At 69.8% G+C, this 56,885-nt stretch carries 48 protein-coding genes, 7 pseudogenes and 1 riboswitch (1 of these 56 cut by a window edge); of the genes and pseudogenes, 26 read left to right on the top strand and 29 right to left on the bottom strand.

All coding sequences use genetic code 11. From position 1 onward, the window contains the following. Positions 1–179 precede the first annotated feature (179 nt). Positions 180–938: an IclR family transcriptional regulator gene (locus AAFF41_RS43325; protein WP_319751141.1), complete on the bottom strand. Its 759-nt coding sequence runs from the start codon at positions 936–938 to the stop codon at positions 180–182. Positions 939–1,145: 207 nt separating this feature from the next. On the opposite strand from AAFF41_RS43325, the gene AAFF41_RS43320 reads away from it, so the two are divergent. Further along, on the top strand, positions 1,146–3,575 hold the full coding sequence (locus AAFF41_RS43320; RefSeq protein ID WP_343325795.1) for a SpoIIE family protein phosphatase: 2,430 nt from the start codon (positions 1,146–1,148) through the stop codon (positions 3,573–3,575). 63 nt (positions 3,576–3,638) lie between these two features. On the opposite strand, the gene AAFF41_RS43315 is transcribed toward AAFF41_RS43320, so the two are convergent. Further along, positions 3,639–4,652, bottom strand: a complete 1,014-nt coding sequence (locus AAFF41_RS43315; RefSeq protein WP_343325794.1) for a helix-turn-helix transcriptional regulator — start codon at positions 4,650–4,652, stop codon at positions 3,639–3,641. Positions 4,653–4,748: 96 nt separating this feature from the next. On the opposite strand from AAFF41_RS43315, the gene AAFF41_RS43310 reads away from it, so the two are divergent. Further along, entirely contained in the window at positions 4,749–5,147 is a 399-nt protein-coding gene (locus AAFF41_RS43310; RefSeq protein WP_319751144.1) for a VOC family protein, read from the top strand. Between the two features lie 61 nt (positions 5,148–5,208). On the opposite strand, the gene AAFF41_RS43305 is transcribed toward AAFF41_RS43310, so the two are convergent. From AAFF41_RS43305 to AAFF41_RS43290, 4 genes are all read right to left on the bottom strand, one after another. Beyond that, positions 5,209–6,111 carry a hypothetical protein gene (locus AAFF41_RS43305; RefSeq protein ID WP_343325793.1) on the bottom strand — a complete coding sequence of 301 codons (903 nt, stop codon included), beginning with the start codon at positions 6,109–6,111 and terminating at the stop codon, positions 5,209–5,211. Positions 6,112–6,446: 335 nt separating this feature from the next. Beyond that, positions 6,447–7,199: a CbtA family protein gene (locus AAFF41_RS43300; RefSeq protein WP_343325792.1), complete on the bottom strand. Its 753-nt coding sequence runs from the start codon at positions 7,197–7,199 to the stop codon at positions 6,447–6,449. Between the two features lie 23 nt (positions 7,200–7,222). Continuing rightward, positions 7,223–7,444 carry a CbtB domain-containing protein gene (locus AAFF41_RS43295; protein WP_054232543.1) on the bottom strand — a complete coding sequence of 74 codons (222 nt, stop codon included), beginning with the start codon at positions 7,442–7,444 and terminating at the stop codon, positions 7,223–7,225. A gap of 35 nt (positions 7,445–7,479) precedes the next feature. Further along, positions 7,480–7,628, bottom strand: a riboswitch (cobalamin riboswitch). A gap of 119 nt (positions 7,629–7,747) precedes the next feature. After that, a complete protein-coding gene (locus tag AAFF41_RS43290) occupies positions 7,748–9,058 on the bottom strand; it encodes an MFS transporter (RefSeq protein ID WP_319751147.1) in 1,311 nt (436 codons plus the stop codon). Positions 9,059–9,181: 123 nt separating this feature from the next. Here AAFF41_RS43290 and AAFF41_RS43285 point away from each other — a divergent pair, with 123 nt between their 5' ends. After that, a complete protein-coding gene (locus AAFF41_RS43285) occupies positions 9,182–10,114 on the top strand; it encodes a phytanoyl-CoA dioxygenase family protein (protein ID WP_343325791.1) in 933 nt (310 codons plus the stop codon). Here the strand turns inward: AAFF41_RS43285 and AAFF41_RS43280 are convergent. The 7 genes from AAFF41_RS43280 to AAFF41_RS43250 all read right to left on the bottom strand — a co-directional run bounded on the left by AAFF41_RS43280 (position 10,101) and on the right by AAFF41_RS43250 (position 17,394). Continuing rightward, positions 10,101–11,219, bottom strand: a complete 1,119-nt coding sequence (locus AAFF41_RS43280) for a GNAT family N-acetyltransferase (protein ID WP_143604067.1) — start codon at positions 11,217–11,219, stop codon at positions 10,101–10,103. The two genes, AAFF41_RS43285 and AAFF41_RS43280, sit on opposite strands and share 14 nt — an antisense overlap. Positions 11,220–11,237: 18 nt before the next feature. Then, complete coding sequence (locus AAFF41_RS43275; protein WP_343325790.1) at positions 11,238–12,413, bottom strand: GNAT family N-acetyltransferase; 1,176 nt, start codon at positions 12,411–12,413, stop codon at positions 11,238–11,240. A 57-nt stretch (positions 12,414–12,470) separates the two neighbouring features. Then, positions 12,471–12,998 carry a P-loop NTPase family protein gene (locus tag AAFF41_RS43270; RefSeq protein WP_079174028.1) on the bottom strand — a complete coding sequence of 176 codons (528 nt, stop codon included), beginning with the start codon at positions 12,996–12,998 and terminating at the stop codon, positions 12,471–12,473. Further along, positions 12,995–13,750: an HAD family hydrolase gene (locus AAFF41_RS43265; RefSeq protein WP_343325789.1), complete on the bottom strand. Its 756-nt coding sequence runs from the start codon at positions 13,748–13,750 to the stop codon at positions 12,995–12,997. Before AAFF41_RS43265 ends, AAFF41_RS43270 begins: the two co-directional genes overlap by 4 nt. Before the next feature lie 64 nt (positions 13,751–13,814). Then, positions 13,815–14,498: an SAM-dependent methyltransferase gene (locus AAFF41_RS43260; RefSeq protein ID WP_054232549.1), complete on the bottom strand. Its 684-nt coding sequence runs from the start codon at positions 14,496–14,498 to the stop codon at positions 13,815–13,817. 33 nt (positions 14,499–14,531) lie between these two features. Beyond that, on the bottom strand, positions 14,532–16,370 hold the full coding sequence (locus AAFF41_RS43255; RefSeq protein WP_319751152.1) for a B12-binding domain-containing radical SAM protein: 1,839 nt from the start codon (positions 16,368–16,370) through the stop codon (positions 14,532–14,534). A gap of 31 nt (positions 16,371–16,401) precedes the next feature. Beyond that, complete coding sequence (locus AAFF41_RS43250) at positions 16,402–17,394, bottom strand: thymidylate synthase (RefSeq protein WP_319751153.1); 993 nt, start codon at positions 17,392–17,394, stop codon at positions 16,402–16,404. Between the two features lie 249 nt (positions 17,395–17,643). On the opposite strand from AAFF41_RS43250, the gene AAFF41_RS43245 reads away from it, so the two are divergent. Genes AAFF41_RS43245 through AAFF41_RS43230 form a run of 4 tightly spaced genes read left to right on the top strand, consistent with a single transcriptional unit; the run spans position 17,644 to position 20,928 of the window. Continuing rightward, positions 17,644–18,468: a hypothetical protein gene (locus AAFF41_RS43245; protein WP_319751154.1), complete on the top strand. Its 825-nt coding sequence runs from the start codon at positions 17,644–17,646 to the stop codon at positions 18,466–18,468. 5 nt (positions 18,469–18,473) lie between these two features. Continuing rightward, positions 18,474–19,250 (top strand): energy-coupling factor transporter transmembrane component T family protein, encoded by a 777-nt coding sequence (locus tag AAFF41_RS43240; RefSeq protein WP_319751155.1) that lies wholly within the window; start codon positions 18,474–18,476, stop codon positions 19,248–19,250. Then, a complete protein-coding gene (locus AAFF41_RS43235; protein ID WP_319751156.1) occupies positions 19,247–20,116 on the top strand; it encodes an energy-coupling factor ABC transporter ATP-binding protein in 870 nt (289 codons plus the stop codon). The genes AAFF41_RS43240 and AAFF41_RS43235 overlap by 4 nt, the downstream gene beginning before the upstream one ends. Next, positions 20,116–20,928, top strand: a complete 813-nt coding sequence (locus AAFF41_RS43230; RefSeq protein ID WP_343325788.1) for an energy-coupling factor ABC transporter ATP-binding protein — start codon at positions 20,116–20,118, stop codon at positions 20,926–20,928. Before AAFF41_RS43235 ends, AAFF41_RS43230 begins: the two co-directional genes overlap by 1 nt. 263 nt (positions 20,929–21,191) lie before the next feature. Here AAFF41_RS43230 and AAFF41_RS51915 read toward each other — a convergent pair. Beyond that, positions 21,192–21,440: pseudogene (locus AAFF41_RS51915) on the bottom strand (hypothetical protein); the annotation flags it as partial. Between the two features lie 74 nt (positions 21,441–21,514). On the opposite strand from AAFF41_RS51915, the gene AAFF41_RS43225 reads away from it, so the two are divergent. From AAFF41_RS43225 to AAFF41_RS43205, 5 genes are all read left to right on the top strand, one after another. Then, positions 21,515–22,495, top strand: coding sequence for an NADPH:quinone reductase (locus AAFF41_RS43225; protein WP_319751158.1), 981 nt, complete (start codon positions 21,515–21,517; stop codon positions 22,493–22,495). 69 nt (positions 22,496–22,564) lie between these two features. Beyond that, positions 22,565–22,945 (top strand): hypothetical protein, encoded by a 381-nt coding sequence (locus AAFF41_RS43220; RefSeq protein WP_319751159.1) that lies wholly within the window; start codon positions 22,565–22,567, stop codon positions 22,943–22,945. Then, a complete protein-coding gene (locus tag AAFF41_RS43215) occupies positions 22,938–23,102 on the top strand; it encodes a hypothetical protein (protein WP_319751160.1) in 165 nt (54 codons plus the stop codon). The genes AAFF41_RS43220 and AAFF41_RS43215 overlap by 8 nt, the downstream gene beginning before the upstream one ends. Then, a complete protein-coding gene (locus AAFF41_RS43210) occupies positions 23,069–23,263 on the top strand; it encodes a hypothetical protein (RefSeq protein ID WP_319751161.1) in 195 nt (64 codons plus the stop codon). The genes AAFF41_RS43215 and AAFF41_RS43210 overlap by 34 nt, the downstream gene beginning before the upstream one ends. 58 nt (positions 23,264–23,321) lie before the next feature. Next, positions 23,322–24,128, top strand: a complete 807-nt coding sequence (locus AAFF41_RS43205; protein ID WP_319751162.1) for a thioesterase family protein — start codon at positions 23,322–23,324, stop codon at positions 24,126–24,128. Between the two features lie 85 nt (positions 24,129–24,213). Here the strand turns inward: AAFF41_RS43205 and AAFF41_RS43200 are convergent, their stop codons facing one another. The 3 genes from AAFF41_RS43200 to AAFF41_RS43190 all read right to left on the bottom strand — a co-directional run bounded on the left by AAFF41_RS43200 (position 24,214) and on the right by AAFF41_RS43190 (position 27,591). After that, on the bottom strand, positions 24,214–25,107 hold the full coding sequence (locus AAFF41_RS43200) for a multicopper oxidase family protein (protein WP_343325787.1): 894 nt from the start codon (positions 25,105–25,107) through the stop codon (positions 24,214–24,216). 512 nt (positions 25,108–25,619) lie between these two features. Further along, positions 25,620–26,378, bottom strand: coding sequence for a PIG-L family deacetylase (locus AAFF41_RS43195; protein WP_343325786.1), 759 nt, complete (start codon positions 26,376–26,378; stop codon positions 25,620–25,622). 166 nt (positions 26,379–26,544) lie between these two features. After that, the gene (locus tag AAFF41_RS43190; protein WP_319751195.1) at positions 26,545–27,591 is read right to left on the bottom strand and encodes a LacI family DNA-binding transcriptional regulator; all 1,047 of its coding nucleotides are present in this window, start codon (positions 27,589–27,591) and stop codon (positions 26,545–26,547) included. Between the two features lie 108 nt (positions 27,592–27,699). Here AAFF41_RS43190 and AAFF41_RS43185 point away from each other — a divergent pair, with 108 nt between their 5' ends. From AAFF41_RS43185 to AAFF41_RS43175, 3 genes and pseudogenes are all read left to right on the top strand, one after another. Beyond that, complete coding sequence (locus tag AAFF41_RS43185) at positions 27,700–28,878, top strand: phytanoyl-CoA dioxygenase family protein (RefSeq protein ID WP_319751165.1); 1,179 nt, start codon at positions 27,700–27,702, stop codon at positions 28,876–28,878. 287 nt (positions 28,879–29,165) lie between these two features. Continuing rightward, positions 29,166–30,169: pseudogene (locus tag AAFF41_RS43180) on the top strand (Gfo/Idh/MocA family protein). Further along, positions 30,169–31,186: pseudogene (locus AAFF41_RS43175) on the top strand (Gfo/Idh/MocA family protein). Before AAFF41_RS43180 ends, AAFF41_RS43175 begins: the two co-directional pseudogenes overlap by 1 nt. A 183-nt stretch (positions 31,187–31,369) precedes the next feature. Here the strand turns inward: AAFF41_RS43175 and AAFF41_RS43170 are convergent. Then, positions 31,370–33,199, bottom strand: coding sequence for a collagenase (locus tag AAFF41_RS43170; RefSeq protein WP_343325785.1), 1,830 nt, complete (start codon positions 33,197–33,199; stop codon positions 31,370–31,372). Positions 33,200–33,649: 450 nt separating this feature from the next. Between AAFF41_RS43170 and AAFF41_RS43165 the strand changes: the two genes are divergently transcribed. Then, a complete protein-coding gene (locus AAFF41_RS43165; protein WP_343325784.1) occupies positions 33,650–35,083 on the top strand; it encodes an aminopeptidase P family protein in 1,434 nt (477 codons plus the stop codon). Positions 35,084–35,121: 38 nt separating this feature from the next. Here AAFF41_RS43165 and AAFF41_RS43160 read toward each other — a convergent pair whose 3' ends face one another. After that, positions 35,122–36,081 (bottom strand): LysR family transcriptional regulator, encoded by a 960-nt coding sequence (locus AAFF41_RS43160; protein ID WP_319751168.1) that lies wholly within the window; start codon positions 36,079–36,081, stop codon positions 35,122–35,124. A gap of 95 nt (positions 36,082–36,176) precedes the next feature. Here AAFF41_RS43160 and AAFF41_RS43155 point away from each other — a divergent pair. Continuing rightward, positions 36,177–36,891: pseudogene (locus tag AAFF41_RS43155) on the top strand (transposase); the annotation flags it as partial. On the opposite strand, the pseudogene AAFF41_RS43150 reads toward AAFF41_RS43155, so the two are convergent. Further along, positions 36,810–37,118 (bottom strand): annotated as a pseudogene (locus tag AAFF41_RS43150) (DUF2848 family protein); the annotation flags it as partial. The pseudogenes AAFF41_RS43155 and AAFF41_RS43150 sit on opposite strands and share 82 nt — an antisense overlap. Before the next feature lie 326 nt (positions 37,119–37,444). On the opposite strand from AAFF41_RS43150, the gene AAFF41_RS43145 reads away from it, so the two are divergent. The 4 genes and pseudogenes from AAFF41_RS43145 to AAFF41_RS43130 all read left to right on the top strand — a co-directional run bounded on the left by AAFF41_RS43145 (position 37,445) and on the right by AAFF41_RS43130 (position 42,684). Then, positions 37,445–37,693 carry a hypothetical protein gene (locus AAFF41_RS43145; protein ID WP_319751169.1) on the top strand — a complete coding sequence of 83 codons (249 nt, stop codon included), beginning with the start codon at positions 37,445–37,447 and terminating at the stop codon, positions 37,691–37,693. Positions 37,694–37,944: 251 nt separating this feature from the next. Further along, entirely contained in the window at positions 37,945–38,967 is a 1,023-nt protein-coding gene (locus AAFF41_RS43140; RefSeq protein ID WP_319751170.1) for an LLM class flavin-dependent oxidoreductase, read from the top strand. Positions 38,968–39,969: 1,002 nt separating this feature from the next. After that, on the top strand, positions 39,970–40,221 hold the full coding sequence (locus AAFF41_RS43135) for a hypothetical protein (RefSeq protein ID WP_319751172.1): 252 nt from the start codon (positions 39,970–39,972) through the stop codon (positions 40,219–40,221). Between the two features lie 115 nt (positions 40,222–40,336). After that, a pseudogene (locus AAFF41_RS43130) lies at positions 40,337–42,684 on the top strand (GH92 family glycosyl hydrolase). Between the two features lie 173 nt (positions 42,685–42,857). Here the strand turns inward: AAFF41_RS43130 and AAFF41_RS51910 are convergent. Together AAFF41_RS51910 and AAFF41_RS43125 are read right to left on the bottom strand one after the other, a co-directional pair. Beyond that, the gene (locus tag AAFF41_RS51910; RefSeq protein WP_388414351.1) at positions 42,858–43,313 is read right to left on the bottom strand and encodes a DoxX family protein; all 456 of its coding nucleotides are present in this window, start codon (positions 43,311–43,313) and stop codon (positions 42,858–42,860) included. 100 nt (positions 43,314–43,413) lie between these two features. Further along, positions 43,414–47,595 (bottom strand): hypothetical protein, encoded by a 4,182-nt coding sequence (locus tag AAFF41_RS43125; RefSeq protein WP_343325782.1) that lies wholly within the window; start codon positions 47,593–47,595, stop codon positions 43,414–43,416. A gap of 1,017 nt (positions 47,596–48,612) precedes the next feature. On the opposite strand from AAFF41_RS43125, the gene AAFF41_RS43120 reads away from it, so the two are divergent. Further along, entirely contained in the window at positions 48,613–49,608 is a 996-nt protein-coding gene (locus AAFF41_RS43120; protein WP_343325781.1) for a TrmB family transcriptional regulator, read from the top strand. A 271-nt stretch (positions 49,609–49,879) separates the two neighbouring features. Continuing rightward, complete coding sequence (locus AAFF41_RS43115; protein ID WP_319751176.1) at positions 49,880–50,245, top strand: hypothetical protein; 366 nt, start codon at positions 49,880–49,882, stop codon at positions 50,243–50,245. A gap of 170 nt (positions 50,246–50,415) precedes the next feature. Here AAFF41_RS43115 and AAFF41_RS43110 read toward each other — a convergent pair whose 3' ends face one another. Next, positions 50,416–50,970, bottom strand: coding sequence for a hypothetical protein (locus tag AAFF41_RS43110; RefSeq protein WP_343325780.1), 555 nt, complete (start codon positions 50,968–50,970; stop codon positions 50,416–50,418). Between the two features lie 97 nt (positions 50,971–51,067). Here AAFF41_RS43110 and AAFF41_RS43105 point away from each other — a divergent pair. Together AAFF41_RS43105 and AAFF41_RS43100 are read left to right on the top strand one after the other, a co-directional pair. Continuing rightward, positions 51,068–51,614: pseudogene (locus AAFF41_RS43105) on the top strand (helix-turn-helix domain-containing protein). A gap of 445 nt (positions 51,615–52,059) precedes the next feature. Beyond that, positions 52,060–52,470 carry a hypothetical protein gene (locus AAFF41_RS43100; RefSeq protein ID WP_343326447.1) on the top strand — a complete coding sequence of 137 codons (411 nt, stop codon included), beginning with the start codon at positions 52,060–52,062 and terminating at the stop codon, positions 52,468–52,470. Here AAFF41_RS43100 and AAFF41_RS43095 read toward each other — a convergent pair. Then, positions 52,406–53,101, bottom strand: coding sequence for a DUF4232 domain-containing protein (locus tag AAFF41_RS43095; RefSeq protein WP_343325779.1), 696 nt, complete (start codon positions 53,099–53,101; stop codon positions 52,406–52,408). The two genes, AAFF41_RS43100 and AAFF41_RS43095, sit on opposite strands and share 65 nt — an antisense overlap. A gap of 363 nt (positions 53,102–53,464) precedes the next feature. Here AAFF41_RS43095 and AAFF41_RS43090 point away from each other — a divergent pair, with 363 nt between their 5' ends. Further along, positions 53,465–53,683: a hypothetical protein gene (locus AAFF41_RS43090; protein WP_343325778.1), complete on the top strand. Its 219-nt coding sequence runs from the start codon at positions 53,465–53,467 to the stop codon at positions 53,681–53,683. 336 nt (positions 53,684–54,019) lie between these two features. On the opposite strand, the gene AAFF41_RS43085 is transcribed toward AAFF41_RS43090, so the two are convergent. The 5 genes from AAFF41_RS43085 to AAFF41_RS43065 form a co-directional block, all read right to left on the bottom strand. After that, the gene (locus AAFF41_RS43085; RefSeq protein ID WP_319751179.1) at positions 54,020–54,895 is read right to left on the bottom strand and encodes a class I SAM-dependent methyltransferase; all 876 of its coding nucleotides are present in this window, start codon (positions 54,893–54,895) and stop codon (positions 54,020–54,022) included. Positions 54,896–55,403: 508 nt separating this feature from the next. Continuing rightward, entirely contained in the window at positions 55,404–55,994 is a 591-nt protein-coding gene (locus tag AAFF41_RS43080) for a malonic semialdehyde reductase (RefSeq protein ID WP_319751180.1), read from the bottom strand. Between the two features lie 10 nt (positions 55,995–56,004). After that, on the bottom strand, positions 56,005–56,406 hold the full coding sequence (locus tag AAFF41_RS43075) for a hypothetical protein (protein WP_319751181.1): 402 nt from the start codon (positions 56,404–56,406) through the stop codon (positions 56,005–56,007). A gap of 79 nt (positions 56,407–56,485) precedes the next feature. Continuing rightward, on the bottom strand, positions 56,486–56,719 hold the full coding sequence (locus AAFF41_RS43070) for a hypothetical protein (protein ID WP_343325777.1): 234 nt from the start codon (positions 56,717–56,719) through the stop codon (positions 56,486–56,488). Positions 56,720–56,813: 94 nt separating this feature from the next. Next, a protein-coding gene (locus tag AAFF41_RS43065) for a helix-turn-helix transcriptional regulator (RefSeq protein WP_319751183.1) crosses the window boundary here: on the bottom strand, positions 56,814–56,885 show its 3' portion. The gene runs 2,826 nt beyond the window's last position; only the last 72 of its 2,898 coding nucleotides appear in the window; the start codon falls outside the window, past its right edge; the stop codon is at positions 56,814–56,816.

Genomic DNA, 56,885 nt, shown 5'->3' with positions numbered 1-56,885 from the left:
GCCGACGCCCCGGGACCGGCCACACGATTCCTGATCGGCCCTATCGGCCAGTGGTCGCCACCATGGTCTCGGACCTGACTCATGTTTCGTCCGCAGTCCTCACCGTGCGTCACCGCACTCCGAAATGTCTGTTTCATCCAGGAAACGGGTTCGGCACGGTCACGGCAAGAACAGGGATTTCAGATAGTGAGCGACAGGCTCCTGGTCACGCGGTTCGCGGTCGGGGCCAACCGCTCCAGAACCTCCTCGAGCCGGGAGAGCCGGTTCACCGGCAGCGAGACTCCGAGCGAGCCGAGCGTCTCCCCGCTGTACACCGGCACCGCGACACACACCGTCCCCAGCGCGTACTCCTCCAGATCCGTGACGGCCGGAGCCATCGGCGAGGAGTCCAGCCGCCGCAACAGCTCCGACGGGCTCGTGATCGTCCGCGGCGTGAGATCCGCCAGGGGATGCCGCGAGAGGTAGTCCCCGCGCGACTCGTCGTCCAGCTCCCGCAGCACACACTTGCCCAGCGCGGTCGCGTGCCCCGCGTCCTCCATCCCCACCCACAGGTCCACCCGCGGCGCCCGGGTACTGTCGACGATCTCCGCGACCCGTATCTCACCCTCCTCGTAGAAGGTGAGATACGCGGCAGCCGTGAGCTCGTCCCGCAGCGCCGCCAGCGTGGGACGCACCCGCCCCAGCAACGCCTGCCCGCGCCCCGAACTGTGCAGCGACTGCACCTTGTCCCCCAGCACGAACCCGCCGTCGTCCAGCTTCCGCACATAGCCGTCGTGCACCATCGTCCGCAGCAGGTGGTACGCCGTGGCCAGGGGCAGCCCCGTCTCCCGCGCGAGATGCTTCGCCGGCACACCGTTCTCGTGCGCGCCCACCGCCTCCAGCAGACGAAACGCCCGCTGCACGGACGTGATCAGCGTGGGGCCCTCACGAACACCCATACGACCAGCCTGCGCCGGACACGCCGCACGAGCAAGGCGGCACCGCTCACCACCCGACCCCGCGCACGAATCCGGCATACGGCCGGTGCCCTGGCTTGAGGGCAGAACGGCGCCGCGGGAGGCTGGAGACGACGCCCGCGATGCGCGCCTGGTTTCCTCCGGGCGCTCCTCAGGGCTCCGCCGAGGCGAGGACGAGGGTAGGAACCCATGGACAGCGAGCACGTCGCATCCGGAGGAAAGGTGCCGACGCCCGTGCCAGAGGACTCCGCCGTCGTGGTCGACGCCCGGGGGTCGGTCATGGTGTGGAGTGCCGGAGCCACGCGGCTGCTCGGTTACGGACCCGAAGAGATCGTGGGCCACCACGCCACCGACCTGCTCGCCGCCGACCTGCCCGCCTCCGCACGGCGCCACATCGCCGAGGGACGCCAGTGGGCCACCGAGGTGGCCCTTCGGCACCGGGAGGGGGGTCGTGTCGTGGTGCGGCTGCGAGGAGCGCCGCTGGTGGACGCGGCGCGCCGGAGGCTCTGGCTCGTGACCGGCGCGGCGCTGACGAACCCTGCCGGACCGTCCGACCCGAACGCGTCCGCGATGTGGGGCCGCACACTGGCGCAGCTCCCGCTGCCGGTGGCGGTCTACGACCTCGATGCGCGGCTCGTGGCCGCCAACGAGGTCATGACACGGGTGATGGGCAGGACCGAGGAGGAGATGCGGGGCCTGACGCTGTCGGAGATCGAGCCGAACTGGCCCTTCGACGAGTACGACCGCCTCCAGCGGGAGGTGCTGCGCACCGGTCGGATGAGCTTTCATGAGCGGCACGGCCAAGCTCCCGGCGAGACGCGGGAGCATGCCTGGTCGATGTTCTTGTCGCCGTTGAAGGACGAGAACGGCACGGTGCACGGGCTGTCCGCGGCCGTGTTCGACACCACCGAGCAGTACTGGGCCCGACAGCGCCTGGCCGTGCTCAACGACGCGAGCCTCCGCATCGGCAGCACCCTGGATGTGACCCGTACGGCCGAAGAGCTGGCCGAGGTGGCTGTGACGGGGTTCGCGGACTTCGTCACCGTGGACCTGCTGGAATCGGTGGCGCAGGGCGAGGAGCCCCGGTCGGTGCCGCCCGGCGAGTCGGTCACGGTCCGCCGTGCCGCGCAGCGCTCGGTGCTGACGGGATGCCCGGAGTCGGTGGTCGCCGCGGGCGGCACGAGTCTCTACCCGGCGGATTCGCTGCCCGTGCTGGCGCTGGTCAGCGGCCGGGGCACCCGACACCGGTCGGACGATCCGGCGCTGCGGGCGTGGGTCGAATCGTCCCCGGCCCGTGCCGAGACCGTGGGCAAGTACATGATCCACTCGGTGATGATGGTCCCTCTGCGGGCCCGGGGCGTGACCCTGGGCATGGTGCACTTCCTGCGGCACCGGACGCCGGAGTCCTTCGGCGAGGACGACCTGCTGCTCGCGGAGGAGATCGTCGCCAGGGCGGCGGTGAGTGTGGACAACGCCCGCCGCTACACCCATGAACGCCGCACGGCGCTGGCGCTCCAACGCAGTCTGCTGCCCGAGCGGCCACCGGCTCTCACGGCGGTGGAGGTCGCCTACCGTTACCTCCCGGCCGGTTCCGGAGCCGACATCGGAGGGGACTGGCTCGACGTGATCCAGCTGTCCGGCGCGCGGGTCGCCCTGGTCGTGGGCGATGTGGTGGGCCATGGCATTCAGGCCTCGGCCACGATGGGGCGCCTGCGGACCGCCGTACGGACTCTCGCGGACGTCGATCTCGCGCCCGACGAGTTGCTCACCCAGCTCGACGACCTCGTCATCAGGCTCGACCGTGAAGAGGGTCCGGAGGCGCGCGGCCGGGCGGAGGAGACGTCGGGTGAGGTCGGGGCCACCTGCCTGTACGCCGTGTACGACCCGGCGTCCCGCCGCTGCACCCTGGCCCGTGCCGGGCACCCGCCGCCCGCCCTGGTCACCCCGGACGGCACCGTGCGGTTTCTGGACCTGCCCGCCGGGCCGCCGCTCGGCCTCGGCGGCCTGCCGTACGAGTCCACCGAGGTGGAGCTCGGCGAGGGAAGCCTGCTCGCTCTCTACACCGACGGCCTGGTGGAGGCCGCCGATTGGGACATCGGCGTCGGGCTCGAACTGCTGCGCCGGGCGCTCAGCAGTCCGGCGGACACGCTGGAGGAGACCTGTGACCAGGTGCTGAGTACCGTGCTGACCGGCCGTCCCACCGACGACACCGTCCTGCTCCTGGCCCGCACCTCCGGGCTCGACGCCCGGCAGATGGGGACCTGGCACCTGCCGCGGGATCCCGCGGCCGTCGCCGGGGCCCGCAAGGTGGCGGGTGAACAGGTGGCCGCGTGGGGGCTGGACGAAACGGCGTTCGCCACGGAGCTGATCGTCAGCGAACTGGTCACCAACGCCATCCGCTACGGCGAGGCGCCGATCCGGCTACGCCTCATCCGCGACTCCACGCTCATCTGCGAGGTCTCCGACGGCAGCGGCACCGCCCCTCACCTGCGCCGGGCCCGGGTCTTCGACGAGGGCGGGCGCGGGCTGCTGCTGGTTGCCCAGGTCGCCGAGCGCTGGGGCAGTCGCCAGACCCCCACCGGCAAGACCATCTGGGCCGAACAGCCACTGCCCGCCTGACACCGGCACGGCCCCGCGCCGTCACCGGCGCCGACCGTGGAGGTGGTGACGGTGGTGGCGGGCTCACGGCACCGGTCGTACGTCGGGCGGGCGCCGCCGGGCGGAGTTCACGAGCCGGTCGGCGAGCGCGACGACGAGCTCGCGGAGCTCGTCGGGTCGCTCGATCACGAAGGGCAGATCGAGCGACGCGAGCACCGGAGGCAACCAGTCGAGCCGTTCCACACGCAACCGGACGCGCGACCAGAGCTCGGAATCACCGTCCGCCCGGCCCGCTGCCCGTGGCTCCTCGACGATCGCGACGCTTGCCGGAAGCCCGACACGGATCTGCTCGACCGTCCCCCGGATCCCCAGGATCACTTCGTGCCGGTACGGAGCCTCGGCGAACCCCGACACGACGCGCCGCGCCGGATCGAGTCCCGGGGGCGGCTCGAAGGAGCCGGGCAGGGACCGCGCGTCCGCGATGCGGTCGAGCCGGAACGTGCGGTCCTCACCACTCTCGGGCTCCGCACCGGTTACGTACCACCGGCCCGAGTGGACGACGAGCCCGTACGGGTGCACCGTGCGGACGCTGTGCCGGCCGTCTCCGGCGGTGTACCGGATCGAGATCGGCCGGCGATGGCGGATCGCGTCGGCGATCGAGAGCAGGACCGCGCTCTGCGGTGCGGCTGTCTCGTCGGGCGGAGCGGTGAAGGCGAGGGAGTCGAGCACGGCGTCGAGCCGTCGGGTGAGGCGCTCGGGCAGGACCCGCCGGATCTTGGCCGCAGCCGTCTCATGGGCGGTGCCCGTGGTCGTCGGCAGCCCCGCTCGGCGACCGGCGATCAGGCCGAGCAGCACGGCCAGCGCTTCGTCGTCGCCGAGCATGAGCGGAGGCACGCGCCGGCCGGGGGCGAGCCGGTACCCGCCGTAGCGGCCGCGCACCGATTCGACGGGCACGTCGAGGTCGACCAGGTGGTCCACATACCGGCGCACGGTGCGTTCGTCGACGTCGAGCCGCTCGGCGAGTTCGGCGGCTGTCCTGGTGCCGCCCGACTGCAGGAGCTCCAGCAGGGTGAGCACGCGAGCTGTGGGCCTGGGCATGCTCAGAAGTATCCCCGCAATACCGGGCGGAAAGTGTCCGCTATCCCTCCTAGCCTCCGTGAGTACGTATCCCACCCAACTCACCGGGAGATCATCGTGAACCTCGTCTCGATCCGCGTCATCACGGGCGATGTCGCTCGCCTCGTCGACTTCTACGAGCGCGCGACCGGCACCCGGGCGAACTGGTCCCACCAGGACTTCGCCGAACTCAGGACGGCGTCGGCCACTCTCGCGATCGCCGGCGTCCGCACCGTGCCGCTGTTCGCGCCCGACGCCGCCCGTCCGTCCGACAACCGTTCCGTGATCATCGAGTTCCTCGTCGACGACGTCGACGGCGTGTACGAGAACCTGACCGGGTTCGTGGAGGACTTCGTCACCAAGCCCACCACCATGCCTTGGGGCAACCGTTCGCTGCTGTTCCGCGACCCCGACGGCAATCTCGTCAACTTCTTCACCCCGGTCAGCCCTGACGCCGTCAGGAAGTTCGCTTCCTGACGGCGCCGAGCCGGGGCTGTCGGGCTGGGCTATGCCACGAAGGTGACCCCTCGCGCCGATGTCATGAGCGGCGTGCGCGGCGGGACGCGTACACCGCCCCGGCACCGAGGGCGACCACCAGGGCCGCGCCGCCCGCGAGGGTGCCGACCGGCGCGCTCGCACCCGTCTCCGCCAGCGGCGGCCCGCTGTCGCTGGGCGACGGCTCGGGGGTGGCGGGCGGCGTCGATGCCAGCGGGGGCACGTCCGGCGTGGTGGGAGGCGTGGTGGAGGGCTTGGGACTGGTCGGAGGCGGGGTCGTCTCCTCGGCGGGAGGCTGTCCGCCCGCGGGAGTCGTGGGCGTGACCGGGGTGGCGGGAGCGGTCGGGGTCGACTCCGACGGCGTCGGGGTGGACGAGTCCGACGGGTTGGGGGTGCACGGCTGTTCGCCCCCGTTCCACGCCGCTATGAGGTGGTAGGGGGTGACGACGTTGTCCGGCTCATAGGGCACGGGGCCGTGTCCCTCCCCCGTCTTCCCGTCGTAGGTGATGTCATCGCCGTACAGGTCGATCTGGCCGTAGCAGTCCGGCGTCTTCACGGTGAGCTTCTGCCAGGTCCGCTTCGCGTCGTCCGTGCCGGCGACGTCGTCGGCGGTGAGGTAGACCGTGGCCTTGTCGACCAGGCTCTGGTGTCCGGAGACGTACCAGTTCGGCCCCTCGGTGGTGTACTCGGCGAGGGACACGGGGTACTTGCAGCCCTCCCCGACCGTCTGGCCCGGAGCCAGCCGGACCTGGACGCTCCCGGGAACGGTGTCCCAGAGATGGAACCCGCCCTGCGAGGTCCAGTCGGCGCCCACGACGTTTCCGTCGGCGCCGACGATGCGGTACTGGACCGTGGCGGACTCGCACGCCCCGGTGGTCGTGGCACTGGCCACCCCCGCGCCGAGCAGGGGCACGGCGGCGGTGGCGAATGCGGTTGCGGCGAGCACAGCCAGAGTTCTGGAGTGTTGCGAACGCGACAAGATGAGCCTCTGTGAAATCGAGAGTGTGGGAGGTGATGGCGCGCGAGTGACCGACGCGGACGGCAGAACTGGATGATCCGACGCAGGATCCGGCGGCAGGCATGCCGCCCAAGCCACTCGTGTCGCTTCGCTCACTTCAGACGCGGCGAAGCGAGCTGGATTCTTCCAACTTTTAACAACTCCCGTCAATCCTTCACGCGTTGGCCACTTCCTCCACGGAACTCACCCCGGCGTTGGGGGACTTACAACACGAGAGGGCCCCCGGATGGTTCCGGGGGCCCTCACTCGTGTGGCGGGTCGTGTCAGCTGGGGACGGCGACCCGTCCGTTCGCGGCGGCCGTCACCGGCTTGGGATTCAGCAACCGATCGGACAACTCGCCGAAGACCAGGCCGAATCCGCCCCACAGGACGGTCTGGATGGCCAGTGCGGAAAGACGGAACCGCCACAGCAGGGTGGCCGGGAAGTCCTTCGGCACCTCGTTGATGACCGGCAGGAACGCGTACGCCAGACCGATCACGACGGCGAAGGCGGCCACCGCGCCGACGGTGGCGTACCAGGTGCCGATCCTGGGTGCCAGTCGCTTGCCCAGGATGGTGGCGGCGATCGCGAGGAGCACGCTGAGCACCATCATCAGGAAGTACAGGGTGGTCCGCCTGCCGATGGTGTCGGGGTTGCCGACCGACGGGGGGTTGGCCGGGTACTTCAGGAACGGCACGACGTACACGGCCAGCAACGCGCAGCCGGACAGCAGCAGTGCGGTCGCCCGTGGGCTGAAGCGGCCGACGCGGCCGAGCGCGAAGGAGAAGGCGAGCGCGGCGATGCCGCCGAAGGAGACGCCGTAGACCAGGACGCCGGTGGCGAGACCGGCGGTGGACTGCAGGGAGCGGGAGACGATCTCCATCTCGTGCTCGTGGGAGTGGGCCGCCTCGAAGCTGATCGCGCTGTCGACGTTCGGCTCGCCGAGGAAGTAGGCGGCAACCAGGGCGAGCAGGCCGGCGCCGAGGCCGGCCAGCATGCCCCGCACGAGCAGATTTCTTACCGTCGCGGAGTTCATGGCGGTGCTGGGGTTCCCCTCGGTCAGTGGCAGGGGAAGCCGAGAAGGTGGCGGGCGTCGTGGACCCACTCGTGGACGTCCGAGCCGGAGACGACGGAGGTGGCGCCCTGCTCGGCACCGACGAAGTACAGCAGGACGAGCATCAGGATGCCGAAGAAGACCGCCCACGGAGCTATCGCCTTGAGCGGCAGCTTGGCGGGGACGACGGGGGTGGTGGTTGTCGGCTGGGCGACGGTCTGCGCCATGGCAGGACCTCCTCGGGAGTTCGCGTCCCATCTCGGTGGTGCACTGGACGACGGCTACGGGTCTGACTCACGAGAGGTCCCAGCGGGCTGGAGCCTCTCGTTCACAGTGGCGCGACCGTGCCGGTTTCCCACCGGCTTCCGTCTTGCCGTCATCGATATCGCACCGACCGTACCGCGTGTCGGGTGCGGGGCCAAGACCGCGCCACCTGGCGTGATCTTCCTCTCGCACCAGGTGGCCGGTCCCGCGTGCACAGCGGGTCAGCGGTGGCGGAACCCAGCCGAGTTCGGGCCCCGGCCTCGCTCTCAGACCGAGGGGGACCGGTCCGCGTCCTGGGACTCGGGCGTGTCCGTCGTACGACCGAGCTTCTGTGCCTCCTCCAGCGTGCGAGCCCCGCGGAGGGGGGAGAACGTGAGCCAGAACGAGACGACGAGGTAGGAGATCCCGACGGCCCACAGAGCCCTGCCGGGTGACAGGGCGTCGGCCAGGGCACCGCCGACGACGGCTCCCAGAGGCAGCGTTCCCAGGGCGACAAGGCGGTAGCTCGCGGTCACCGCGCCGATCTGGTGCTCCGGCGGAATGGCCTGCCGCAGACTGACGGCGAACACGTTGAACAGCGCGACACCGAAGCCGTTCACCATCATGGCGACCGACGCGAGCACGGCGACGTACCCGCCGACCTGGCTGACGGCGGGTACGAGCAGCAGCCCCACCGCGGCCAGCACCGCGCCCAGTGCCAGCACAGCGCCGACGGCCCACCGTCGGGTGAGCCGGGTGGCACAGAGCGAACCGATCAGGGCCCCCACACTGCCGATGCCGGTGATCACGCCCACGGTGGTGCCGCTCATGTCGAGGTCACGGACGGCGAACACCAGGAAGACGGTCAGGAAGGCCTTCTCGTGCAGGTTCGACAGGCCGGCCTGAACGCACAGGTCCCGGATCGGGCGCAGGGACCACGTGTAGCGGAGCCCGGAGCCGATCGCCTTCAGTGCCGACTCACGTGGCTGTTCGGGGGCCTTGACGCCCCGCAGCAGCAGACCGCTCACGGCGGCACCGGCGGAGCACGCGGCGGCCACGGTCAGGGTCGGCGACACCCCCAACTGGCCGACGAGGAAGCCGGCCGCGGCCGGACCGGCGAGGGTGCTGACCGAATACGTCGCCTGGTGCAGGCCGTTGGCCGCGGCGATGGAGTTCAGCGGCAGGAGCCTGGGCAGCGTGGACTGGTAGGCGACTTCGTAGAAGACGGTGGCGACACCGATCACGGCTGCGACGACGACAAGTTGGCCGAAGTTCAGCCCGTCGGCCGCCTGGAACGCGGCGAGCACCGCAAGCGCCGCGCCCTGGGCGACACTCGCGGTGACGAGGGTGCGGCGCGGCGGATACCGGTCGACCATGACACCGGCGATCAGCGAGAGCACCACGACGGGGACGAACTGCACCGCCGAGACGAGTCCCACGCCCGTGCCGTCGGCATGGAGGTAGGTGACCGCGATCAAGGGTAGGAGAAAACTGGTCAGCTGTCCGCCGAAATGCGCCGAGGTTTCTCCGAGCCAGATGTTGCGGAAGTCTTTGTTGTCCGCGATCAGGATTCGAATATCCTTGTCGAATATGGCCACCGCTACCCCCGGTCAAGTCTTCATGAAAAAAATCACGGCAACGCTAGCATGGCGCACCATGGTCCGCTAGCGTGCGGATGGATGTCGTTGTTGCACCCCATTCACGGTAACAGGAGTCGCGGAATGTACGACCATTCAGGACTTACCGCCGAGGAAGTCGAACTGCTCCCTTCCGAGGAAGATGTCCGACTTTATTCGGAGCGTGGCTGGTATTTGTCCGAGAAGCTGCTCACCGACGCCGAAGTGGACACCCTGACCGACGCGAGCGAGCACTACTACGCTGGTCAGCGCGATCGGGAACTTCCGAAACGGCCGGACCGACTGGCCGACTGGACCCCCGCCGACGGAGATGTCCAACGCAACAACGACTACATCCACTACCAAGACGAAACGATGCGGAAAATCCTAAGGAAACCCATCATCGGGGCGGTGGCCGCCCGCTTGGCACAGACACCTTCCATACGCGTCTTCCAGGCCACCCTGATCTACAAGCCGCCCATCGCCGAGGAGAAGTCGAACATTGTCTCCTGGCACTTCGACAAGTATTTCTGGCCCACCTGCTCCTCGGACGAAATGCTCACCGCCTTCGTTCCGTTCCACGACTGCACCGAGGAATCGGGCACGATCACCATGGTGAACGGAAGCCACCGCTGGCGGCATCGGCACGGCGCCGCCCGGCCGGTCGGTGATCCGCGGGACGTGGGACGCGATTATCTCCTGAACGGTGACGCGGAACGAAACGGCGCCGTGGTCGAGAAGGTTCCGGTGCACATTCCCAAGGGACACATGACCTTCCACCACTGTCTCCTCTACCACGGCAGCGGCGCCAACCGCAGTCCGCGGCCGCGCCGGGCCATCTCGTTCCATCTCCAGGACGGGACGAACGCCTACCGCGACCACACCCTGTCCGACGGCCGGCAGGAGCCCTACAAACACGACTTCCTGGTCCGCAGGACTCCCGCCGGTCAACCGGACTACTCCGACCCGGAGTTCTGCCCGGTGCTGTGGCCCGTCCGCGAACCCGACGGCCCGGAGGCCTCCCTCACAGGGGGGTGACGCGGGTCAGGTCCCACTCCTCCTCGCTCATGCCGGCACCCGCCTCCTCACGGACCGCGTCGGCGAGAGCCTGGTCCGCCACCGTGTCCCGTCGCAGTCCGGCGGGCGCGGTGGCCGGCAGGGGAACGACGGCCGCCCACAGGGGGTGCAGCGAGGCCCCCCGGTGAACCTTCGCCTTCAGGGCGGAGGGCCCGAGGTGGAGCGTGGTCATCGCGTTGCGTTCCATGTGGTGGAGCGGTTCGTAGTACACGGCGTTGAAGTACTCGTAGGCGTTGCGCGTCCGCTCGTAGTCGAAGCCGGCCACCCGGGCGTAGAAGGTGTCCCGCCAGGCGAAGCACAGGCTGGCGCCGACCAGTTCCCCCTTCTCGTCGACGCAGCGGAACACGGTGCTCAGGTCGTCCAGGCAGTTCGCCTGGACCGTGAGGAACGTGTGGATCTCCGCGAGGTCGAGGGAGGCGTTGTACCGGTCCATGGTCTGGGCGACCAGTGGCGCGAACTCGTCGACGCACGCGGACAGCGGGGCCGTCTCCACCCGCAGCCCGGAGTCCGTGAAGCGCCGGATCTCGTACTCGCGCTTGCGGACGTTGCGGCCGAGCAGCTCACGGTAGGACTCGAAGGTGCCGCCGTCGTTGTGCACCACGGCCTCGGCGGCTCGCAGCTGCGCCCGCACCCCGAACCGGCCCGCGAGCAGCCGCAGACTGTCGGTGGTGAGGAAGTCGAAGAGCAGTGCGTCGCAGCCGAGCGCCGCGGCCCTCTCGGCTGCACCGGCGACCAGGGCGTCGAGTGCCTCCTCTGCCGTTCCGGGGTCCTTCGGCAGCAGAAACTCGTTGTGGTAGCCGGTGCGGGTACCGAGTCTGAGCACGGTGTGGCCCTCGGACACGTCCGGCAGGGGCGGTGCGTTCTCCGACGGAAAGTCGTAGTACGGCGTCCCGGCGAGGAGTTGGCCGTCGGCCTCGACGGTGAGGTAACCCGGGGTGGCGAACTCGGGCCGCTCCTGACCCCGCAGCCAGGCATGGCTCTGGTAGAAGCGACTGCCCGGCGCGAGCGCGTCCCAGGCCTCCCGGTCGATGTCGTCGATCGTCTCGAAGTGCCTCACATCAGGCATGTGCCTTCCTCCCCTTGCTCACAGCAGCCAGTCGTCGGTGTTCAACCCGCCCACCACGTACTGGCCGTACTCGGCGCCGAACGCCTCCGCCTCGGCCCGGTTGCGTTCGCGGACCTCTCTCTCGTCCGCCGCCAACGGCCGGTCCACTCCCACGAACACGCTGTACAGGGGATGCGGCTGGGCGCCGCGCGCCAGCTTTGCCTGGAAGGTGCCCAGACCGAGGTGGATCGCCCGCACGGTGCGGCCGGCGCCCGACTCGATGGGGTGGTAGAAGACCAGGTTGAAATAGTCGGCCACGTTGGGCACCGAGTAGTCGAAACCAGCCACGCGCGCGTACAGCGTGTCGCCGTGCCGGTATCGCAGCGCGAAACCGATGGGCTGCCCGGCGTCCTCGTCCAGGAGGAGCGTGCTGCGGTCGCCGAGGTGGCGTCCCTGGCGGTCGTACACCGCTGCCGCGCGCTCCTCGCCGTACGCGTGTCCGTGCTTGCGCATCAGCGCGCTGTTGAGCGGGGCGATCTCCTTGACGACCTCGGGGAGGGAGACCTCACGGATGGTCCGCCCGCTGCGGCCGAAGTCCCTTCTCTCCCGCCGGGCGCGGGGCCGTCGGCCGGAGGGCAGCCAGGCGAAGTAGTCGTCCAGGCTCTGCCACAGACCGACGGGCAGGACCGTCTCCACGTCGTGATAAAGGACCACCGCCCCGTCCTCGGCATGGGCCTCGGCGACCTCCAGCGCCTCCGCCCGGGGCAGGTAGTAGTACCCGAGCACGTCCGCCTCGGCGGTTCGGGCGAAGTCGAGGGTCCGCGCGGTGAGCGCTCGCACCGCCTGCGCGCGCTCCTGTGCCGTCACTCCCTCGCGGCCCGGCAGTTGACCGCGGAACTCCGACCAGCCCGCGCCGAACACCATGGGTCGGGCGGCGAGTTGGGCGTGTCGCTCGTCGTCGATCAGACCGGCGAGCAGGTCGGCGGGGGTGTAGAGCAGGTGCGGCGGACGGGTGAACGCGTACGCCTCGGCTCCCGCGACCGGCGTTCCCTGCGCGTCACGCGCCAACAGATAGCGGGTGGTGGCTCCGGGGGGCAACTCCTCCGCGCGTACACCGGCGAAGCCGCTGCTGGAGTAGATCGTTCCGCCGATCACCAGAGCATCCCATTCCGCCGCCGGCAGCTGGTCAACGGAGTCGTACGAGGAGACGTGCATGGGGGAAACTCCAGAAAAGGTGGATCGGATGAGTGTAGGGAGAAACGGTGCCGGAGTTCATTCCAGCAGAGATCGCACATCGCTGTCGCGCGTGTGCAGGAGCAGGATGCCGGTGCCGCTGAGCTCGTCGAACAGCCTCTGGTTGGCGAGCCGTTGGGAGTTGCGGACCTGCACGGCGTACCAGAGGATGGACCGGGGGCCGACGACGGTCCAGAACGTTTCCCGGACACCACCCCAGAGTTCCTCACGGCGTATCCAGCGCCGTACCGTACGGCGCAGCAGGCGCGGCCAGGTGACACGCAGCGGCGGATCCGTCCACACCACGCAGTCGGCGCGGTGGGCGAAGGCCTCGACGCTCGCGGCGAACTGACCGTCGACGACCCAGGTGTCGGCCGTCAGTTCCCGTTCGACGCCGGCGAGGAAGACCTCCGTGGGCACCGGTGTCCAGGCCGGTCCCCAGAAGAGGGCGTCGAGTGTGACGGGCGGGATGCCACGCCGTTCGGCGAGGGCGCGGGCGAGGGTCGACTTGCCGCAACCGGGACCACCCACGATCCACACCCGGCGGGCCTCCGCAAGGGTCTTCACACGTGACACAGACACATTCCCTCCAACCAGGCGGCCACGCCGTCGTCGTCGTTGCACGCGGTGAGGGCGTCGGCGGCCTCGCGTACGTCCGCGCTCGCGTTCGCGACGGCCACGCCGAGGCCCGCGGCGGCGAGCAGCCCCGTGTCGTTGGGCGCGTCGCCGAAGGCGACGACCGCCCCCCAGCCGATGCCGAGGTCGGCGAGGACCGACGCGACGGCGGACACCTTGTCCGCCTCCGGGGCCGACACCTCCAGCAGTCCCGGCCCCGAGGAGGTCCACCGCACCGCGCCGCGCACCCCGAGCGCCGCAGGCGGAGCGGCGGAATCGATGTGCACCATCAGGCACAGCACCGGCGAGCCGTCCGGCACGTCACCGACGCGCAGGGCCGTCTCGGCACCACTCGCCAGGATGTCGGGCCAGCCGGGGCCGATCAGTCGGTCGTGCTCCCGGTCCACGGCCCAGGGGCGCTGCCCGAGCACCGCGATCTCGGCGCGGACGGTGGCGGGTGTCATCGCCCGGATCCGTCGTACGCCCTCGCCGTCCAGGTCGCTGACGACGGCGCCGTTCGACGACACCAGGAAGGCGCCCAGACCGGACGCGGCGGACAGCAGCCCGCGGGCGGACCAGGCCGGGCGGGCCGTCGCGAAGACGACGCGGGTCCCCTGTGCGGCGACCGCGCGGAGCGCCGCCACCGCGCGCTCGCTCACGCTGCCGTCGGACAGCAGCAGTGTGCCGTCGAGATCGGTGACCACGACAGCCGGGCGGCTGTCCCCCGGATGCGGGGACAGCCGCTGAGATGCGTTCCGGTCACGAAGGTCACTTCTCCCGAGCGGGCTCACGGGGCGGCGGCATGCGGTGGGCGATGGCGGCCGCGTACCGGTGGTAGTGCCACTGCTCGTAGCCCAGGTGGCTCTCGCCGCGGATGCCCAGGTCGGCGTTCTCGAACAGCTCCCAGCCGGGCCGGGTGACGATCCGCTCCATCTCCGTGGCGGTCGGGTAGTAGCCGCAACTCCGCTCGTCGTCGTTGAGCCCGATCAGGTACTCACCGAAGAAGAGTCCGCCCGGAGCGACCATGTCCATCGCGTGGTGGACGAGGGCTTCCATCGTGTGGGCCCGGTTGGGCGGCATCGACCACAGGCCGCTGCCCAGTACCAGTTGGAAGTCGCCCTCGGCAGGCAGGGTCATGTAGTCCTGCTCCACCACGGTGCACCGGTCCTCCAGGCCCTCGGCGGCGAGCCGTTGGCGCAGGCCCACGACGTCGTGGTGGCCGTCGACGAGGTCCAGTTCACCGCCGTTGAGGAAGAGGTCGTCGCTCTCCACGCCGACGACCTGCCAGCCCGCGCGCAGCAGCGGCAGGGCGAACTTGCCGTCGGAGACGCCCAGGACGCAGGCGCGCGGCTGGACGCGCCGGGCGTATTCGCCGAGCGGGATGTAGCGGGCCAGGGCCGGGAAGTAGGAGTAGTAGTCGCCCCAGTAACTCTTGCGATCGACGTCAAGCACGCGCCCTCCCAAGGCTGTTGTCGGTGCGGGTGGTCATCTGGCCGCCTCGGTCAGTGGCTCGGCCGCGCTGTTGCGGACGGTGCCCCAGCGCTCGGCCGCGGACTTGTGGATGTACCAGATGTCGTCCTCGGTGAGCAGTTGGGAGACGACTTCCGGATAGGCCTCCTCGAAGTACGTGTACGGGGGCCTGTTGTCCTTGCGCGAGTGATAGTCCAGTCGGTCCTGGCCGTGTGCGGCGGTGATCGCCGTTCCCGGATGGTAGGTGAGGATGTTGGGGCTGGCCATGACGAGCAGTTCGTCGTCGATCAGCCGGCCGATCTGCTCGATCGTCTCCTCGATGGTCTCCCGGCTCTCGCCGTCCAGACCGAAGAGGACCGAGCTGCCGACCCGGATGCCGTGGCTCCGGATGATCGCGAGTGCCTCGCGCACCTTGCCCACCCAGGCCTCGGGGTTGCGGCGCAGCAGGTTCTTGCCCACGTGGGCCATCACGCTCTCGGCCATGCTCTCGATGCCGATGTAGATGTAGGTGCAGCCGCTGCGGCGCATCAGTTCGAGCGCGGCGTGCACCTCGTCGGCCTTGGCGCGGTTGAGCACCACGTCGACGGTGAGCTGTCCGCCCCACTCGAGGCGGGTGCCCCCGGGCAGGTCCGTGCCCTGGCGCAGCAGGTCCTGGCAGAACTCGGTGATCGCCTTCCAGTTCCCGCCCCAGAACACCGGGTCGTCGAAGAACACGGCCTCCGCGCCCCAGTCCATGAGCCGGCGGACGCGCTGTGCCACGTGTTCGGTCTCGCTCACCGCGAAGCGGGTGGGCCGCTGGGAGACCTGGATGCTCTCCGAGCAGAAGGTGCATTTGAACGGGCAGGAGTCCAGCGTCATCATGTGCGCCGTGCGGCTGCCGAGCGGGTGGCTGCCCGCCTCGGTGAAGACGCCGAAGCGGGCGCGGATGGAGAACGCCTCGTACGGCGACGGGAGTTCGGCCGAGCTGAGCCGCTCGCCCCGCACCGGCACCACCACCGCCTCACCGGGGCATAAGCCCACGATCGTGCCCGAACCGCGGAGTGTTTCCTCGGCGTCGGCGACCAGCGGAAGGGCGTCGAGCACCGCCGCGTTGTCGGTCGGACCGAAGCCGGGCGTGACGGTCAGCGACAGGGCACGCAGCAGCAGGTCGAGCAGAGGGGCGCCGTCACCGGCGACCACGAAGTCGACGACCTGATCCGCGCGGCCGTCGCGGACGACCTCCACCGTGCTGCTCCAGGAGAAGTCCGCCGTGCCGTCGGCGTCGCGGTACTTCATCGTTTCGTCGGCGTGCCGGCCGCCGAGGACGACGACGCAGTGGGGTGCGTGGACCTTGGCCAGCTCGGCCATCTCCAGGGCGTACCGGTGCGCCGCCGACACCGCGCTGAGCAGGAGGACCTTGGGCTGGAGCGCGCGGAGCTCGGCGATGAAACGCTCCTGGGCCACCTCGTCCCAGATGCGGGGGTCGAAGACGTGGCCGTCGGTGGTCCGGCTGTCGGCGATCAGCGTGGTCCGCGGCCCGTTCGCCGTGCGGCGGTAGTCGTCGTCCGGGCAGTGCCCCCAGTCGGGGCAGACGTCGTCGAGGGAGGGCTCCTCGGGCAGCCCCGCACTCAGGCGGGCCACCGAGCGCTGGATGGTGAGGGTCAGTGCCGAGTACAGGCACATCGGATCACCCGGATAGGCGACCTCCCCGCCTCTGCTGGTCGCCACCGGGACCAGTGCCGCCATGACCGGATAGGTGAACCGGGCCTCGCCCGGGTGCGCCGTGAACAACCGGCGCCGCCGGACGACGAGTTCCGTCACTTTCCCGCCCGATGCCGCCGCGTCCGGACGGCGCGGCTTCAGCGGGGTACGCATCGTTGTCCTCACGTGTGACTCCCCGGCGCGATCAGATCGCGGCGATGAGGTTCGCGACGCCACCGTTGGACGCCGGGCTGGTCACGAGCGACGTCGTGTCGCCCAACTTGCGGTAGGCGTGGGTGGCCAGGCAGGCCCGGGCCACGTCGGCGAACTCGGTGTTCGCCTTGTGCGTGGCGATCTCGTCCACGGTGGAGACGTCGCCCGACTGTGCCGCGAGCCGAAGCCGCCGCTCGAAGTCGATGAGTTCGCGCGCGGTCTCCCGGCCGCCGTCCGGGGTGCCCGGGAACGCGGGCAGCGCCACGGCCTCCACGGGCGCTTCGGTGATCTTCCGGGCCAGCTCCACCTCGTTCTCGTAGAAGTGGAAGGTGCCCGACTGGTGTATGTACGGGCCGCTCGGGACGTTCAGCAGCGAAGCCGCGTACTGCTGCATCCCCATGAAGAGGAAGGCGTCGTAGGGCAGGACCGTCAGCGCCTGCTGGGCTCGCATGACGGTGATCCAGGTGAGCGCGCCGTCCCGGAGGAAGAGGTGGACGCCCACGGCGCACGGGTACTCCCGCGACTGGCGGAAATTGTCCTCGGGCTGCAACACCAGGGCGAAGGCACGCCGGTGGGCGGGGTCGCGCTCGATCCGGCCGACCACTTCCTCCAGCTGGTTCCCCCTGGAGGTCAGCAGCCGATGGCCGAAAGCACCACTCAGCGTGTGCTGGTCGTCCGAGTACTCATGGGCTCCGCGGCGGTAGTACGCCGGGGTGTCGACGTCGTTGCGGCCGTCCAGGGACCAGGCGAGCAGACCGAAGCAGTAGGAGAGATTGACCGGAAGGTGCGGGGTGACCGCGAGACAGGAGGTCGGGTCTGCGAGACGGCTCTGGTAGGCCAGGAGTTCGCGGTACGGGCGGTCGTTCTGGCCGAAACCCGAGGCTTTGGAGAGCGGATCGCGCACCGAGTCCACGTCATTGCCGTCCGCGAGTACGTCGCGCAGCCCGGCCGTGTAGGAATCCGCAAACGACTGGTAGTTGGCCATGACATCTTCCCCGTTTCTGGTGATAGACGAAAAACTCGCCACCTGCCTTCAAACCGGACATAGCGACATCCGTGGCGAGCTCGGTTCCAATCGAGTAGAGCGTTGGAGATCTTGGTTTGTCAATGACGTTTTCAATTCCCTGACGAAGGGAAATACGTCCCCGTCGGGCGGACGCGGGTCGGTGTTGACACCGACGACTCGGTCTCTGCATGATGACCGGCGGCCAATGGGGCCTGCCAACACACGGGGGTGGCAGATCAAGTGACAGGCCGGATTTTGTTAAATCCTTGGCGCCTCTCTCCACGCTGGCGTATCGGGATCGGCGCGGTAATCGTCGCCATCACTTACGGGGGGCTGATTTCAGCCAAACCCGATTCCGTGCACGGCGGCGTGGGCGGTCCGGCCGCCCTGCTCGCCCTGTGCGGTTACACCCTCGGGGCGATGCTGATCGTCTCCGGCGCGGTGGCGGGGCTGCCGACGACGACCGTGGCCCTGCTGCCGGTGGCGATCACCATCAACATCGTGATGGGAAAGATCGTCTACTTCAGCGGCCTGCCGCTCCAACTCGACTCGATCGGCACCGTGCTCGTCGGCGTCCTGGCCGGACCGGCCGCGGGCGCCGCCACCGGGGCTCTGGCCAGCATCGTCGTCGGGATGACCATCACTCCCGGAGCCCTGCCCTACGCGGTGACCGCCGCCCTGATCGGCTTCATCGCGGGAACCCTGGCGCGGGCCGGCTGGTTCCGGCGCCTGCCGACCGCCCTGCTCGCGGGAGGTGTGATCGGCGTGGCCGCCGGCATCGTCTCCGCCCCCATCACCGCCTTCGTCTTCGGCAACGCCGGCGGCACGGTGGGGCAGTCGGCCGTCATCGCGACGTTCCAGGCCTACGGAAACAGCATGCTGAAGGCCGCCAGCCTGCAAGGGCTGGTCGCGGACCCCCTGGACAAAGCGCTGACCGTCGCACTGGCCCTGACCCTGCTGGCAGGCCTGCCCTCCGGCTATGTGCACCGTTTCCCCTTTGTGCAGAAGCATCGGGTGCTGGCGGTTCACCGCCTCATGCCGAGAAGGACGTGACCCGCATGGACATATCCCCGCACGCCACCGACGACTCCCCCGTGCACCGGCTGAATCCGCTCACCAAGCTGACCTTCGCGGTCACCGTCACCGTATCCGCATTCGCCCTCACCATGACCTGGTGGCCGCTGCTGCTCTTCTGCGCCACGGTACTTCCCCTGGTGATAATTTCAGGAACCCTTCGTAAATTCGTACCCATGCTTCTTGCCCTGTGGGTGCCCGTCGCGCTCACGGTTTACCTGATTCAGGGCTTCTTTTATCCGGACACTCACCGGGTGGTGGCTGAAATCGGCCCCCTGGAATTGAAATATGAGGGCCTGGTTTTTGCCACGCAGACCGCACTGCGTCTCCTGGCGCTCATGGGGGGATTCTTCCTGCTTCTCCTCACCACACAACCCGGCGCGCTGATGAGCGCGATGACACAGCGCGGCATGTCGCCGAAGACTGTCTACGTCGTCTCGGCCGCCCTGCAGATCGCGCCCGCCCTCACCACCCGGGCCCAGGGCATCCTGCACGCCCAGCAGGCGCGCGGCCTGCCGGTCACGGGGCTGCGCGGCCGGGTCCGGGCCCTGGTTCCGATGGCCGGGCCGCTGATCCTCGGTGCCCTCACGGAAGTGGGGGACCGTGCGGTGGCCATGGAGACCCGGGGTTTCGGCACCACCCGCCGCCCCACGTATCTGACCGAGGTGCCGGACACCGCGACGCAACGGGTCGCCCGGACCGTCATGGGCCTGTGCGCGCTCGCCGCCGTCGTCACCAACGTACTCGGAGTGCTCCGGTGATCGAATTCAGGGACTTCTCCCTCACCTATCCGACCGGCTCCCGACCCGCCCTCCAGAACATCGATCTCGCTGTGCCGCGTGGCCAGTTCTGTGCCGTGGCCGGTGCCGACGGCGCGGGCAAGACCACCCTCGCGGGAGTCGTCAGCGGCGTCGTCCCGCAGATGACCGGCGGCGAGACCACGGGATCGGCACGGGTGGGTGGGCGGCTGTTGGCGGAGACGCAGCCGTCCGAACTCGTCGGCGAGGTCGGCCTGGTCATGCAGAATCCGTTCAACCAGCTGTCTGGAGCACGGTTCTCGCTGCGCGAGGAGCTCGCCTTCGGTCTGGAGAACCTCGGTGTCGAGCGGGCCGAGATGATCCGACGCGTCGATCGCGTCATGGCCGACCTGAGGCTCACCGCCCTGGCCGACCACTCCCCGTACGAAATCTCCGGTGGACAGCAGCAGCTTCTGGCCATCGGATCGGCGTTGGTGATGAGGCCGGCCGTCATGGTGCTCGACGAACCGACCTCACAGCTCGACGCGGTGGCGACCGGCGTGGTGTTCGAGGCGCTGGAGACCCTGCGGGCGCAGGGCGTCACCGTCATCCTGTTCGAGCACCGGCTGGAACGGCCGGCCCGGTACGCGGACCGCGTCGTGATCCTCAACGAGGGGCGGATCGCCGCGGACGGGCCGCCGACCGATGTCCTCACCGACCCCCGGCTCGCGGAGTGGGGAGTGGCTCCGCTGCGCTACACGACGGCCGCACGCCGCGCCGCCGGGCGCGGCCTGTGGGAGTCGGACCGTCCGCTGCCGGCGACCCTGGAGGCGGCCGCGGAAGGATTCACCGCCTCGCTCAAGAGCACGAGAACCGCCGGAGGCATGTGATGGTGCTGCGCGTCGACTCCCTCTCCCATCGCTATCCGAACGGAACGACCGCGCTCGCGGACGTCTCACTGACCGTCAGGGCCGGCGAACGTGTGGCGGTCGTGGGTCCCAACGGAGCGGGCAAGAGCACGCTGGCCCGGCACCTGATCGGCATCGCCCGCCCCACGTCGGGGACGGTCACGGTGGACGGTCGCGATGCCGCCGGGCTCGAGATCGCCGAGCTGGCCCGCAGCGTGGGCTTCGTGTTCCAGAACCCGGACGACCAGCTGCACGCCTCCACGGTGGCCAAAGAAGTCGGCTTCGGCCCCCGCAACCTCGGCTTCCCGGCCGACCGCCGGACCGCCCTCACGCAGTGGGCACTGCAGGTCACCGGCCTGACCGGGGAGGCGAACAGCCATCCCCGTCATCTGTCGTTCGGCGAGCGCAAACGGGTCGCCTTCGCCTCGGTCCTCGCGATGGACACCCCGATCATCGTCCTGGACGAGCCCACCACCGGCCAGGACCACCGCTCCGTCGTCCTGCTCGAAGAGCTCATCGCAGACCTGCACGAGCGGGGAAAGACGATCCTGGCCATCACCCATGACACGGACTTCTGCGCGGAGAACTTCGACCGGGTCGTCGTCCTGTCCGAAGGCCGCGTGCGGTGGGACGGTCCTGTGGAGCGCTGGCTGGAGGGAGACAGGAATCCGTCCATGTCCGCCTTCGAACAGCCCCAGATGGCCCGGCTCGGCCGACGACTCGGCTGGCCGACCCCCGTGGCCACGGTCGACAGCTTTCTGGACCAGCTGACCGACCACGCCGCGGCTCGGTGAAGTCGCGGGCGCCGTCCGCGTTCTTCTCCACGCTCACGGTCTCGCCGCCGAACTCGATCGCGTGTACGGCGGATTCCGTTCCACCCGAGGCCCTGGCGACCGGCTGTGCACCCGCCGTTCGGCGGGAACCGACCCGCGCGGCCGCCGACCGGCACGCAGCGGCCGCGCCTGGAGCGCAATGCCCCAGGCAGGGCCACTGAGGTGCCGGTGGGCGGAGAGCGGTCGCGCGCTTCGGGAGGTCGGTGTGCGGCCGACCGTGCGGCTCAGACCGCGGCGTCCGCCGCGCCTCCTGCCTGGCGTCCGGAGAACAGGCGGCCGCCGAGGAAGGTGCCTTCCAGGGAGCGGTATCCGTGCACTCCTCCGGCGCCGAACCCCGCGACCTCACCGGCACCAGCACGCGGTGCCGCGCCGACACCTCGCCTGCCTGGAGGAACCGGCGAACTTCTTCCACGACGGCGACCGGCCCCTGTGCGCGCAGGCTCCGCGAGGTCCTCGGCGAGGACGCCCCCGAGCCCGGCGCCGCGCGCACCGGGAACACTCCCCTACGCTCGAAGATCCCCGAGCCGAGAGACGACGGAGGTCCCACATGCTTGCGTCCTGGTACGACGAACAAGGCCCGGCCGCGGCCGTGCTGGGCGTCGGCGAACTCCCCGACCCCGAGCCCGGCCCCGGTGAGGTTCGGGTTCGTGTCACCGTGTCGGGGGTGAATCCCGGGGACACGAAGAAGCGGCGCGGCTGGCTCGGCTCTTCGATGCCGTATCCGCGGGTGATTCCGCACAGCGATGCCGCCGGAGTGGTCGACGCCGTGGGGGACGGTGTCGACGCGCGCCGGGTCGGACAGCGGGTCTGGGTCTACGGCGCCCAGTCGTACCGGCCCTTCGGCACCGCCGCCCAGTACACCGTCGTGCCCGAGGACCTGGCCGTTCCCCTGCCCGACCACCTCGGCGACGAACTCGGCGCGAGCCTGGGCATTCCCGGGATCACCGCGCACCGGACCGTGTTCGGCGACGGGCCGGTGGACGGGAGGACCGTGCTGGTGCACGGAGTGCTCGGCGGGGTCGGCTCCCTGGCCGCTCAGCTCGCCCGTTGGGGCGGAGCCACCGTGCTCGCCACCGTCCGCCGCGGCGACGACCTGGACCGCGTCGACCCGGCCGTCGTGTCCCACGCCGTCGCCCTCGACTCCGCCGACCCGGCGGCGGCAATCCGTAGGTACACGCCCCGGGGCGTGGACCGCATCATCGAAGTGGCACTCTCCGACAACGCCGACCTGGACACCGCCGTCGCCGCGACGGACGCGGTCATCGCCGCCTACGCCACCCGCGCCGACCGCACCGAAATCCCCTTCTGGCCACTGCTGTTCAACAACGTCACCCTGCGGCTGCTCGGCAGCGACGACTTCCCCGCCGCGGCCAGACGTCAGGCCGCCCGCGACCTCACCGCCGCGGCCGCCGTGGGCGCCCTCACCGTCGACGTCGGCGACCGGTACCCGCTGGAGGACATCGCCCAGGCCCATGACCGCGTCGACGCCGGCGGCCGGGGCAGGGTGCTGGTGACCATCCCCCACTGACCGTCCCCGACCGAACGGTCCACCGTCACGGGGCCACACCCGGTCGCGAAGGCCTACGCCGTCTACGCCGTGATCGACGAGGCATATGCCGTCAACGCCTCCCTGCCCGAGGCGGAACGCTCGGCGCCCCGACTGCTGGCGATGCAGATCGCCTGCGAGACCTACTGGGTCGGCGGCGCTCCGGTCGGGGTCGCTCTCGGCGCCGCGCTGCCCGCGCCGACCAAGGGTCTGGAGTTCGCCCTGCGCGCCCTGTTCACCGTGCTCACCCTGGACGCGTTCCGCTGCAGCGAACTCCCCTCGGTCCTGCTCGCCGGTGCCGGCGCCGCGCTCGCGCTCGTACTGACCCCGGGCCTCGCCCTGTTCACCGCGTTGCTGATGTCCGTCGGCCTGCTCCTGGTGCGCCACACGTTCACCACTCGCCGACCCGCCGAGGAGTCCACCGATGCCTAGCACCTCGTATCTCCTCACCGTCCTGGCGATCGTCTTCGCTCTCACCTTCGCCCTGCGCGCCCTGCCGTTGGCTGTACTGCGCACCTGCGCGGCTCGGCGCTGGTGCGGCACCTGTCCGTGGGGATGCCGGTCGGCATCCTCTCGATCCTCGCCGTGACGGCCCTGCACGGCACGATCACGCGCGACCCGCACGGAACGGGGTACGCACTGCTCGCGGTCGCCGTCACCGTCGGCGTCCACCCGGCCTTCGGCCGCCGCACGATCCTGAGCGTGGGCGTCGGCACCGCCGTCTGCGTCGTCCTGCTCAATACTCTGTGATCAGCCCCGTGATCAGCCCTTTGAACAGCCCCGCGAACCGCCCGAGGAGAAACGTCCGTTGAACACCGGCACCCCGGTCCCCGACAGCTACTACGAGCGCATCGACGAGCACCGCTACAAGCCGACCGCCCACGCGGGCGGAGCCTGGGACCCCGAGGAACAGCACTTCAGCCCGCTCGGCGGCCTCGTCGTCCACGCCATCGACCGTCATCTGGCCGGGCGGCCGGACTCCGGCCTGGCGACGGCCCGGATCAGCTACGACATCCTGGGCCGACCCGCCCTCGACGAGTGCGAGATCCGGGTGGAGACCATCCGCCCGGGCCGCACCATCGAGTTGATCGAAGCCGTCGTGCTCATCGCCGACCGGCCCGTGGTCCGTGCCCGCGCCTGGCTCCTCGCCACCGTCGACACCTCCGCCGTCGCCGGGGGCCCCGGCGACCGGCTCACCCCTCCTCACGCGCTCACCCCGTGGCCGATGGCCTCACTGTGGCCCGGCGGATACATCGCCTCCCTGGACGTCCGCCCGCTCGCACCGCCCCGGGCGGGCCGTACGACCGCCTGGATCTCCACCCCCCACGCCCTCGTCGCCGACGAGCCGAGCAGCACGCTCGCGTCCTACCTCGCCCTCGTCGACACCGCCAACGGCATCGCCGTACGACAGCCGCCCACCGCCTGGATGTACCCCAACGTCGACCTGACGGTCCACCTCCACCGCCAACCCGATGGCCACTGGACCGGCCTGGACACCACGGTCACCTTCGGCCCCACCGGCCAAGGCCTCACCAGCACCGTCCTGCACGACCTCAACGGCCCGGTCGGACACGCACAACAGATCCTCACCGTCCGCCCCATACCGGACAGGTGATCACGGACGACGCCTGCTCGCGCACACGGGCGGTCCTTGGTCCGAGGGCCTGAGTGAGACGCGCGGTGGCTCAGGAGCGGGGCGCCTACTTGTCGATCTGGAGTACCGCCATCACCCCCTCGTCCTCGTGGTTGAGGATGTGACAGTGCAGGACCGTCTTGCCCGGATAGTCGAGGAACCGGATCCGGACGACCATGTTTCCGCGTGGAGGGACGTCGACGGTGTCCCGCAAGCCGTAGTTGACCTGCGGCTTGCCGTTGATGCTCATCACCTGGAAGTCGTTGGTGTGGATGTGGAACGAGTGGACCTCGTCGCTGTCGTTCTTGATCGTCCACTCCTGGACGGTGTGGAGCTTGGCCCGGAAGTCGATGCGGTTGTGGTCGAACTGCTTGTGGTTGATGTAGTAAAGCGTGCCCGCCTTGTGCTCCGTGAAGGTGACCGTCTTGCGTGCCGCGACGGGCTCCTTCGCCAGGTCGTCCACCGGGGCGAAGGCTCTGGGCAAGACCGCGGGTCGCATCGGTTCACCCCCGGACTGGACCGTGGCCAGTGTCGCCTCGGGGAACTGGTTGCCGGCCTTGCCGGAGTTGTACGGCAGGGTCCGCAGTTCCGACACGCCGGCCCTCGGACCCTGTACGAGCACGTCGTAGCGGGCACCGGCCGGGATGACCATGGCGTCGACGGAGTAGACCCTGTTCACCGGGCAGCCGTCCTGGGCGACGATGTGGAACTTGGTGCCCGGCAGCGTCACTTTGTAGGAGATGTTGGCTCCGATGTTCGCGAGGCGCCACAGCTGGGTTTCGCCGGGCCTGATCCGGATCCGTGGGTCGAGCTGCCCGTTGACGGTGCGTGTCGTGGGTGCACCGATCTTGAGATGCGCGGTCTTGATCTGGTCGCCCACGAGTTGGAAGTCCTTGAGCGCGACGGCGTGCTCGGTGATCCCGCGGAGCGGCGCGGGCAGATACCTGTCGAGGCCGTCCATAGCTTGTTCTCGAAGGAGATCTCCATCCGGTCCCCGGGCCGCAGACACAGCGTGGGCGGCATGTACATCCCGTTGTACGTCAGGGACCACAGATCGCGGCCTGCCAGGCGCACCTTCTTGCGTTCGACGACGATCCTGGTCCTGAGCAGTCCGTTCCTGCTCACGATCTGCGCGGGGTCGCGCAGATCCTGCGTTGCCCGCGCGGTGAGGGCCGGCGACGGGGACACGCTCGGCAGGGGACCCGTCGACAGCTTCGGACGGCCGAGTGCGCTCATCCCGGTATGCGGGGTACACCCCGCAGCCAGCGCGAGTGCGGCAAGTGCGGATCCGAGGACGGTCCGGGTGCGGCGGGCATGCGCGGACAAGCTGAACTCCCCCGCACGGCACATAGGCGAAGCGGACGGCCGTGAGCTGCCATCACGCATCGGTACATCAGGCTAAATCGGTCACGACCCCAGGGAACGGGGCAGGCATCACCTTGATGAGCGAGCCGGTTCCCCAGGGCCGCACGGTCAGGCGGTCAGCTCCGTCTGGGCCGGGGCCGCCGTAAGGGGGGCGTGGCGGATGTACCACTCGGTGGCGAACAATCGCACCCGTGCCTCAGGTGAAAGAGCGGCGATCACCCCCGGCAGAGCTCCCCGATCGACCTCGGAGCGATGCGCCAGTACGGCGGCGATCTTCCGCTCCATCCATGGCCCGACATCGACCGTCGCGGTGACCTGTTCGTCCGGAACGCTGTACACCGTCTTGCGCGCACCGATCGCGGCTCGCAGCGCCGACACGGCCGAGTGCGGGTGCGTGGCGAGGTAGAGGGCACGCGGCTGCCAGGGGGCACCGGCATCCGGGTAGAGCTGCCCAAGCCCTGCCGCTTGGGCAGCGAGCACGGTCACCCGATGGGTGTGGACGTGATCCGGGTGACCGGGCAGCCCGCCGTAGGCGTCATGGGTGACCATGATGTCCGGGCGGAATTCGCGGATGTGCGTCACCAACCGCCGCACCGTCTCGTCGAGCGGCGCCTCGCAGAGCCGCACACAGCCCGGAGCCGAGTGCGGTACACGCGCATCGGCGTAGCCGAGCATGCGCGGTTCGCCGGCGCCGAGGATCCGCAGGGCTTCGGCCAACTCCGCGGCCCGCCTGGTGTCCGCGGCCCAGGTCGCCGTGACAACCGCGGTGCGCGCGCCCGCGGCTGCGTGACGGGCGAGCACCCCGCCGGCCGACAGTGACTCGTCGTCCGGGTGCGCGAAGACCGCGAGCAGGCTCGGCACGGGCATGTGCGGACCACCTTCCGGCGCGAAGGAAGCCCGATCGTACGTCCCCCAGGGGACGCGCTGTTGACCCCCGGCTCGCCGGAGCGCGGGCGACTCCCGAGTCGCGCCGCGGGCGGCCTGGTTGAGGGCGCGTCGCGCAATCCGCGGGGCGGCGTCGAACCTGTCGGTTTCAGTCGGCGACCGGCACGGGCGGAGCACCCGGTGGCATGTTGAACGGCGTGACCACCTGGATGGCCGAGGGCAGCGACGGTCCGTCGTCGGGGAGTGCCTTGTGGGCGCGCATGATGATCTGGCAGGCGCGGCGCATGTCCTGGCGCAGGTCATGGTGGAGGACCGCGGACAGGCGACGCTCGCGCAGCAGCCGGGTGTTGTCGTGGTCGAGGTCGTGGGCGATGAACGCCTCGCACTCCCGCCCGAGCGCGTCGAAGGCGTCGAGGGTGGCGAGGTTGCCCCCGCCCGCGGAGTAGACGGCGATGATGTCCTCGTCCCGCTTCAGTGCCTCCAGGACGAGATCGTGCTGGGTGGCGTCCAGGCCGTCGCTGTCGGTGACCTCCACCAGGGATCGTCTGGGGTCGGCAAGGCGCATCGCGCTGCGGAAGCCCATCTCGCGTTCCTCCTCGCCCCGGAAGGAGCCCCGGCTGATGGTGGTGAGCACGTTGCCGGGCCGCTTGCCCAGCCACTGTCCAAGGAGGTAGGCGGCGGTGGCCCCGGCCGCGCGGTTGTCGATGCCGACGTACGCCAGGCGTGCGCTGTGGGGCAGATCGGTCACCAGGGTGACGACGGGGACGCCGGCCGCGACCAGCCGACCGACCGCGACCGCGATCTCCGGCTCGTCGGGGGCCTTGAGGATCACGCCCTGCGTACCACGCTTCGCGATCTTGTCCAGGGTGCCGATCAGTTCGGCGGGAGGGCAGGTCTCACGGAAATGGAAGCGCGACCGTACGAGAGCGGGATGCAGAGAGGGCAGTTCGGCTTCGAGTGCGTCCCGTACCGCGGTGGAGAACCGCTCCGGAGCCTGCATCACGATGTCGATCATGAAGGTGCGGCCACCGAGCCGGACCTGGCTCTGCTGGCGGTCCAGGTCCTTGATGGCTTCGTGCACCTCCCTGACGGTGCTCTGCGTCACGTTGCCCCGCTCGTTGAGGACGCGGTCGACCGTGGCCGTGCTCAGTCCGGCCTGCCGGGCGATTTCCCTGATCGGGTAGCGGTGTCGCATGACTGATTCCAAGAGCCGATGATGCACTTTTGATGTACCGACAAGCATTGAATGATGGGTTGAGGTTCTCAAGACTGGCAGAAACGCACGGACTGCGAAAGGACCCGGATGTCTCCCACAGCCGCAGGATCGCGGACTTGGCTGACCGAGGCGGACTGCGATCTCGACGCGTTCCGCTCGCTCGTGGAGCAGCGCACCGACCCCGCCGACCATCCCTCGGCCGAGCGGGTCGAACAGAACGTCCCGCTCTACGACAGCGATCGGCTCCGCTCTCTGGCGATCTCCCCGGAGGGCCGTCGGAGCGTGCAGGACGAGTTGGTCCGGGCGCTGTCGGACGGGCCCGGCATCGTGGTCCTCAAGGGTGCTTTCCCGGACGCGGCCGTGGTGGACGCGGCGTCCGAGGCCTTCCGCGCGCTGATCGAGGAGGAGCGCGCGAGCGGCACGGCCCGGGGCGACCACTTCGCCAAGCCCGGCGCGAACGACCGCGTCTGGAACGCCCTGGACAAGGTGGCCGTACGGGCGCCCGAGGTGTTCGCCGACTACTACGCCAACGACATCCTGGAGCTGATCGCCGAGGCCTGGCTCGGCCCCGCCTACCAGGTGACCTCACAGGTCAACGTGGTCAACCCCGGCGGCGCGGCACAGAACGTGCACCGCGACTACCACCTCGGTTTCCTCTCCCAGGAGCGCGCCGCGACCTACCCGGCGCACGTCCACCGGCTCTCGCCGGTGCTGACCCTGCAGGGCGCGGTGGCCCACTGCGACATGCCCGTCGAGTCCGGCCCGACCCTCTACCTGCCGCACTCGCAGAAATTCGAGCCCGGCTATCTCGCCTGGCGACTCCCGCGGTTCGTCCAGTACTTCGACGCCCACCACGTCCAACTCCCCCTGGAGAAGGGCGACGCGGTCTTCTTCAACCCGGCGCTCTTCCACGCCGCCGGGCACAACCGTTCGGCCGACATCAGGCGCATGGCCAATCTGTTGCAGATCTCCTCCGCCTTCGGCCGCGCCATGGAGTCGGTGGACCGCGAGGCGATGGCGAACGCGCTGTTCCCGGTGCTGCTGCGCCGTAAGTCCGAGGGCGTCTCGGAGGACTGGCTGCGCCGCGTGATCGCGGCCACCGCCGAGGGCTACCCCTTCCCCACCAACCTCGACCTCGACCCGCCGGTGGACGGTCTCGCCCCGCCCTCCCAGGCGGACACCGTCCGACAGGCCGTCGCCGAGGACTGGGACCCCGAGCGGCTGCGCCAGGACCTGCAGGCGGGCGCCAAGCGCCGCCAGAGCTGAGAGCGACACGGCACTCAGGGGATTTCTCGAGGACAGGGTAGTTCTCGGGAACGGCGGCAGTCAGAGCGTCGGCGCGGGCATCGTGCGGGCCGCCGCAGGGGAAGGCGCTCCCGTCGTCGGCGTCGGCTCCCACCACGCCCACGGCGGGCCGCCCCGCCCGGCGCCGTACTCCGCGGCCAAGGCCGCACTCGCCTGACGCGCGAACGCCGCCCCCGCCCACCACTGGGACCAGATCGTCTTCGACGGTCAGGACCTAGCCGCCCTCGGGCAGAAGGGGCACCCATCTCATGCGCATAGGAATCATGGGGCTGGGCCGCATCGGCTCCTTCCACGCGGAAACCCTCGCCGGGCTCTGGACCACGTGGACTCCCTGGTGGTCACCGACCCGATGGCCACGGCCGTCGCCACGGCCACCGAACGCTTCGGGGCCACCGCCACCGACTCTCCCGAGGCCCTGCTCTCCGCCGGCGTCGACGGCGTCGTGATCGCCGCCGCGACCGACGCGCACCCCGACCTCATCCTCGCCGCCGTGCGGGCGGGCATCCCCGTCTTCCGCGAGAAGCCCGTGGCCCGCGGGGTCGAGGACAGCCTGGAGGTGCTGCGTGCGGTGGAGGGCAGCGGCGTCGAGGTGCACATCGGCTACAACAGACGCTTCGACGCGGGCTTTGCGGCCGCGCGCCGGACCGTGCTGAGCGGTGAGCTCGGCGACCTGCACACCGTACGGTCCACCGCCCTCGACCCCGCCCCGCCGCCACCCGCCTACGTGGCCGTCTCCGGCGGCATCTTCCGCGACTGCGGCGTGCACGACTTCGACATCGTGCGCTGGGTGACCGGCCGCGAGGTCGTCGAGGTCTACGCGGCCGGTGGCAACCGCGGCGCGGAGTACATCCGTGAGGCGGGCGACGTCGACACGGCGTCCGCCCTGCTCACCCTGGACGACGGCACCATCGCCGTCATCTCCGACTCCCGCCACAACGCCCGCGGTCACGACGTGCGTCTGGAGCTGCACGGTATGAAGGACAGCATCGCGGTGGGCCTGGAGGACAGACTGCCGCCGCGCTCCGTCGAACCGGGCACCGCCTTCCCGCCCGGAACGCCGCACACCATCTTCATGGACCGGTTCGCCGACGCCTACCGCGCCGAACTCACCGCGTTCACCGAAGTCGTCGCCGGCACCCGTACCTCCCCCTGCACGGTCGCGGACGCCATCGAGGCGAGCTTGATCGCCGAGGCGTGCACCCTGTCCCTGCGTGAACACCGGCCCGTACGACTCGACGAGGTGCGTAAGTGATGACGGACGAACCCCTGCGGATCGGAGTCCTGGGCGCGGCCCGGATCGCCGAGCTGTCGGTCGTGGGACCGGCCCGGGCGACCGGCCACCGCCTGGTCGCGGTGGCCGCCCGCGACCGCGACCGGGCCGAGGCCTTCGCCGCCAGGCACGGCGTGGAGCGGGTGGGGACTCCTACGCCTCGCTCGTCACCGACCCGGAGATCGAGGTCGTCCACAACCCGTTGGCCAACAGTCTGCACGGGCCGTGGAACCTGGCCGCCGTCCAGGCCGGCAAGCACGTCCTCACCGAGAAGCCGTCCGCGAGCGACGCGGCGGAGGCGGCCGAGGTCCACGAGGCCGTCGCCAAGGCGGGCACGGTGTTCATGGAGGGCTTCCACTACCTGTTCCACCCGGTCACCCGGCGCCTGCACGAGCTGCTGGACAGCGGGGAGTTGGGCGACCTCCGGCGCGTCGAGACGACGGTCGCCATGCCCGCGCCACCTGACGACGACGTACGGTGGCAACTCCCATTGGCCGGCGGCGCGTTGATGGACCTCGGGTGCTACATCCTGCACGCCCGGCGCATGCTCGCACCGTGGGCAGGTGGGCGCCCCGGCTGGTCGCCGCGCGCGGCGGTGAGAAGGCTCGGGCGGCGGGAGTCGACGAGTGGCTGGACGCCGATCTGGAGTTCCCGGGCGGCGCCACGGGCAGCGCCCGCTGCCACATGGCCCACCACACCTGGCAGATGAGCTGCCGCCTCGTGGGATCGCGCGGCGAAGCCACGGCGGTGAACTTCGTACAGCCGCATCTGGACGACCGGGTCGTCGTCCGTACGGCCGTCGGTGAGCGCACCGAGGAACTCGGCCGCCGGTCCTCGTACACCTACCAACTCGAGGCCTTCGCCGCCCATCTGCGGCGCGGGACGCCGCTGACACTCGACGCCGCCGACGCGCTGACCACGATGCGGCTCATCGACGACTGCTACCGGGCGGCCGGGTTCCCGGTACGGCCACGTACGGTCCTGCCGACCACGGCATGACGAGGAGCGAACGGGGGAGGGCGGTACCGGTCCGGTACCGCCCTCCCCGTACCCTGTGCGGCCTACCGGTGGAAGGCGGGCCGCTCGATCAACTCGACCTCCACACGTCGCCGCCTTGGCAGGCCGCGGAGTGACAGGGAGAGGCAGGGGCAGGCGGCGGCTCGCTCAGCCGTCTGCGCTCGGTCAGCTGCCGCTCCCCCGGCAGGCGCCGGCCGCGCACGTGTCGAGCCAGTCGGCGAAGTCCGCGTCGTAACGGGTGCCGATGCCGGTGCTGTAGACCGCATAGGCTCCGGCGTAGTCGCCGGTGCGGAACTTGGTGAGCATGGCCTGCACGTCGTCCGGGTGGTTCTCCATCATGTAGCGGACGGCCAGGTAGCCCCATGGGTAGGTGCGGGTCAGGTCGGAGTTGGCGTACGTGCTCTGCCACAGGGTGCTCAGGGCGTAGGTGTGCTTCCCGGCATCGGAGAGCGCCTCAGTGTCGGGCACGCCCCGGTAGCTGTACGAGACGTACTCGGCGAAGCCCTCGATCCACCAGATGTCCGGGACCGTCTGGCCCGCGGAGAAGTCGCCGTACGTGTCGTAGCGGCCGTCGAGGTAGTGGGTGTACTCGTGGTTCAGGTTCCAGATGTCCGCCGGGAAGCCGTCGCCCACGCTCTTCACATAGGCGACGAAGCGGGCCTGGTTGTCGGGGTCGGCGGGGTTGCCCTCCAGGTATTCGCCGCCGTTGTCGGTGCTGTTGCCGAAGATCCAGCCTGAGTAGGTCCGGTACTCCCTGGGGCTCGCGAAGACGACGATCTGGATGTTGGTGTTGCGGTCGTCGGCGACCGGGCCGCTGTCCCTGACAATGCCGTGGAAGTAGGCGTCCTGTCCCTGCACGCTCTTGCAGGCCTCGGCGAGCGCCGAGTCGGTCAGGGACTGAGCAAGGAAAGTGTGCCCGTCATCGCACTTGTAGGTGAGGGGGAGTGCCGCCGCGGTGAGCTTGGACGTCAGGTCGCAGGTGTCGTAGTACGAGCATTGGGCCGCGTCGTACGCGGAAGTCATCTCGGCGGCGCCGACCCACAGCGGAGCGGTCGGGCCGGTGATCGAGGAGGCGCCGAGCAGGCCCTTCACCATCGGCCGCACCTTGTCGTCCAGCCCGGCCGTGTCGAGGAAGCGCGCCGTCTCGGTTCCGGCGTTGGAGGCCATGAAGTACCAGGTCCCGCTCAGCATCGACATGTGGTTCAGGGTGAACGAGTTCAGCGTGTCGATGATGCTCGGGTCGGCGGTGACCGCGCTGATGAACGCGGGGTTGAAGTGGCCGCGGAAGAGCGGGGTGAAGACGTCGTTGACGGCCGTGTCCATGCTCCAGTAGGCGTCGTAGGAGCTGTCGTAGGCGTTCAGCACTCGCTGGTACGTGTCCAGGTAGCGAGCCTGCTCGTTGGCGCTGTCCGTCAGGATGATGACGTCGCCCAGGACGTTGCCGTGTTCCGAACTGACGTCCATGAAGTGGGAGTTGGCGATGAACGTGTCCAGTCCGCATGCGATGGCCGCGGCCAGGGCCGGGCCGTAGTCGCCGACGTCGGCCGCGTCGTTGTACTGCACGTAGTAGCCGGCGCGCAGGAACAGCACGAGCTGCCACACGTGGGTGGAGTTGTCCCCGGGATACGTCTGCGACGCGTCCTGGAAGGCGCCTGCGACGGTCAGCATCTGCGCCTCGCGGAACACGTTGCGGGCGTCCGTGCCGGTGATGCCGAACAGCGTGTTGATGCAGTCGGTGGTCGAGTCCTGGATGTACGCGACCAGTTCGGATCCGGTGCGGGTGCCGAAGTCGGCCGGGGTGCACGACGCGGCTGTCGCGTGTTGCGTGGCTTGGGGAGGCCGCACGGCCTTCGAGGTCGAGGAGGTCTGCGACAACTGGGGGCTGAGCGGCCGGACATGGGCGGTGGCCAGTCGCCCGCTCTGGTCGTCTGCTTGGTCGGACGCAGCGGTGTTCGCGCCGAGCGGCGACAGCGCGGGCGGCTTGGGCTCGGTCACGGCGGTGGTCGTGGGAACAGCCGTTGCGACGGTCTTCGGTCCGGCTGTTGCGAGGGCCGGTACGGCAGGCAGGCCTGCTATCAGGGCGCTGACCGCCAGGCTGACGGCCAGGAATCTGAACGAGAATCTGGACGGACTTCCGGGACGGAATCCGGGCAGGGCAGGTCGACGACGCATCAATGCTCCTTCGTGAGTGGGGGTCGCTTCGAGCACGAGCGGCGAGCGTGGGGGGAACGTCCCACTCACAGTGGCCAGTGACAACGGACTGAGGGATACGACAATGGAGGGACGGGCCATAACATCCGTGCCCGCAGAGGCAGTTGACGATCCTTGCCCGCAGAGGCAGTTGACGGTCAGGGCGGGGCGCCGAGCAGGTCTCCGCCTCGTGTTATGCGTGCGGCTGAAAATCGGTATGGGGCGGGGCGGCCCCTTGCTCCCTACGATCCCGGTATGACGACGAAGAAGCCGCTCCACACGGGTTCGCACGACCTTCCGGTCTCCGCCGCGCTCGCCGAGTTCCTCATGGGGAACTGGGAGTCCTCGCCGCGAACCGATCCGCCCGCGCAGTCGATCGCACCGTGGGCGGCCAAGCGGCGCGACCGGCTGTCCGCGCGCTTCCCCGGCGAACGGCTCGTCGTTCCCTCAGGCGTCCTCAAGGTGCGCAGCAGCGACTGCGACTACCGGTTCCGGCCGCACACCGCGTTCTCGTACCTGACGGGTGGGACCGAGCCGGGCAGCGTCCTGATCCTCGAACCGACCGCCTCGGGTCACGAGGCGGTGCTGCACGTCCGCCCGCGATCCCCGCGCGACACCGGGGAGTTCTACCGCGACCGCCGCTACGGCGAGATCTGGGTCGGCCGCCGCGCCACCCTCGACGAGGCCTCCTCACTGCTCGGCGTGGCGACCCAGGGCCTCGACGACGTGCCCGCCCGGCTGAACGGCGCGCGACCGACCCGCTTGCTGCGCGGCGTCGACCCGGAGATCGACACGCTCGTCGACAGCACCGGCCGTGAGGAGGCCGACCTCGAATTCGCCTCGTTCCTGTCCGAGATGCGCCTGGTCAAGGACGAGTGGGAGGTCGAGCAGGTGCAGATCGCGGTGGACGCCACGACGGCCGGATTCACCGACGTCGTGCGCGCACTGCCCGAGGCCGTCCGCCATCCGCGCGGCGAACGCTGGGTCGAGGGCGTCTTCGGTCTGCGGGCCCGCCTCGAGGGCAACGGCCTCGGCTACGAGACAATCGCCGCCGCCGGAGCGCACGCGTGCGTACTGCACTGGATCGCCAACGACGGTCCGGTCCGTCCCGGTGACCTGCTGCTGCTCGACGCCGGCGTCGAGTCGGACACGCTCTACACGGCCGACATCACACGCACCCTTCCGGTGAGCGGCACCTTCACCGCCGCGCAGCGCGACCTCTACGACCTCGTGCTCGCCGCGCAGGACGCCGGTATCGCGGCGGTCCGGCCGGGCGCGCGCTTTCGTGACTTCCACCTCGCTGCGATGCGGGTCATCGCCGAGGGGCTGCACTCCTGGGGCCTGCTCCCGGTGACGCCGGACGAGGCCCTTGAGCCCGAGAGCGGTCTGTTCCGCCGCTACACGTGGTGCAGCAGCGGCCACATGCTGGGCATGGACGTCCACGACTGCGCCGCGGCCCGTGCCGAGCAGTACCTGGACGGCGTCCTGGAGGCGGGCCACGTCCTGACCGTCGAGCCGGGCCTGTATCTCCAGCCGGACGACCTGACGCTGCCGCCGGAGCTGCGCGGCGTCGGCGTGCGCGTCGAGGACGATCTGGTCGTCACGCAGGACGGCGCCCGCCTCATGTCGTCAGCGCTGCCGCGCACCGCGTCGGCGATCGAGACGTGGATGGGTGAGCTCCTGGCCTGACCCTGCGTCCCAAGGCGCGGGCGCCGCCGTAACTTGCCCTAGGAACGCGGCAGATGGAATGTCTGCGCCGCCCACGCCTGGAAGTGAGCCGACCGCGTGATGAGGTCGCGGTAGGACGCGTGCGCGGAGCTGAACAGTGTCTCCGTGATATCCTCCGTGACCTGGTCGCGGCGCCATGCGAGCAGATAGCGGGTCCACAGCGGTGTGCCGGTCAGCGGTTTGACGATCACGCCCTGGCTCGGCCGGGTCGTAGCCTGCACGATGGAGACGCCGAGTCCCTCGGCGATCATGTCCTGGAGCTGGAGCCGGTCACCGAGGTACTCATGGACGGCCGCGGGCGTGAACCCGGCTGCCGCGCAGGCCGCGTAGAACACGCCCGGCCAGCCGGCACCGTCGTCGGGGGTCAGGAACCAGGCCTCGTCGGCGAGTTCGGCGAGGGGGACCTCCATGCGGTGCTTGAGGCGGTGACCGGCGGGCAGGGCTACGAACGCGGGTTCGTTGACGATCTCGCGATGCGCCACGGCCGCGGAGTGCCGCAGCTCCATTCCGGGGTAGTCCGCGGCGATCGCGGCGTCCAGCTCGCCCTTCTCCAAGTGTTCGACTATCTCCGACGACGGATAGACGCTGCTCACCGTCAGCGTGAGATCAGGCCTCCGGCTGCGTATACGGACGACCATGCCGGACAGGACGGGCGAGTTGGTCGCCGCAAGGCGCAGGACCCGGGGCGCTTTGACGCCGTCCCCCGCCGGACGGCGCCTGATGGCATCCGCACGGGCCAGAATGTCGCGCGCCTGAGTCAGGACCTCGAGGCCGTACCGGGTCGGCTCGACTCCCGACGCGGTACGCACGAACAGGTCCGCACCGAAGAGCCGCTCGATCCGGCGCAGTTGGGTGCTCATCGCCGGCTGCGAGTACTTCAGGAGTGCCGCGGCCCGCCCCAGACTCCCGGCGTCGGCGATCGCACACAAGGTCCGTAGATGCCGAAGCTCCAGGTCCATCGTCCGGGCTCCTCGTCTCGACGCCCCTGCCGTCCGCGGTCATCGGGCGACTCTAGCGGTGGTTCATCACGGGGTCAGTAAGCGGAGGGTGGAGTGAATATGTCGTGGAGCACCTCGGAGACCGGGATGCGGCCCCGCTCGTGGGCGACACCGGCTCTCTGAAGAAGGGGGTCCGCTCGGCGAGGGTGCAGCGACCGTACTCGGGCACCGCGGGGCGCACGGGGAACTACCGGATCGGTGTCTTCCCCGCCCATGCGGCTCCCCGCGGGCGGACGTCGATCGACCGCGCCTGTATCTGCCCACCTGGTGGACGGACGACCGTGAACGGTGCCCGGGCTCCCGCGCCAGAAGTGGAAGCACCGCTCGTGCGGCGAGGGAGCCCACGGCTTGCGGATCTACGACTGGGCCCGGGTCGAGGTACGGCCCTTGCACGGGCCGGAACGCCGCACTGGGTGATCGCCCGCCGAAGCGTCAGCCGTCCGCAGGAGATCTCCTACCGCGTCGCCCACTGCCCCGCCGAGACCGCCCTGGACGAACTGATCCGTGTCGCGGGGCAGCGGATGGGCTGTTGAGGAACGCTTCCCGTCAGGCGCGTCAGCCGATGGGCTCCGGCATGGGCCGGACGTCGTAGGCGAGGCTGATGACGTCCCCGTCCGTCGGGTCGCCCAGTTCGACGCGACGTCCGGGCCGGCGTTCTTGCTCCACGCCACCCCGTGCACCTCCAGGTCGCGGTCGGTGTGGTCGCAGGCGGCGGTCAGCAGCAGTTCCCCGCCCTCCGCGACGACCAGCGCCCACTCGGCCTCGCCGGAGGTGCGGCCGTGCTGGACCGCGACACGTTCGGTCTGCTGGGCGAGGTACGGGGGGACAGGGTAGAGCGCCGGCGTCACGGACGGGCCCGGTACGCCCAGCTCGGCGAGCTCCGCGACGTGCGCGGCGACGTCGTGCTGGCTGCGCCCGGCGTACCCGGCGTTGAGGACCTGGACGAGATCGACCTCGCACGTCGATCCGTCGGGCAGTTCGAAGGTCAGCACGGCCATGAGGGCGGGGGACGCTCGGGCCCAGAGGATGTCGGCATCGGGCCCCCACACGAAACCGATGCCGGTCCCGGCCCGGATGATCTCGGCTGCGTCGATCACAGACGGCCTCCGTCGGTGAACTCGTCACGCCAGGGCACGATCCGGCCCTTGGCCTGTTCGGGGGGCGGGTGACCTGGGGAAATCTCACCCCCGGGCTCCCACAGTGTGCTCAGAGGAGCCCCGGCGCGGGCGCGATCCATGCCACCGTTGCCTGACGTGAGCCTCTGTACGGGCGGCGGGGTTCTTGCGCGGGCGCTTGAGTTCGCCCGCGACGTACCGCGTCCGCCATGATCGGCTACTCCCCTTCTCCGGCCGTCGGGTCCTACCGGCACTGGCGGGTCGCCGCGCTGCCCGCCCTTGCCGGCACCCCGCACACTCCACGCACCGCGGTCACCGAGACACTCCCCGCGCTGCACCCGCTCGAACTCGCCTGGGTCTGCCACCAGGACGACGTCCCCGACTGGCTGCAAACGGCCGCGGCCGCCCTCGCGCTGCCCCACCTGCTCGCCCAGTGCGGCACCCGGCCGGAACGCTGAACGCCCTCCGCAAGTCCCCCGACCACGGCCCCACTGACGAAGAGATCACCTTCGCGCAGCTCCTCGACGGCATTCAAGCCCCATCACCCGGCGTGAGTGTGCCGCGGAGGACCAGCTGATCAAGGGCAGTCTTGGTCTTCGATGTCCAGGCTGAGCAGAAGGGTGAGGGCCTCGTATGTGGGTTCGCCGTCCTCATTCGCACCCGGCCCATGCGGGGAATCAAACGCGGTCGCCGGACGCTTTGACCTGGAGTGAAGAAGATAGGTTTCCTCTCGTTCGGCCACTGGTCGCCGAGTGCCCACTCCAAGACCCGGTCCGCGGCCGACTTCCTGCTCCAGTCCATCGACCTGGCGGTCGCTGCGGAGGAGCTCGGCGTGGACGGCGCGTACTTCAGGGTGCACCACTTCGCGCGGCAGGCGGCCAGCCCGTTCCCACTGCTCGCGGCCATCGGTGCACGGACCTCGAAGATCGAGATCGGCACCGGCGTGATCGACATGCGCTATGAGAACCCGCTGTACATGGCCGAGGATGCCGGCGCTGCCGACCTCATCTCCGGCGGCCGGCTGCAACTCGGCATCAGCCGCGGATCACCGGAACAGGTGATAGACGGCTGGCGACACTTCGGTAACACCCCCGCGGAGGGCGAGACCGGCACGGACATGGCCCGCCGACACACCGAGACCTTCCTCAAGGTGCTCGATGGCGAGGGCTTCGCGAAGCCGAACCCGCGGCCGATGTTCCCCAACCCGCCGGGGCTGCTGCGCATCGAGCCGCACTCCGAGGGGCTGCGCGAGCGGATCTGGTGGGGCTCCGGCTCGAACGCGACCGCCGTCTGGGCCGCGAAGCTGGGGATGAACCTGCAGAGTTCCACACTGAAGGACGACGAGACGGGCGAGCCGTTGCACGTCCAGCAGCGCAAGCAGATCGAGGCGTACCGCGAGGCGTACAAGGAGGCAGGCCACACACGAGAACCGCGTGTATCGGTCAGCCGCAGCGTCTTCGCCCTGACCAACGACCTGGACCGGGCCTACTTCGGCCAGGACCGCAACTCGCGGGACCAGCTCGGCATGATCGACGACACGACCAGGGCGATCTTCGGACGCTCGTACGCCGCCGAGCCGGACGTACTGGTGAAGCAACTCCAGGAAGACGAGGCCGTCCAAGCCGCGGACACCCTGTTGCTGACCATCCCGAACCAGCTCGGCGTCGACTACAACGCCCATGTACTGGAGAGCATCCTCACCCACGTGGCACCGGAGCTCGGCTGGCGCTGAGTGTTCCACCGCCCTGCGTGGGAGGCGACTCGGCACCGTGGTGGTCGGGCTCACGGCTGGGCCGAGCCCCGGGCCCGGACTCGGCCCTGGTCGGGCACACCGACCGTCCGGACGGCAGTCGCGGTGCCGGCTTCACGGCAACACCGGATCCAGCACGCCCGGTTACGGGCTGCCGCACATGAAGCCCGACTGGCCGAAGTCTCTTGCCTGCTCTCCCGTCAGTGCGCATTGCTCAGCGAACGGAAGGTGCTCTGTGGTGGGCGGAGGCCTCTGATCGCCCCGCGTACCTACGGCAGCCGCGCGCGCCCTCGCCCGGGTGCCGGACTTCCGAACGACGTCGCGCCGACACACGGGTCCCTTTCGCGTATCCGGAAGGCCGTGGGGCCGGTGGTGCGTTCCTGGCCGCTGATGAAGGCCGGCTGGACGTCGAAAACACCGGCCACACGCACACCGCCGCCACGGCTGCCGAAGTGTGGGACAGGGAGCCCGCCCGGCGCCGAGACCGCGGCGACTGGGAGGAAAAGGCGGAAGCCCAGCTTCACTGCCCCCGTCAGGTGAACTGGCGCTGCGGGGTGTGGCGGCCGGGCCGATGGACACCTATGCGCATCTGTCCGACACGGACGGCGTGTGGCAGGTGCGGGTGTACTGCGCGGGCCGCCGTGAGGTGGCACATACCCGTTCAGCACCACGAAGGAAGGGGCCAAGAACGCGAACGGCAGCTACTCGGCCCGGGCCCTGGACAGCACGGACCACCATAGGGCGGGATCACGGCTCGCCACCTGGTACAACGACGACCGCATCCTCGACGGCGACGCCTTCTGTGTGCAGGTGAAGTAGCCCCCGCACGAGCGGGGCGGGCCACCCACGGCCCCGCCCCGCTCGGCGCCTCACGGCGACAGCTGGATCACGAAGCGTTCGAAGAACCGGTAGGCGTCCAGTTCCTCCCGCGCGTCCTCTTCCCGTGGGCCCGCCCAGACACGCACCCGATAGGGTCCGGGCGAGGTGACATCGACAACGACCCGGTGGTCCTGGCCCAGGTGTACACCCTGCGGTGTCGTCCCGGTCCACCGCCGGCGCCCCGACGGCGCGGCCCCCTCCCCCGAACAGGCCGACCCCGCCCACCTCGCCTCCTCTGGCCTTGGCGGGAAGCCCCAGGGTCCGCTCGCGTTCGTCCTGCTCGGCACCCCCGAGGTGTGCCGACGCGCAGGCGACCGGCTCGCGACATCGGTCGCGGAGGACTGCGGGCTCGCGTGATCCGCTGAACTGCCGCCCCGCCCGCAGCACTTGACGATTGCGTGTACACGACGAAGAATGATCGCGCTCCACGCTTTGACAACGTTGTCCAGGCTTTGAGGAGGCGCTCCCGCCCATGGGATGGACTCAACGGCTACGCGATGCGGGGATGGTGGTGGCGACCACCCTGCTCCTCGGCGGCTCCCTCGCGGTTCCAGCGGCCCGGGCGGCCGTCCCGCCGAGCGCCCCGCTCACCGATCTGGTCAACCCGTTCATCGGAACGGAGAACGAAGGCAACACCTACCCCGGCGCCGCCGTGCCCTTCGGCATGGTGCAGTTCTCGCCGGACACCGGCCACAACACCGGCTACGACTACTCCCAGAATCACATCCGTGGCTTCTCCCTCGTCCATCTCTCGGGCGTCGGCTGCGGCTTGGGCGGCGACCTGCCCGTGCTGCCGACCACGGGTGACGTCACCGAGACGGACTACGCCAAGTACGAGGCGGAGTTCAGCCACGACAGCGAGCGGGCGAGCCCCGGCTCGTACCGGGTCGACCTGAAGACCGGCATCAAGGCCGAGCTGACCGCGACCGCCCGGACCGGGGTGCAGCGCTACACCTTCCCGGCCACCGACAAGGCCAACGTCCTGCTCAACGCGGGGCAGTCGCTGCACAGGACGATCTCCACCAAGGTCGAGGTCCTCGACAACCGCACGGTGCGGACCGCCATCACCGGCAGCGGCTTCTGCCAGGACACCAAGCCGTACACCGTCTACACGGTCACCCGCTTCGACCGCCCGTTCACCACTTCGGGCACCTGGAACGGCGATGCCGTCACCGAGGGTTCCAAGGAATCCGTCAGCGCGGGACGCAACGGCGCCTTCGTCCGCTTCGACACGACCAAGGACCGGACGGTCGAAGCGACCACCGCGCTCTCGTACGTGGACGCCCGCGGCGCCGCCCTCAACCTCCGCTCCGAGGGAGGCCGTTCGTTCGACGCCGTCCGGAGCCAGGCGCACCGCACGTGGGAGGACCGGCTCGACGACGTACGCGCCCAGGGCGGTGGTGACACCCTGCGCCGCACGTTCTACTCATCGCTCTACCGGTCCTTCCTCGCGCCCAACATCGGCAGCGACGCCGACGGTCGCTACACCGGCTGGGACCAGCGGGTCCACCGCGCACAGGGCTTCACCTACTACCAGAACTGGTCACTGTGGGACACCTACCGCACCCAGTCGCAGCTCCTCTCCCTGCTCGCGCCCCGTGAGGCCAGGGACATGGCGATCTCCGTCATCAAGATCGACGAAGACAGCGGCTGGCTGCCCAAGTGGGGCTACGGCACGGTCGAGACCAACATCATGACCGGCGACCCGGTCACCCCGTTCCTGACCAACGCCTACCAGCAGGGCCTGCTCAAGGGATACGAGGAACGGGCCTACCGCGCCCTGAAGAAGAATGCCGACGAAGTGCCGCCCGCCGATTCGCCCGCGGTGGGCCGCGAAGCCAACAAGGAGTACATCGCGAACGGCTTCGCGCCTTACATCAAGGACCGGCCGCACGCGAAGCCCGGCGACTCGGACTACGACCACGGAGCCTCCGCGACCCTGGAGTACGCCCTGTCGGACGCCATGCTCGGCGCGATGGCACGGGATCTGGGCCACGACGCGGACGCCGCACGCTATGCCGCACGATCCCAGAACTACCGGAAGATCTACGACGGTTCGACCGGCTTCTTCCGCGCGAGGGATGCCTCCGGCGCCTTCACCGGACCGGCGGACCCGGCCCTGAGTGAGGGTTTCCACGAGGGCACGTCCTGGCAGTACCAGTGGCTCGTGCCGCAGGACCTGCCGGGCATGGTCGACCTGATCGGTGGCAAGCGGACGGCCAACGACCGGCTCGACTCGTTCTTCGCGTACCAGCAGCTTCTGAAGGACCCGGCGAAGACCGCACGAGAGGTGTGGGTCAACGGCCCGTACGACTACTACAACGCGGACAAGTACAACCCGCAGAACGAACCCGACCTGATCGCGCCGTACACGTATCTGTCGACCGGTCAGCCGTGGAAGACGACCGATGTGGTGCACGCCGCGCTGACCTTGTTCACGGACGCGCCGACCGGCATGACCGGCAACGACGACCTCGGCACGATGTCCGCCTGGAACGTGCTCTCGTCCATCGGGATCTTCCCGGTGCAGCCCGGCTACGACACCTGGGGCCTGTCGACGCCCGTCTTCGAGCGGGTCGATCTGACGCTCGACCGGCGCTACTACCCGCGCGGCGCCCTGACCATCACGGCCACCGGCACCTCCGACCGTGCCCGGTACATCCAGTCGGCGAGGGTCGACGGTTCCTCATACGGCCGTACGTATCTGACGACCGAGTCGCTCCGAGGCCTGCGGGCGCTCTCCTTCACCGTCGGCGCCGAACCGTCCGACTGGGGACGTCCGCCGACGCCGCCCCACCCGCCCTGGGACCTACACGGTGAGGCGGTCGCTGGGCCGTGCGTCGAACGGCGTCCGTGGGTCGGAGGGTTCCGGGCGGGTTGCGGGAAATCGCGCAGCTGTTGATCCCCCGGCCGAAGGTCCGACCGCGGCACTTCGACACACACCACACCCCTGATGTGACGTGACGCGGTCGCGGTGGTCGTCCATGCGCTGGTCAACGGATGCGTAGGGCGGGCACCGCGGCCGTCACTCGACGACCTCCGCCGCCTCGGACCGGGAGAATGCCGGCAGCAGGCCGGGCTGTGGCTTTCACACCCGCCGCCGGGCAAGGGAGGGCAGTGGGGGGAACTGCTCGGCAGGAAAAGCCGGGTGGTGATGTGCCGGCCGCTGCTGATCTTCGCCATGCCGAGAGGGCGAGCGTGAGGGCAGCAGCGACGGCGACGGCGGTCAGCGGCGGGTGCCATCGCGTTGCCCCGGGTCTGGGGTTGGCGTAGTCCCCGGCCTTTGCGTGGAAGCGCACGGCTCCGATGAGCAGGAGTCCGAATCCCACGGCGGCGGCGATGCCGACGGGCTGCCAGAAGAGGCCTTTGAGCAGTCCTGCGGCCGCACCGAGTTCGGCCAGTCCGATGAACCGGACGAGGGGTGCACTCCGTCGTCCCGGCGATTGCAGTTGGGCAGGGACGCTGCCCTTCAGCCAAGGGAGAGCTGACGCCGCGGGTCCGCTGACGCCGTGGCGCCCGCGGACCCGGGTGGTGGAGCAGCGAATCGGATCAGTAGGAGAACTGCTGGATCTGGCTGCCGTCGGCCGCGTACGTCCAGCCGGTCCGTGTTGCCGGGTCGAGCTGGATGGCGCGCTCGTGATGGCTCGGGAGCCGGCCGTTGTAGGCGCCTGCAGGGAGGTACTCGACGCCGGTCACGGTGCCCATCGTCTCGCCCGTCTTCAGGTCGACGACGGCGATCCGGCCGGTGGCGTTGTTGTCGCCGAAGCCGTACTGCTGAAAGCCGCCCGTCGGCTTCAGGTCCGGGTACCGGAAGGCGAACAGCCCCAGTTGGTGCACGCCGTCGATGGCGAGCGCTTCAGCCGCTTGGTTCGTACCGAGATTCACCGGGTCCCCGCTGGGCAACTGCGCGTAGTACCCGGTGCCGGCGAAGTTGACGCTGGCTGAGTGGTACCACGTTTCGTAGAGGTTGCCGTTCTGGTCGGAGGCGAGGTTCCCGGCGCAAGGGACTCCTGCGGCGCTGTGGGTGACCGTTGCGCTGTCCAGGTCGACCGTGGCTATGGTGCCGGACCCGGTCGAGGCCAAGCAGTTGATGGTGCTTCCGGTCTTCTGCGCGGAGAAGACGCCGGTCGATTCGTCCACGTCCAGCAGGCCGTACGTGGCAAAGCCGTCCGGGGTGGGCTCGAGCGCGAACGGCGTCCCTTGAGCGCCCGTCGCCGTGTTCACAGGCAGCGCGAAGCCCGCACGGTCGCTTGAACGGGAGGCGAGCACCACTGCACGGTGGCGCTTGGCGTCTACCCGCCCGCCGATCACGACGTACTGGTCGTCGACGCGGACGGGGCTGCCGACCGCGTCGCCGGTGCTCGTGTCGTAGGTCTCGAGCCACTGCTCGCCGGTGGTCGTCTGCTGGTGCAGGACCAGCGTGTGGTGGGCGGAATCGACGCCGAACACCTCGTAGACGGAGCCGTACGCGGGGTCGCTCGTCACCTTCCGCCCATAGGTTCCGGTGGCGGCGTTGTAGTCGTACACCGAGCCTTCACCGGTGGGGCTTTCGACCGCCGCGACGGACGTGCCGCCGGGGACGATCGCGAAGTTGGTCAGGTTGGTGCCGTCGGGGGCCAGTCCGTCGTCGTATCCCAGCAGGGACGTCGGCGAAGCCTGGCCGACTGTCTCGCCGTGCCGGTCGACGGCGAACACCCGCAGGTCGTAGGCGATCGATGAGGGAAGCTTGAGCGCGAGGGCGTCAAGTGCCGCCGTGCCCCGCGTACCCTTCAGCGAGCGGTCGAGCGTGGCCGGGCTGTCCACTCCGTTGTGGTCGCGGGTGGTGCCGTTCTGGTTGCTGACCAGGTTGTACGAGTTGTACAAGTTCGGCCCGGGCGCGGAGAACTCCAGCAGTGTGCCGGTGGCGCCCTTGACCCCTGATACGTCGTAGTGCACTGCGAACTGCGGTGCGGCCCGGTTGATCTCCAACAGGTGACCGAACTCTCCGGACGTCTTCGCGGCCAGGGTCGGCGCTGCCGGGCGTTGCGAGGGGTCACCGCCGTCGACCCGGATCGAGGCGAACTCGCCGTACAGCGGACCACCCTTGCGGTTGCCTGTGGGGTTCTGGAGGACACCGATCCCGTAGATGCCGCCGCCGGCGGAGAAGGCGCCGGCCGGGACGGTGACCGTGCCGTGAAGGCCCGTCAGCGGGGCGGTGTAGGAGGCGGAGAAGATGGGCGCCGACGCGGGGTTCCAGTGGCCGACTCCCGACACGACCAACTGGGGCGAGCCAAGGTTCCGCACTCCGGTGAGGTCGTAGCTCACCTGAACGGAGTGTCCCGCCTTGACGACGGGCTGGACCACCGGGGCGAGCGACTCGACGTAGCCGCCGTCGGTGGGGCCGAAGGTCAGCTCGTGGGCGGCTGAGGCCAGCACCTGGTGGCCGTGGCGCACCTCGAAGGTGAGCGAGACCTGACGGTCCGTCGCGGAGACGACCGGCAGTCCGGCCGCGATCAGCATCTGCCTGGGGGTCAGCCGGATCGCCGGCACATCGGAGGTGAACTCGTGATGCCCGATGCGCAGCGCGTAGCTGACGCCTTCCTGGTCGGGCAGGCCGGTCACGTCTGCGCCGATGGTCACCGGTCCCACCAGGCCCTCCCCGGTGGCACTGGAGCCCGCGCCCGGTCCGGCCAGGTCGATGCGTCCGGGGTCGGTGGCCTCCAGGTACGAGCTCCCGAGTCCGCCCGTGGTCTGGCGATGCGCCACGGAGAGCCGGACGATGCGGGGCGCGCCTGTGGGGGCGTGGCTGCCGTGCGCCTTGGCCAGGACCGCTTGCAGCGCGGCGGTGACGTCGAGTTGCGGGCCGACGTGGAGCGGCTGGTCGATCTGCGGCGGCGTGGGCACGGCCCGGCCGGTGCGCTCCAGCAGCGAACGGACGTCATCGGGCGACGGGTGCTGCCCGGTCAGCCGGGAGGCCTGCAGCACGACCGCGGCAGCGGCCGCGATCTCGGGCGCCGACGCCGAAGTGCCTCCGTTGAGGACCTCCGACACCGACTGCGCGGTCCGACCCTGGTGCTCGAAGGCGGGAATGCCGTCACTGGGCGCCGAGACGTCCACGCGCGTGCCGAATCCTGAGGAGAAGACCCCGGAACCGTTGAGTCTGGTGGTCGCCCAGGTCCCGTGGGCCGACGCGGCTCCGCCGTTCTGCGGCGGCACGGACAGCGTGTCGTCGGTCGTGGTACCACCCGCGGTGATCGCACCGGAGTCCAGCACCTTGCTGGGCGTGGTCGACAGCTGGTCGTCGTCGATCCGGGTGGTGTCGGCGGCCTTGCGGGTCACGTTGGTCGCGGTGCTGCCGCCGTCGGGCCCGACGGCCGCGTTGGTGTACAGCCTGGTCCCGTCGTTCGACGAGACCACCATGGTGATGCCGTAATGCTGCACGATCGACGCGATCACGGCCTGCTGCACCGGGTCGTCCTCCAGGTAGCGGCCGGGGAGCCCCGCAGCGTCGGTGCCGTAACCGAGGCTGGCGGTGATCACGGCGGGTCGCGGCTGCTGCCGGGCCGCGGCCAGCAGCGCCACCGCGATCTGGCTGAACGTCGGCTGTTGCGGGACGACGAGCCGGTAGTCGGCACCCGGGGCGATGCCCAGGAGATCGGAGGACCCACTGCCCTGCATGCCCGGGCGCTGCAGTTCGTGCGGAAGCGGCGCCATCACCGAGAAGTCCAGAAGGACCTCACCCAGCGCGGGGTCCTGCCCCTGGGCCGAGCCCGTCGGGTCGAGTGCGCCGGTCGCGTCCGCGGTGTAGGTGGGTATCAAGGGCATCGTGGGGATGTCCAGGTACCGCTGGCCGTTCTGGACGACGGTCGTCGGCCCCGCTGCGCCCAGGTTCGGCGTCGATGTGTCGGTGAGGTCGCCGATCGAGACGTTGGTGATGGTCTCACCGGTGCCGGGCAGCTGGTCGAACTTCTGCTTCAGCAAGCTGTAGGCGCCCGTCGCGTTGACCCCGCCGGCGTTGAGGAAGCTCTGCAGCGAGGTGCCGAGAGCCGCGTTGCCGGGCACACCGTCGGAGCCGGTCGCTGCGCTGTTGTGCCCATTCGCCGGCGAGCCCGCCTTCCCCGCCGTGGCGCTCACCGAGGAGGTCAGCGGCACGGCGCCGGTGTTCATGGGGGAGACGGTCTGGTCGGGCTCGGCGTAGACGACACCGGGCGTGGCGGCCAGCACCCGGGCAGCCGCTGAGGCGTCGCCGCCGGCGAGCTGGACGACCTGGACCTTGGACAGGTCGATCGCCCCCGGGCCCAGCTTCGGCTGGGCGGCTGAGCGCAACTGCTGGGCCTCGGTGGCCGCGAGACCCGGCATCAGGGGCCGCATGGAAACCGCGTGGGCCCGCTGAAGCGCATTGTTGACCGCGGTGTCCGAGGTCAGCGGGGTACGGACCTGCAGATTGCGCCGCTTGCCCAGCGACTTGCCCGTCACCTGGGTGGCCGAGCCGAGCACCACAAGGATCTGGTGAGGCCTGTTCTTCGCCGACTGTGCGGGCGTGGGCTTCAGGAACGAGCGCCACGGACCGAGCGCTGAAGATCCGGGTGCGGAGGGCGGCGCAGCCCCCGCGGACGTACCTTTCGCGCCGGAATCGGCCGTCGGGGTCCGTGCTCCGGCGGCCGCCGCGTACGGCACGGGTGTGCCGAGCAGAACGGCCGCGCTGGCTATGGTGGCGACACCGCGAGCGATCGCTCTTCTCCGCCGTTTCATGGGCACTCCACTTCTCACAAAAGAACTCAGGAGGAAGCACAGAGAAGGCGCCACCCCCGGACAGCGCCCACGCTTTGGGGAATCTGTCAACCTGGCGAAGCCGGCACAAGATCGCGAAGGCGGCGGACTTACGCCAACTGGCAAGAAGTCGCCACCGAAACGGCTTGATCGCGCGGCATTCAACGTGCTGTGCAAGACGGCCGAAGCAGAGTGTTGCTGCGACGCGCCTGCAGCCTGCCGCGGTAAGTGGCCCGAGAGTTGGCGGGCGGAAGCGGGACGACCCGTGCCGCGGAATGGGCCGCCCGCCGCACCGTGTGGCGGTGGCTCCCATACCGCGGCCCCCTCGCGGTGACGTTCACACTCGCCGCTGAACCAGCCGCCCACCGATGCCGCGTCGGCGCCTACGCCAGGCACCGTCGTCCTCGCCGGGCCGCTGGCGCGGGCACGAGCACAGTGACGCGATGACGGCCGTCGGATGCCATGGATGCACCGGTCCGACGGGTATGCGGCTCCGCCGACGGCGGCTGTCGGAAGCCGTCCTACGTTTTGGGCGCCGGTCTCAGCCGGTCATTCGTAGGATCGGTGACATCCAGGAGCTCCAGGTACGGCTCAGAAACTGTTGCCGATAGCAACGGCTGTTGACACTTGGCCGCCCGGAGTCCCGCGACGACTCGACCGCTGATGGGGATACGCGGCTTGATGGCTTCGTAGGGCAGTGCCGACGAAGTCGTGTCACATCCTCTTTTCGCAGGGGTTCTTCAGGCGAGGTTCGCGAGGGTGGCCGGGACCCCCTCGGTGCATCGGCACCGCCGGACCAGGCGGCGGGACATGACGGTGACGCACGCCCACCGGATGTGCGCTTCGGCTGCCTGGCGCTCGGCGCGGGGACGCAGGCCCGCGGCGAGGGGGGCGGAGACCGGAAGGGAAGATGTCGACCACGACACGAGCCGCACAAGGCGACAGAGGTGGCCGTCTTCCGCCAGCCGGCGGAAGCCGCCATGGAAACGGTGAGAACGCATGGCATTCAACGTGCTGGGTCTGACGGACGAGGCGGAGCGCGCGTACGCCGTGCTGGTCGGCCTGCCGCGGGCCACGGCCAGAGAACTGGCGGACGCCTGCGGCTTGTCCACGCCGGCCGTGGCACGGCTCTTGACCGCGCTGGTCAACAACGGCCTGGCGATGCGAGCGACCGGGCGGCCGCCCCGGTTCACCGCGGTCGCACCCGATGTCGCGGTCACCGCCCTCATCCGCCGACGGGAAGAGCAACTGGGCGAGGCCCGGTTGCTCGTGCACCAGTTGATGGACGCTCACCGCGAGGCATCCCGGATCAGCCACCCCGACATGCCGGTCGAACTGCTCACCGACCGCACCGACGTCATCGCTGCGGTACGGCGGCTGACCGCCGAGGCACGCCGCGAAGTACGGGTCTTCGACCGACCCCCGTATGTCGACCGCCCGGGCAGCAACTTCGAGGGACAGATCCAGCGGCAACGCGCGGGCGTGGCACACCGAGTGGTCTACGACCGTGCGGCGGTGGCCTGGCCGGGCCGCCTGAGCGACGACATCCTGCCCAGCGTCCGGGCCGGCGAACAGGCCCGGGTCCGAGCCGAGTTGCCGCTCAAGCTCGTGATCTGTGACAGCCGGGACGCTGTCATCCACTTCAGTCTCGCGCCGGGCGGACAGTCCGCCGCCTACCTGGTGCACAGCTCGCCGATGCTGGTGGCCCTGGAATCACTCTTCGAGGCGGAGTGGGAGCGAGCCGTTCCGGTGTCCGTGACGGGCCAGACGCCGCCCGCCGGTACCGCGGAGGAACCCGCGGCCGACGGACCCGACATGGAGACCCGCCACCTGCTCACGCTGCTCGCCGCCGGGCTCACCGACGCCGCCATCGCCCGGGTCCAGGGCTGGAGCGAGCGCACCACGCAACGGCGCATTCAGCGTGTGATGGCCCAGTTGGGTGCCCCCACACGCTTCCAGGCCGGCCTCCTCGCGGCTCGCCGCGGCTGGCTGTGACCATGACCGCCGTACCCGAGTGCGGGGCGGTCTCGGCGGGAACTCACGTCGTTACGAACCGCTGACGACGCCACCAGGTTCCGTTCTCGCGAATCTTGTCCATGGCGACACGGTGCCCACCAGCATAAATAATGCCTGGACGAAATGAGGAAACAAGTTCCATTTCCCTCTGCCCCCTTTGGCTCATTTCAACTCCTTGGTGCAGTTGACGTGCATCAGGAAATCTCAATAGCGTGCACATGACCAAACTTTCGACAGGGGGAAATGACCCGTGCACAGAAAAGCGATCAGCCTGTTCTTTGGAGCCGCGACCATCGCGGGCACCGTCGCCATGGGCGGCGCAGCCGAGGCAGCGACGCCCAACTCGGCAACAGCGGACGTGACGCACCACGTCGTCTGGCAGTCGGGCAAAGTAAGCCCCATGCATGTCCCGAACCACGGCTTCAACACGTATTCCTTCAACGGGGTGTCCTGGCGTGCAACGGTCACCGTCGATTACGGCCGCACCGGGGCGTGGACTCACTGCAGTGATGGCACGGACATCCATGGCCCGCTGCAGGGGCCCGGTTTCTGGGACTTCGGAGGCAGCTGCAGCGGCCACGGCACCATCACTCAGTACGGCTGGTATGACGGCTGATGATTCTTCCGGAGACGCAGCGGAAGACTAACTGCACCGAATAGAAGGCAATGGTGGTGTACCGGAATCTGATTCATTGTCCGGTACACCGTCACCCGTGCGGGCCCCACCGAATTTCCGCAATGATCGCAGAACCGAGCGCAAAGCCGTCTGAAGGACTGGCGACGTGCTCATCCGGCGGCTCGTGGCGTGTCCAGGGAGCGGGCGAAGTCGGCGAGTGTGCGGAAGTCGTCCTCGCGCAGACCGATTCGTGGGTTGACGTGGTGCAGAAGCCCAGGTCCGTGGTGGTGGGCGGTCACGTATGCCTGGTCCAGATCGCCCTGTTCGTCGTCCACCCAGGCGAAGGGACGGCCGTTGGCGTAGTCCACCAGGGGACCGGTCTTCCAGTGGACGCCGTCAGGGCGGTCCTGGAGCAGTACGTCGCCGAAGTCCACGAAGGGGAGTTCGGGAAGGCCGAGCACCGGAGCGATCCACCGGTTGGCGGCGTCCATCCATGTGGTGGCCCAGCACAGCTCGTAGCCAAGCCGGAGCAGGGATCGCCCGTGCTCTGGGTTGAGCCAGACCCGCAGGGGGCGCCGCCGGGCCGAAAGGCCTCTGTGTTCGTCTGACGTTCCGCTGTCCTGGGGCACTCTGAGTGTGGTGTAGCCGTCGGGGGCCCTCTCCGGCTGGGCCGCATAGGGGTTGAGAGGACCGTCCACGTCGAGGAACAACAGCGGTCGGTTCACGATTTCCCCCCGGTCTTGCGGAGCATCGGCTGTGCCGTGGAAGCGTAGCTGCAGCGATCGTCTCGGCGTCGGCCTGGTCTGATGTGATGATCCCGGCGTGGTGGGTGTGATCACGGTATCGGAGCCGTCCTGGACAGCCCCGATCACCGGGCTGAGTCCACGCTGTTGGCGGCAAGTTGGCGACCACACCGCGGCGCGACGAAGCAGACGCGGTCCGCCGGCGCCGACCGTGGAGCCTGTCGCCGGAAGACCGGCTGCTGCTTGGTCACGGCGTACTGGCGCACGAACCTGACGCTGCGCCGACTTGCCCCGCTGTTCGGCGTCTCGAAGTTCGCAGCCGACCGCATCATCGGCCACCTCGGCCCTCTTCTCGCGCTCCGCCCCCGCAGACGGTTCGTAAGGACGTGCTCATTGTGGACGGCACCTTGGTCCCCACCCGCCCGACCGGCGCCGCAACGGCGAAGAACTCTCCAGCTGGAAGCAGGAACACAACGAGTTGCACGAACGAGTCCGCGCCGAGTCGAGCACACCTTCGCCCGTATGAAGTCCTGGAAGATCCTGCGCGACTGCCGCCTCAGGGGCGACGGCGTTCACACGCCATGAGCGGCATCACCCGCCAGCACGACCTCGCCCGTGCTGGATGAACCAGTGGGCCGGACACCGACAGATCCGGCGGGGCGCGTGAGTTGATCGTGGCGGAGTACCGGGTCATCGGGCTGTCGTCGGACGTGATCACTGAACTCATCGCCGAAGTCGGTCCGTTGTGGCACGAGCAGCATCAGGTGCGACTCACAGCTCGGACACGGCGGCAGGCAGTAGGAGCCGGGGCGAAGCACAAGTTCGTCTTCGCCGACCGGCTGCCGGCCGCACTGGTGAATCTGCGCCCTGGCACCACTCATGACGTGCTGGCCTGGTGGTTCGGCGTGGAATGCTTCACAGCGCCTGCGCCGTCGGCGAGGTACGGCCCCTGCCGGCGCGACGGGGCTGTTCCGTCGTACGGGCGTCCTGCTGCACGCCCTCGCCGCCCACGTCATCGAGCACCTGGGCACCGACGGTCGGACCGGGATCACCGACGGCACGGAGATCCGTGTGCGACGCCCAGCCGCAGGCCGCAAGGACCGGGACACGTTCGTCTCCGGCAAGACCAAGCAGGACGCCGTGCAATCCATGGTCCTCACGGACGCCGCGGGGCGAGTGCTGTTCTGCAGCCCGGCCCGGCCGGGCAGTTGCGCCGACATCACCCAGGGCCGACAGCGTGGGACTGGTCCACCTCCTGGCCGACGGCCCGTTCGTGGAGATCCTCGCGGACGCCGACTACCAGGGCCTGGGCGCGCGGTCAGACGGACGGGTGGTGACACCGCCCCATCGGAAGTTCAAGAAGAACAGACTTCGACGTGCCGCGGCCAACCGTGCACGAGGTCGTCAGGCGTGCGGGTCAGCCGCCCTGACCGGCGCTTCCGACCGGGCCGACCTTCACCGGGGAGCCGGAGCCGTCCGTGACGGGCAGCGTGGCGGCGCCCGGCCAGTCGAGGGTGACCGACTTCGTCTCGTCCGGCGGGGTCACGACCAGCCCGGTGATGCGAACGCCGGAGCCGCCCGACTTGTTGAACGGGTAGTTGACGGGGAAGTACGTCGACTTCCCGTTCTTGAGGATGGCCGAGCCGGCTTGCTGGCCGGTGCGCTTCGCGGACAGCGATCCCGCGCTGGTCTTCAGGTCGACGCCCGCATACCCGGAGATGGTGCAGTCCCGGCCGCCGTGGTTCGTCAGGGTGACCACGACGGTGCCGTCGGGGTCGCCGTCGATGGTGTTGTCCTTCGCCGTGATCTCCAACTCGTCGGTGCGGCACTTGCCGACCTTGGCGTTCGCTTTGGAGCCGGTCCCGGCAGCCGTACCCGTCCCGCCGGAGCTCGTGGCGCCGGAGCTCGTCCCGGCGGAGTTCTTCGCGCCGCCCTGATCCGAACTGCCCGAGTCCGAACCGCCGCCCGAGGACGACCCGGTGGCTCCGGACGACACGGTGGACGGAGATGACGGGTCGCTCTGTCCCGTGCCGGCGTTGTCGTTCTGGCAGGCCGTGAGCGAGAGACCGGCGGCGACGGCCAGGGCGGCGAAGGTGAGCTGGTGAACGCGCATCGTTTCTTCCTCAGTATCGGTTGGCAGCCACGCTGAAAGAACCCATTGAGTTCCTCTCGGTTCGCCGACCGGCTGCGCCGAAGCCGCCGTACAGCTCGAGGTGCCTGTCAGCGGATAGGCCGCTACCGTCGAAAGAGGTGAGGTCGCGATTCAGGACACGTCCCGCGACGCGCTCCCGCAACGGTGGGCCCGCAGCCCGGAGACGTGCGTCCCTCGCTCTCACGCGGCGACCTCGACGACAGCGCCGCATCGGTCTTCGAGCGGCACCATTCAGCCATCGCCGGACCCCACGCTTCGGCGTGAGGCCGCGGCCATCCCCTTCGTGCTGGGACAGCGCGAGAACGTGGAAGAAAGAGCAGAGCCATGCGAGCACATCGCGCCAAGTGCGCCTTCGCCTGCGTCGCGGCCGGCTTCCTGCTGGCAGGCGGCACCGCAATCGGAGTGGCGGGCACCGCCGCAGCAGCCGCCCCCGCCACGACGACCGTCTCGGTTACTGGCTGCTCGTGGCACAGCGGCTGGTACGACCGTTACCACCACTGGCACCAGGGCTATTGGGACTGCTCGAACGGGAACAACCGCTGACCTGCCCGCCGTCGGCCGAACCCGGGCCCGGTGCCCTCCACCAAGCCGCCGCGGCCCCTGCGTGACACCGCGGCTCTGTTTTCTGGTCGGAGCCGTGGTGAGAACGACGTTGCCCGGGGCGCCTCAGCGTCAATTGCAGTGCTTGAGGCGAGTGCAGCTCCTACCGAGGAAGCGATGCGTCGTGGCCTCGTGCGGGTCACAGCGACCGTCGGACGTATATGCCCCAGAGTGCTTCACGGACATGCGTTCCCTCTACGTTCGTTTGGTGCGGCCGCAGGGGCCGCGGGACCGCTCGCGGTGACCCTGCAGCCGCACACCCCCTCACTCCTCCTGGAATCAGGCCCGTCGGGCGACGGCGACGCGGCCGGAGCGCAGCGCCGTACGGCCCCGCATGCCGGACTCCAGGCGATTCGCGATGGCCAGCAGGTCTTCGTCGGAGACGACTCGCAGCCCGTATTCGGTGAGGAGGGCCGCCATCTTCTGCGGCTTCCACAGGGAACGCCACGGCTCGCTCGCCGTGACAGAGCTGTTCAGGACACGCGCGATCAGCCGGCCTGCGGAGGCCTTTACCGACGGGCCCTGGTAGTTGAGGACCAGCGCGCTCCCCGGCGCGGAACGGTCGGCGACCGCACGTACCGTGGCGCGCACCTCGTCGCGTGTCAGGTACGGGACGACCCCCTCCCATAGCCAGGTCGTAGGCACGGACGCGTCGTGACCGGTGGCCTCAAGTGCGCTGCCCAGGTCGTCGGTCGCAAAGTCGACGGGCGCGAAGCGTACGGAACGTGCCACGACGGGCGGTGTGCCCGCCTCAGCCAGGCGTTCCTGTTTGTCCTGCTGGGAGGCCGGGTGATCGACCTCCCACACGTCCGTGTCCGCGAGCTCCGACAGCCGCCACGCACGCGAGTCCAACCCGGCGCCGAGCACCACCAACTGGGGAGTCCTGTGGCTGCGCACCGTGTCGTCGATCGCGACCGTGCGCGGCACAACGACCTCCGCACAGGCCCGCACACCCTCGTACGTCGCACGTGCCTTCCAGCCCGTGGAGGGAGTGCCTGCGCGCACCTCGTCCACAGGGGCCCTCTCCGGGGGCCGCAGCAGCCGCACCGCCACCGCGTCTGCGAACCGGCCCGCCGCAAGCCTGCCGTCCGCTGCCGCCCGCCCCTGACACACCAGGACCGCCGTACGGCTCGCCGTGCGCTCGATGTCGCTCATGAGTGGTAGTTAATACCATCCTCGTGCGGTGTACGGGCTGGGTGATTGCTAAGCGTTTGATCTTGTGTAGGTGCTGGTCAGCTGAGTTCGAGGAGTGCGGGCGCCGGCGGCTCGTTGACACTGATGGGCGGCCGAGTCGGCCATCGCCGGGGAAGCGAGACCGACCGGAGCGAGGAACGACGCGGGTGCGGCGGCCGATGCCAAGGCCACCGGCATCGGTGGCCGACATGGCCGCGGGCGCGGACGGCATCGACGACCCGGTCGCGCTGCGGCACGGCGCGATGCCGGCCGCGTTCGGCGGGATCCCTGCCCCGTCCGCCCCGGGTACCTTCCTGCACGCGTTGGCCCACGGCCGCACCCTCCGACTCCACGTCGCGCACCGCAGATTCCTGGCCGCGCACATCCCGCTGCTGCCCGGCTCCGGCGCGCAGACGTTCATCGACGCAGGCTCCACCGACAACCGCGTCTGCGGCCGCAGGTGCGGCGCCGGCCGGCCGTTGCCCCTCGGTCAGACGGTGGTGACCACTTGCGCGTATGCCAGACGTGGGGAGCGCGTGAACCACGCGTTCTCGCCCGGCCTGCCGATGTTGACGACGACGAGAACCGAGTGCTCACCGTCGCTGAAGAACTCCTTGTCGATGCCCTCGGCGTCGAAGCCGGTCATCGGTCCTGCGGCCAGGCCGGCGGCGCGGACGCCGATGATGAAGTAGCCGACCTGCAGGAGCGCGTTGAGCTCCGCGGAACGCTCGCGCACCGCACGCTCGGCGAAGAGACTCTTGGCCTGTGGGAAGTGCGGGAACTGGCTGGGCAGTTCCTCGTGGAACTCATTGTCCGCGGCGAGGACGGCGACGAGCGGGGCGGCCGCGGTCTTCTTGCGGTTGCCCTCGGACAGGTGCTCGCCCAGGCGCTCGCGGGCCTCGGCGGAACGGACCAGCACGATACGCAGAGGCTGCTGGTTCATCGAGGTGGGACCGTACTTGACCAGGTCGTAGATGGCCTCGATCTGGTCCTCCGATACCGGATCGTCGGTGAAGGTGTTGGCGGTCCGTGCCTCCCGGAACAGGAGGTCCTGGGCGGCGGGGTCGAGGGCGAGGGACATGGTGAACCTCTTACGGTTGAGTGTCTGTGGTTTCTCGGTGCCGGCGAACTGCGAAGCAGAGGAACTGGGCGCTGACACCCAGCAGGTACACGGCGGTCGTGGCCGTCCCGACGAGCCCCCACAGCAGGGGCCCTGAACAGCACCGGGTCAGCAACAGGCTGGCCAGCGCGGCGCAAGCCGCCATGGGCAGATGGAAGGCCGCCCAGATCCGCGTACCGGCCGGGGCGGACCGCTCCGGCATCATGGGGGCACCGCCGTGTGCGACAGCGGCCAACGCGACGAAGGCGAGCGTCGCGCCGGCGAGGAGCGCCAGGACGTCGGCTCCGCCCGGGGCGCCGCGATCGGACGACGTCACCGCGGTGGCGGTCCACAGCGCCAGGGTGTACCCGTGTGGGGCCGCGCTGGCGGTCACGGCGGCCCGGAGCTGGCCGCGGTATCCGCGCTGCGGGCCCCTACGCGCACCGGGCCCGGCCGCCCTGGGCTGCGGTTGGCTATCCGTCCGCGACATGGATGACGGTCTTGCCACGCGGGTGCTCCTTCTCGGGCGGCGCGGCGGTACCGGCAAGGGCGCCGCCGGGGTGCAGAGGGCCCCAGGGCCGGGTGTGGGTGTCACCGCCCGCCGTGTCGCGTACGACGTCCACCTCGGCCACTTCGAACCGGCTGTCTCGGGCGAGTTGTTCGGGGCCTTCGCATCGGTGAGCGCGTACTGCGCGCGTCGTGTTCATGAGGCGGTCACCTCCTGATGAATGGCGGTGCCGTGGCGAAGGCCACGCCGTTGCGTCCAGCATCACGGTGGTGCCGGAGTCAGGCGTCACCCATTCAAGGGATCCTTGCCGCCGTTTCCTGCGGTCGGTACGCCGCTCGGTCGGCCCCGTCGGCGCTGATGCCCCG

It is taken from the genome of Streptomyces mirabilis (genome assembly GCF_039503195.1).
Classification (GTDB): domain Bacteria; phylum Actinomycetota; class Actinomycetes; order Streptomycetales; family Streptomycetaceae; genus Streptomyces; species Streptomyces mirabilis_D.
The sequence above is the reverse complement of the archived record's forward strand: the minus strand, read 5'-3'. Positions and strand labels throughout refer to the sequence as shown.

Coding starts and splice junctions, on each gene's coding strand:
- AAFF41_RS43210 (WP_319751161.1), top strand. CDS start 23,069: ATGCCGGTCGGCATCCTCTCGATCCTCGCCGTGACGGCCCTGCACGGC.
- AAFF41_RS43280 (WP_143604067.1), bottom strand. CDS start 11,219: ATGCCTGATGTGAGGCACTTCGAGACGATCGACGACATCGACCGGGAG.
- AAFF41_RS43185 (WP_319751165.1), top strand. CDS start 27,700: ATGTCTCCCACAGCCGCAGGATCGCGGACTTGGCTGACCGAGGCGGAC.
- AAFF41_RS43095 (WP_343325779.1), bottom strand. CDS start 53,101: ATGCGCGTTCACCAGCTCACCTTCGCCGCCCTGGCCGTCGCCGCCGGT.
- AAFF41_RS43285 (WP_343325791.1), top strand. CDS start 9,182: ATGTACGACCATTCAGGACTTACCGCCGAGGAAGTCGAACTGCTCCCT.
- AAFF41_RS43085 (WP_319751179.1), bottom strand. CDS start 54,895: ATGAGCGACATCGAGCGCACGGCGAGCCGTACGGCGGTCCTGGTGTGT.
- AAFF41_RS43320 (WP_343325795.1), top strand. CDS start 1,146: ATGGACAGCGAGCACGTCGCATCCGGAGGAAAGGTGCCGACGCCCGTG.
- AAFF41_RS43215 (WP_319751160.1), top strand. CDS start 22,938: ATGCCTAGCACCTCGTATCTCCTCACCGTCCTGGCGATCGTCTTCGCT.
- AAFF41_RS43200 (WP_343325787.1), bottom strand. CDS start 25,107: ATGGACGGCCTCGACAGGTATCTGCCCGCGCCGCTCCGCGGGATCACC.
- AAFF41_RS43125 (WP_343325782.1), bottom strand. CDS start 47,595: ATGAAACGGCGGAGAAGAGCGATCGCTCGCGGTGTCGCCACCATAGCC.
- AAFF41_RS43165 (WP_343325784.1), top strand. CDS start 33,650: ATGACGACGAAGAAGCCGCTCCACACGGGTTCGCACGACCTTCCGGTC.
- AAFF41_RS43190 (WP_319751195.1), bottom strand. CDS start 27,591: ATGCGACACCGCTACCCGATCAGGGAAATCGCCCGGCAGGCCGGACTG.
- AAFF41_RS43230 (WP_343325788.1), top strand. CDS start 20,116: ATGGTGCTGCGCGTCGACTCCCTCTCCCATCGCTATCCGAACGGAACG.
- AAFF41_RS43240 (WP_319751155.1), top strand. CDS start 18,474: ATGGACATATCCCCGCACGCCACCGACGACTCCCCCGTGCACCGGCTG.
- AAFF41_RS43120 (WP_343325781.1), top strand. CDS start 48,613: ATGGCATTCAACGTGCTGGGTCTGACGGACGAGGCGGAGCGCGCGTAC.
- AAFF41_RS43080 (WP_319751180.1), bottom strand. CDS start 55,994: ATGTCCCTCGCCCTCGACCCCGCCGCCCAGGACCTCCTGTTCCGGGAG.
- AAFF41_RS43315 (WP_343325794.1), bottom strand. CDS start 4,652: ATGCCCAGGCCCACAGCTCGCGTGCTCACCCTGCTGGAGCTCCTGCAG.
- AAFF41_RS43275 (WP_343325790.1), bottom strand. CDS start 12,413: ATGCACGTCTCCTCGTACGACTCCGTTGACCAGCTGCCGGCGGCGGAA.
- AAFF41_RS43295 (WP_054232543.1), bottom strand. CDS start 7,444: ATGGCGCAGACCGTCGCCCAGCCGACAACCACCACCCCCGTCGTCCCC.
- AAFF41_RS43195 (WP_343325786.1), bottom strand. CDS start 26,378: ATGCCCGTGCCGAGCCTGCTCGCGGTCTTCGCGCACCCGGACGACGAG.
- AAFF41_RS43255 (WP_319751152.1), bottom strand. CDS start 16,370: ATGCGTACCCCGCTGAAGCCGCGCCGTCCGGACGCGGCGGCATCGGGC.
- AAFF41_RS43145 (WP_319751169.1), top strand. CDS start 37,445: ATGATCGGCTACTCCCCTTCTCCGGCCGTCGGGTCCTACCGGCACTGG.
- AAFF41_RS43225 (WP_319751158.1), top strand. CDS start 21,515: ATGCTTGCGTCCTGGTACGACGAACAAGGCCCGGCCGCGGCCGTGCTG.
- AAFF41_RS43070 (WP_343325777.1), bottom strand. CDS start 56,719: ATGAACACGACGCGCGCAGTACGCGCTCACCGATGCGAAGGCCCCGAA.
- AAFF41_RS43090 (WP_343325778.1), top strand. CDS start 53,465: ATGCGAGCACATCGCGCCAAGTGCGCCTTCGCCTGCGTCGCGGCCGGC.
- AAFF41_RS43300 (WP_343325792.1), bottom strand. CDS start 7,199: ATGAACTCCGCGACGGTAAGAAATCTGCTCGTGCGGGGCATGCTGGCC.
- AAFF41_RS43160 (WP_319751168.1), bottom strand. CDS start 36,081: ATGGACCTGGAGCTTCGGCATCTACGGACCTTGTGTGCGATCGCCGAC.
- AAFF41_RS43325 (WP_319751141.1), bottom strand. CDS start 938: ATGGGTGTTCGTGAGGGCCCCACGCTGATCACGTCCGTGCAGCGGGCG.
- AAFF41_RS43250 (WP_319751153.1), bottom strand. CDS start 17,394: ATGGCCAACTACCAGTCGTTTGCGGATTCCTACACGGCCGGGCTGCGC.